Here is a 55,955-nt window from a genome sequence, read left to right on the forward strand (position 1 = left end):
GGCTCCAATATCAGATGGACCTGGTCGACCGGCTCCGGGAGAAGGATATCCTGATCGAGGCGGGCGATGCGCGTCTGGTGGTCGATCCGAAGAGTGCTCTCTTTCTCGCCGGCTCGATCCTGGATTATTCGGAAGATCTGCAGAACCGGGGCTTTGTCGTGAGAAATCCGAACGCATCGTCCCACTGCTCTTGCGGGAAGAGCTTTGCGATCTAGCCGGCCGACTCCATGAGCGCAGGCGCCCGGAGCCAGCCCCGGTCCGAAGGTGCGGTTCTGCGCGTCATCCTGCTCTTCGGAGCGGTCAGCCTCTTTGCCGATATGACCTACGAAGGGGCGCGGTCGATCCTCGGCCCCTTTCTGGGCAGCTTGGGCGCAACCGGAGCCACCGTGGGCCTGGTTGCTGGCATGGGGGAGCTGGCAGGCTATGGGCTCCGGCTTTTTTCGGGGGTGCTGGCGGATCGAACGCGCTCCTTCTGGCGGCTGACCTTTTTTGGATATGGGGTCAACCTCCTGGCCGTACCCCTTCTGGGCCTGGCATCCGCCTGGCCCGCGGCGGCCATGCTGGTGGTCGCCGAGCGGTTGGGCAAGGCGATCCGAACGCCCGCTCGGGATGTCCTGCTCGCGATCGCGACGCAAGACTTCGGGCGGGGACGGGGCTTCGGAATCCATGAGGCGATGGACCAGATTGGTGCCGTTCTCGGTCCCCTGATGGTCGCGCTGGCCTTGGCCTGCCACGTGGGCTACGGGAAGAGCTTCCTCTTGCTCGTCCTGCCCGCGCTCTTTTCCTTTGTGGCGCTCGTCCTGGCTCGGGGCTCCTACCGGCGGTGGGAGAGCGCGCAAGTGGACCCCCAGGGCGCGCAAGACGAGGCCGAGAAGGGCTCGCGGCGCTTGCCCCCCGCTTTCTGGAGCTATCTTGCGGCGGTCGGCTGCGTCGCGGCGGGCTATGCTGACTTCGCCCTGGTCGCCTTCCATGCGGCGAAGACGGGTGTGGTCGCCCCACAGGGTGTTCCCTTGCTCTACGCCCTGGCGATGGGGGTCGATGCGGGTGCGGCATTTTTGGCTGGAAGGCTTTTCGATCGGAAAGGATTCGAAGCGCTCCGATGGCTGGTGGTTCTTGGGGCTCTGGCGGCGCCATTCCTTTTCCTGGGGCGCGGGATGGAATTCTTCCTGGCCGGAGTCCTTTTTTGGGGAATCGGGATGGGTGTCCAGGAGTCGGTGATTCGGGCGGCCGTAGCGGAGCTCGTCCCGCAGGGGAGAGCGGGAACCGGATACGGGCTGTTCAACATGGTGTACGGCGTTGCTTGGTTCGGGGGGAGTTCCCTGATGGGCCTCCTCTACGACCACTCGCCGAGGTTGCTGGTTGCCTTCTCCTGCGGGGCGCAGCTGCTTTCCCTGCCGCTGCTGGTGCGAACCCAGAGGTGGTTCGCCGCGAGCCGGGCCTCCTGAGCCGGCGAGGGAGAAGATCAGGAAACCGCGGGAAGGATTCCTTGACCCTTTGCGGCGAGTGGCTTTGAATACTGGGGTCACGTGCGGATCATGGGGATCGATCCTTCCCTGCGGCGAACGGGCTACGGCGTCCTCGAGCTGCTTCCCGGAAGTGAACGCCTGCTCGATTTCGGAGTCGTCATCGTTGCTCCCAAGAAGTCTGAGCTCGACTGCCTTCGGGAGATCTATCGGGTCATCAGCCGGGTCCTGGCGGAGCAGAAGGCGGAGGAGGTCGCGATCGAGACGGTGATCTACGTGCAGAACCATCGAACCGCGATCCAGCTGGGAGCCGCCCGAGGGGTGGCTCTTCTTGCTGCGGGGAATGCCGAAGTGCCTGTTTTCGAATATCCCCCCCGCCGGGCGAAGACGGCGGCGACCGGCTACGGAGGGAGCCGTAAGACTCAGGTGGCTTTCATGATTCGCAGCCTCCTCGGGCTGCGGGAAAACCTTCCGTCCGACGCCGCCGACGCGGTCGCCGTGGCCCTGGCGCATGCGGCCGCGCGGAGACATTTCGCTCTCACGCGGAGACCCCTGTGATCGGATACTTGCGAGGCCGGCTCATTCACGCGTCTCCCGCCAAGGTTTGTCTCGAGGTTCAGGGAGTGGGCTTCGATCTCTTCATCTCCCTGATCTCCTATCAAAAGCTTCCCGTCCCTCCAGCCGAGGTGCAGCTTTTGACTCGTCTTCAGGTGCAGGAGAAGGGCATCGAGCTCTACGGCTTTGCCGGGGAAGAGGAGCGGGCGCTTTTTGGCCTGCTCGTCGATCACGTCCCCGGCATCGGGCCGAGAACGGCTCTTTCCGTTCTCAGCGCGGCCGCTCCGGAGGAGCTGCGCGGCGCGGTCGTACGGGGGGATCAAGCCTGGCTTTCCCGGATCAAAGGAGTGGGGAAGAAGACGGCGGAGCGGTTGATCGTGGAGTTGCGCGATCGGTTTCCGAGAGTCGATGCGGAGCTTGGCTCAACCGGAAGGCTGGCGGGCGAGGATTCGATCGGCAGAGATGCTCGCTTGGCCCTCCTCGCCTTGGGCTACCGGGAGGTGGAGGCGGACAAAGCGGTGCATCTGGCTCGGGAGAGGCTGCCGGAGGCAAGCGTCGAGGAGCTCATTCGTGAGGCGCTGCGCGGAGCGGGGGGAAAGGCGGTCCGGTGAAAGAGCTTCAAGACGCACAGGTTCGCGGCCGTCCGGACGAGCGCTTGGAAGAGGTCTTGCGCCCTTCGTCGCTCGACGCCTTCGTCGGTCAACCGCGCATCAAGGAGCGGCTGGCGGTCCTGGTGGAAGCGGCCAGGCGGAGGCAGGAGCCGCTGCCCCATCTTCTCTTCAGCGGCCCCCCGGGGTTGGGGAAGACGACGCTCGCCCATATCCTGGCCAAGGAGATGGGAGCCAATCTACGCTTGACGTCGGGCCCCACTCTCGAGAAGGCGGCCGATCTCGCCGGGCTGCTGAGCGGCCTCGAGCCGGGAGACATCCTCTTCGTGGACGAGATTCACCGCCTGAGTCGAGCGGTGGAAGAATATCTCTATCCAGCGATGGAGGATTTTCGGATCGATATCGTCATCGACCAAGGGCCGGCCGCGCGCAGCGTCTGCCTGAACCTGCCCCATTTCAGCCTCTTCGGGGCGACGACCCGGGCGGGCATGTTGACGGCGCCGCTGCGTAGCCGGTTCGGGCTCATCAATCGTGTCGAGTATTACGCGGCGGAGGACCTCGTCCGGGTGGTTCGGCGCTCCGCGCGGATCTTGGGGGTGGAGACGGCGGAGTCGGGGGCCTGGGAAATCGCGCGGCGCTCCCGCGGCACTCCTCGCCTGGCCAACAACTTGATTCGCTGGGTCCGGGACTATGCCGCGGTGCGCGCAGAGGGAGAGGAGATCTCGGAGGCGGTGGTGCATCATGCCTTGGAGATGCTCGACATCGACGCGGACGGGTTGGACGAGATGGACAAGAAGCTCCTGCAGGCCATCGTCTACAAGTTCGAAGGGGGGCCCGTGGGATTGAGCAGCCTGGCGGTAGCCGTAGGGGAAGACGCCGGGACGATCGAGGAGGTGCACGAGCCCTACTTGATTCTCGAAGGTTTTCTCCAGCGCACTCCGCAAGGGCGGGTGGCGACCGGGAGGGCCTATCGGAAGCTCGGCCTGTCGGGAGGGGAGGAGAAAGGGGAGCAATCGGAGCTCTTTTGAACGCTCGCCGCGCACAAACGGGCGCATGCCCTTCTCTGCATCTGCTGGCCGCGCTCGCCATCTTCGGAGCGGGGCTGGTTTCCCCGGCTGCCCAGGGTCGGCCCGACCGGGAAGGGCTGGGCTTCGCGGGGGCGTCGGCCTATTCCGCTCGGCATGGCGGATCGGCCCTGCTCGTGCTTGAAGGAGGCAAGGTCCGCTGGGAAGAAGACGGGGGAGGGCCGCCTTGGGACGGCAGACGGAGAATCTTCAGCGGCACCAAGGGGTTCTGGATCCTCGCGGCGTTGCGCGCGGTCCAGGATGGGCTCTTCTCGCTGGATACCCCCGTTTCGGAAACCTTGGTGGAGTGGCGGAACGATCCCGCCAAGAGGCGGATCCGCGTCCGGGAGCTCTTGAACTTCACCAGCGGCCTTGAGCCCGCCTTCTTCCTCCATGCCGACGGCCTGGAGAATCGAAACGCCCGTGCCCTCTTTCTCCCGCTTCTGGCCCGTCCGGGGCAGGCCTTCCTCTACGGCCCAGCCTCGCTCCAGGTGTTTCACGAGTTCTTTCGAAGGCGCCTCTCGCCGCGCCGGGAGACACCGACCCATTTCCTGGAAAGCCGTGTGCTTTCTCCGATGGGGCTTGGGCGACAGCGCTATCTGGAAGATGGTTCCGGAAACCCTCTCCTGGCGACCGGTTTTCTCCTGCGCGCGCGGCAGTGGGCCGCGATTGGCGAGGTCCTCCTCCATCATGGGATGCCCCTCGTCGAGCCCGCGGTCCTGGAGGAAGCGCTGCGGGGCTCCGCCGTCAACCCGGCCTTTGGCATGGGGTTTTGGAATAATCGCGCCGCCTCCTTGCCCGGAGCCCGAGAGGTCGATGTGGAGGCGATGCTCTCCCGGCCCTGGCGAAGCCAGGACTGGCGGAACGCCTGCCTTTGGCGCGAGGGGCCAACCGATCTGGTGGCAGCGATCGGCTCGCACGGTCAGCGGCTCTACGTCATCCCGTCCCGCGGGCTCATCGTCGTGCGCCAAGGGTTCAGCGATGCCTTTTCCGACGGGGCTTTCTTGCGCCTCCTCTTCCGCGGGGCTTACGACGCCTATCCGGTCACTGCGGCCGGTTCGGATTCGCCTGATCCCTCGGCAAGGTAAGCGAAGGATGCGGGGTCCGGGTCGCCACGATCAGGGAAGCTTCCTCCCGTTTCCACCGGTACCCAAAGCTGAAGGGAAGGGGCGCGGGGTGGGCGTTGGCGGTCAGGGCCGACAGATCGGGCTGGTAAAACTCTCGGAAGATCTGGATCGGGCCCTGGTAGAGGCCAAAAAAGCGGAGATTCCATCCGCTGGAGAAGAAGCGGACGGGGATCCCCGAGTCGTCCTGGAGAACCAGCGTGCTCCGGGTGAGGATGAGTCGGCGCAGCTCCGAGAAGCCGCTGCCATGCAGCAGATAGGAAGCGGCTTTGATCAAGGTCGGGCCGCTGGGAAGGCTTCTCAGGTACGAGGGCAGGCCGGATGCGGAGATCGCCCCATCCTCCAGGTCGACCGAAAAGTAGCAGAGTCGCTGCTCTCTCCCTTCGGGTCCCCGGAACAGAAGGCGGGTTCCTCGATCGGAGGGGGCGCGCTCGATCGAGAGCAGGTGGCAGCCGTCCCGGACGAGGAGCAGCGAATAGAGGGGGAGCATGCCGCCTAGCACGGACGAGGCTGTCAGGCGGCGCGTCTCTTTCGTCACGGAAAAGCTCCATTGGAGAAGCCATTGGAGGGACTGACGCATCCGAGGGAGCTCCCAGTCGAGGTTGGCCGAGAGCAAGCTGGCGAACGAAGGAGGCAGGCCCGCTTCCTCCCGGGAGGCGAGTACATAGATCGACGCGTAAGGGAAGAAGCAGCGTGGGTAGATGACATCGGGTCCGCTGAAGGGATAAAAGACCGGATGGGTCGACGAGGAGGGAGCTTCGAGGAACTCGGTTGACCACTGGCGGATCGGGTCGAGCTGGAAGTGACGGAAATATTCCCAGAGCTTCTCCATCTCCTTGGCGTGCTCTTGCCAGGCGGGACGTGCGGCGAGGCTCTCCAGAGGCGAGCCGGGAAGAGGGGGCAGGCCGGCCAGGAAGCGGGCGGCCTCGTCGAGCTCGGTCAGCGGCTCCTGGGGTTGTGCAAGAGACCCGGCCACCGCAATCCAGCTCAGGGTGATGACGAGAGAAACCAGGAGGAAGTGGGATTTCATGATGGGGTCGAGGAGCCGTTCGGCGGGATGCTCGACCGCCGGACCAGCGCGTAAATCGGCAGGCCGAGAAGCAGAGTGCCTAGCCCGGCCAGGGATTCTCGGGGCATGACCCGGAAAAGATCCCAGAGCATCCAGAGGCAGACGGCGAGAAAGAGGAGGGGCGTCCACGGATAGCCCCAGGTGCGGTAGGGGCGGAGCAAGGAGGGCTCCCTCCATCGGAGAACAAAGACGCCGAGGACGGTGGCGAACCAGGAGAGGGTGACGGTGAACTGGATGTAGGTCAGAATTTGGGCGAAGGTCCCCGTTGCCAGGAGGAGCACGGCCACCCCGTACTGAAAGAGGAGGGCACGCGAAGGAACGCCCTGCCGGTTGCATCGGGCAAGCCAGCGCAGCGCGGGATAGTCCTCTCCCACCGCCATCGCGACGCGCGGCCCCATCCAGGTCATCGCCGCGATCGAGGAGAGGAGGCCGAGGGCAATGGCCCCGGCGACGATCCGTCCCCCGGCCTCGCCGAAGATGTGGCGCCCGGCGATCATTCCCACTTCAAGCGTCCCGCGCATCTGAGCCATCGGAGCCGCATGGAGGAAGGAGACATTGAGGGCGATATAGAGGCCCGTTACGATCGCCGACCCGATCGCCAGCGAAAGAGGCACGGTTCGCTGCGGGTTGCGGATCTCCTCGGCGATGTAGACCGAGGCGTTCCATCCCGAATAGGAGTACATGACGTAGACCAGGCTCGCGGCAAAGGAGGCTTTCGCCAATTCGTGGAGTGCAGAGGGGGTGGGTGCAAAAGAGATCGCCTGGCCGCGCGCGAGCAGGAAGCCCGAGGCAGAGAGAAGCACGATCAAGAGCACCTTGAGGCCGGTCGCTGCTTCCTGAAACCGGGCACGAACCTCCAGACGGCCAAGTTGCAACAGGCTCAGCAAGGTGGCCACCGTCCAGGCGAGCCAGCTAGGGGAGAGGCCGGGGAAGATGGCGGAGGCGTAGGTGCCAAAAGCCATCGAGGCGAGGGCGATCGGAGCGCCGAAGCCCACCGTCGACGAGAGGAAGGCGGCGAGGAAGCCGACAACGGGATGGTAGATCCGGCGCAGCAGGCTATATTCCCCTCCGCTCCGGGGAATGGCGGCGGAGAGTTCTCCGTAGGCGAGCGCTCCGCAGAGGGTGGCCACACCGCCGAGTAACCAAAGCAGAATGATCGAGAAGGCGGTGGAGAGATGCTCGAGCTGGAATCCGAGGCTCGTGAAGACCCCGGTCCCGACCATGTCGCCGATCACCAGAAAGATGGCGGTGCGGAGAGGGATGCGGCCCATGGCGGATAATCTCCAATGGCGCTCCCAGGAAAGAAGCACAAGCGGCTGATCGTCAATCCAAAGCCGGTGAGAAAGCGTTCCCGAGGCTTGCAATGGCGCGAAACGCTGGTAAAAGGGGTTCTCCTATTGGGACCGCTCGCCCGCCGTCAGAGGCAGACGGGGAGCGGCCGATTCCGGAGGGATGAAGAGCTTTCGCGAGGAACTGTGGTTCGAGCTTCCGGCTCGGCGAGCCTTCGTGAACATCACGGGCCAGCTCGAGGGGTGCCTCCAGAAGAGCGGCATCCAGGAGGGGTTTCTTCTCTGTAATGCGATGCACATCACTTCCAGCGTCTTCATCAATGATGACGAGCATGGGCTGCACGAGGATCTGGAGCGTTGGCTGGAGAAGCTGGCACCGGAGAACCCTCACTCCCAATATCGGCACAATGTGGGCGAGGACAATGCGGATGCTCATCTGAAGAGGACGATCATGGGGCGGGAGGTAGTCGTCGCCGTCACGAGGGGGGGGCTCGACCTGGGACCGTGGGAACAGATCTTCTATGGCGAGTTCGATGGGGAGCGGCGCAAGCGCGTCCTCGTAAAGATCGTGGGGGAGTGAGCGCGAAACCTGCGGCTCAAGCGGCTCGCTTCCGCTCGGTCTGGCTTGCTCTCGGCATGCTCTTGTGCGGGTGCAGCCTGGTTGGTCCCCCTCCGGAACTTTCTTGGGAGCGGGTATTGCCGGCGATCCATGACCGGTTCCCCGACGTTCCGACGATTTCGACTGAAGAGCTGGCCCAGGAAATGGAAAGGCCTCGTCAGGAACGTCCCCTATTGCTGGATGTGCGGACCGTCGACGAATATGACGTCAGCCACCTCAAGGGAGCGATTCGCGTCTCGCCCAACGAGCGGATCGGAACCGTCGTGCACGGCCTTGGGAAAGACCAGCCGATCGTGGCATATGACTCCGTCGGCTTTCGAGCGGCCTCGTTCGCACGTCGGCTCCAGCAGGCCGGGTACGCGGATGCCAAGTATCTGGACGGCGGTGTGTTCAAGTGGGCCAACGAAGGGCGATCTCTCTACCGCGGGGAAAAGCCGGTTACGGTCGTCCATCCCTCGGACTCCTATTGGGGCCAGCTTCTCAAGAAGGAACACCGATCCGTCTCCCTCTTCGATTTGAGCGGTCCCGTCTTTTGAGGATGGCCGCCGCGCGAAAAGAGAGTTGTTTTTCTTCTCCTTCTCGTCTACGTCTATCGAACACAAGCTTTCCGCCCGATCCTGCCTCGGTAGCTCAGTTGGTAGAGCAGGTGACTCTTAATCACTTGGTCGTAGGTTCGAGTCCTACCCGGGGCACGTAGGAACGGTAGGGCGACGGAAAGCTCGGGGTGGCTGAGCGGCCATGTCTTGCTGAGGACTCTCATCGGGCGAATGCCCTCCGATGCCGCTTCCGCTTGCTTCTTCGTTCCCGAACCGGGTTGCGATGCGGCACCAGACGTCAGTCTCGGTGCCATGCGCGAAAGCCTGGACGATCAAGGGCTCCTGCAAACGGGGCCGCCAGCCTCGTTGCGGAGGAGGAGCAGTTTTGCGAAGCCCCAATGGGTGGACTCTTAGCGCTAACGAGCGCGCGGTTAGTAAGAAGGGCGCTTTTGCAAAGCGCTTTTCTATTGCGCTTTGCTTTCATAAGTGCGACTCTGCGAGCGTTGGGGGGAGTGGGGGCCCGTTAGGCTCCTCCCTGCCTGACGGAGAAGCTGTAACGCATGAGAGAATGATGTGCATCTGATCATGAAGGACGTGTCCCAACTCAACGGCAGCCCGACTCGCGATGAGGCTTCCCCCGCTCTCGGGCTTGTTCCCGGAATGCCGCCCACCGAAAGCGCCTCCCCTGCGGTGCGGGAGCCCGGCTCCTTGTCGGACAGCTTCGCTCAAGCCAGGAAGTGGTCTTCTTCCTTCTGGGAAGGGGTCGGCATCGCGCTCGCCAACGATCTCGGCATCGATCTGGGAACGGCAAATACCTTGGTCTATGTGCGCGGCAGAGGCATCGTGCTGCGGGAGCCGACGGTTGTCGCCGTAAATCAGTTGACCAAGCGGCTCGTGGCGATCGGCATGGAAGCGAAGTTGATGCTGGGTCGAACTCCGATCAATATTCAGGCGGTGCGTCCGTTGAAGGATGGGGTCATTTCGGACTTTCAACTTACGGAAAGACTGCTCAACGTTTTCATCCGCAAGACAAAGGCGAGGGTCTCCCTCCGGGGGCCGCGAGTCGTCGTTGCGGTCCCGAGCGGAATTTCGGAGAACGAGCGGCGGACCGTCCGGCAAGCCGCGCGAAATGCCGGAGCGCGGGAAGTCTTCCTGATCGAAGAGCCCATGGCGGCTGCAATCGGGGTGGGGCTCCCGATTTCCGAGCCTGCCGGCAACATGATCATGGATATTGGAGGCGGAACGACCGAGATGGCCATCGTTGCCCTATCCGACATGGTCTACTGCCGGAGCCTCCGGGTGGGAGGGGACAAGTTCAACGAGAGCATCATGAACTATCTTCGCCGGGTGCACAACATGATGATCGGCGAGGCTACCGCAGAAGAGATCAAGATCCAGATCGGCTCCGCCTTCCCGATGGATCCGGAGATCGTGATGGAAGTGCGCGGTCAAGATTTGGTCGCGGGCCGACCCATGACGCTGGCCCTTTCCTCGGCGGAAGTGCGGGAAGGCTTGAGCCAATACCTGGCCGCGATCGTCGAGGCGGTCCATATTACCGTGGAGCATTGTCCTCCCGAGCTCTGCTCGGATCTTCTCTCTCGAGGCATTGTCGTTGCGGGCGGAGGCGCCCTTCTGCGTGGGATCGACCGCTATATTTCCCAGGAGACCTCACTGCCGGTCCACATTGCTGACGACCCGCTCAATGCGGTCGTCATGGGAACGGGAAGGGTGCTCGAAGACGAAGCCATGCTTCAGACGGTTGCCCGGGCCGACGGCCGCGGTTAGGTTCGGTCCCGCCCCACCGGGCAGGTGGGGCGCAAGCGTGGACGATAGAGCGGTCTTCCTGCACGGGGGACTCGTCCCTCGATGCGCCGGCAACTGCTTCTGGCCAAGCCAACCCATGCTGGCGCTTCTCAAGGCGCCGTAGGCGCAGGCTTGACATTATGGATCGGGGAAGCCGGCGGCTTTACGATTCCACGCAGGAGCTCGTTTTCCAGCTCTCGAGCGAGGGAGACCAGAGGAATCGAGTCCAGGCTATGGTCGAAGGGGTTTTCCAGATTGCGACCGATCTGATTCAGCATGAGCAGGACCAGGCCGACCAAGGGTGCGGCGATCATGGAGAGCGGTCCGGTTTCGTCTGCAATGGCGATCGGAAGAAGCAGGCAGTAGGCGTAGGTGAGGATGTGCAGGTAGCCATCGTATTCCCAAGGGAAGGGAGTGTTCCGAATCCGTTCGCAGCCCCCCTTCGCGTCGGTCATGGCGGTCAGGGTGAGATCGAGTGCGCGCATCTGCTGCTCCGAGATCATCTGCCGCCGATGGAGAGCCGCTACACCCCGGCCTAGAAGGAGCAGGAGCCGGTTGCTCATCTGCTTCACCTGCTTCTCTTCCCCGGCCATTTCGATGATTTCGGTCGGGAGAAAGAAGCGAAGAGCTTCTGGCAGGGCCTCCTTCCCGCGGAGCTCCGCACTCACCGCATGAACAAATGCGACTTGGTGATGAATGAGCCTTCCTTGTATGTGCTGCGCTTCCGGGGAAGAGGAAGGGTCCACGAAGCTCTCGATCTGACGGAGCCAGGTCCGGGAGGCGTTGGCCAGATTTCCCCAGAGAGTGCGCGCTTCCCACCACCGGGCGTAGGCGAGATTGGTGCGGAAGGCCAAGACGACGCCGATCAAGGCGCCCATCAAAGCCAGGGGCTGATCTGGGATGGAAATCGCCCGCAACAGGTGAGTGGGCAGGTCGGCAAGGGTGGCGAGAAGGGAGACCAAGAGGATCAGCAAGACCGGTCGGACGATCGGCGAAAAAGCTCGCCAGAAAGTTGGGATGAGGCCGCGCGCGTGGGAAGAGCTCATCATTGCAGAACGATCCATCCGCACCTTGGGCGAAGAAGCGGGGGGATGCGGTGGAGCATGAGGCATTATCCTACTGCGGGGGCGAATCGAGGGAACCTTTTTCAGCAGTCCCGAGCTTGCCGAGCGTTCCGGGCTTGCTTCACAAAATCTTTGACAGCGACCGGGGGGGTGTTGAACGCTACCGAATCGTAGGGCTCCGAGGCCGGGACGCAGCAGCGGCCTCTCCCTATTGGTAATTGGTACGGCGTTGCCACGCGTTCGCATGAAGTTGCCCTCATTCCCGTCCTGGCAGGCGCGATCCCTCGAAGAGGGGGTGATTGCGATTGGAATTCTCGCGTTGGCGGGGCTGATCGCCGCCCTGCTGAAGCGCTGGCATCCGCATCCGATCCCCTGGCGCGTTCCGGGCGAGGCGGAAGGGTGGAAGGATGCGATCCTCTGCGCGGCCTATCCTCCGCTTGAAGCGGGCCTCCTTGAAACAGCGATACTGCTGGCCGTCCTGGCTCTTTCCGATTACCTGCGTCGGGAGACCGGCTACGGTCTCCCGCGGCTCTCGATCGCGGTGGGACTGGAAATCGTCTGGTCCCTGGCATCCTGGTGGTTTCTCGCCCGCTTTGCGGCGATCTGTCTTGGCTGGGTTCATCGGCGAACGAGCCTCGGTCGGGGGGATCTGGCCTCTATCCTCTTCCCCAGGCTGGTCCGTTTTGTTTATCTCCTGGTTCCTGCGATTGGCCTGCTCGCCGTGGAGAGCTTTCCGCTTCCTCATCTGTATCGCCTGACCCTTCACAAGGTGCTGGCGATCTATGCGATCGGCTTGGTCGGCCTTGCCGCCGGGCAGAGCGTCGCGGCGGGTGCGGACTGGATCTTGCGTCGTTGCCCACTGACCCAGTCGGATCCGGCGGCCGGCCTGCGATCGCGCAAGCTCCATACACAGGTGCGTGTGGCGAGCCGCGTGCTCTTCTTTGTCATCGGGCTGCTGACCTTTGCGGCGGTCCTGATGCTCTTTTCCGAGGTGCGGCACCTGGGAGCAAGCCTTCTCGCCTCCGCCGGCATCGTCGGAGTGATCGGTGGCCTTGCCGCGCAGCGGACAATCGGCAACATCTTCGCCGGGCTGCAGATTGCCTGGACGCAGCCCGTCCGTCTGGGAGACATCGTCGTGGTGGAGGGGCAGTGGGGAACGATCGAGGAGATTACCCTCACCTACGTCGTGGTTGCGATCTGGGATCAGATCCGGCTCGTCCTTCCCATTTCCTACCTGATCGAGCATCCCTTCCAGAATTGGACGCGAAACTCAAGCGAGCTTCTCGGCACCGCCCACGTCTTCGTCGACTACACCATGCCGGTCGAGGAGATGCGGAACCATCTGCGGGAAATCTGCCGAAACAATCCTCTCTGGGACGGGAGGGTCGCGGTAACCCAGGTGACTCACGCCACCGAGCGAACCATGAACGTTCGTCTGTTGGTGAGCGCCCAGGATTCCTCGAAGCTCTGGGATCTGCGGTGTGCGGTACGGGAGCAGATGATCGCCTTCGTGCGAGATCGATTTCCGGAATGTCTTCCCAAGATCCGGGCGGAATGGGATGCTCTCCCCGATCAGGCCAGGAGCGAGCTTCTCGATGGATAAGTCAGGGGACCAGCGTCAGGGACGGACGCTAGCGCCTCGGGCACGACCGGAAATCCACCAGAAGGTGGGCAAGCTGCTGCGCCGATTGAGCCTGCCGAGTGGCGCTCGGGCGCTCGACGTTCCTCTGGGGCCCGGAGCAATGGCGGAGCAGCTGCGCCAGGGAGGGCTTGCCGTCTGGGGCGCCGATCTCGACTTGGCACAATCGGAGGGAATCGATCCGGCGATTGGGCGCGAGCATGCCGACCTCAACGGGGTCTTGCCCTTTCCCGACCAGTTCTTCGACCTGGTGCTTTCCCTCGAAGGGATCGAGCATCTCGAAAATCCCTTTCATTTTCTCCGGGAGCTGGGCCGCGTCTGCCGTCCGGGGGGCTACCTTCTCTTGTCCACCCCCAACATCTGCAACCTCGAGGAACGGTTGAACTTCCTGGCTCGAGGGGCCTTTTATCGGTATATCCCGGCGGCGGAGCATGCGAGGCATGGCAGCGGGTTTGACCATCAGAACCTCATGACCTGGGTAGAGATCCGCCAGCTGCTCGATTGGAACGGCTTTTCCCCCGTCGGCCTCTTCCGCGATAAGATCAAGTGGAGGCAGCTGGCTTTCCTATGGCCCCTGGGCCTGCTCCTGTGGGCTTTCGGCAAGCTCCAAAGCCGGGCGAGGCGAGAGAAATATCGTTGGGAGGAAACGGAGTCGGGCCCGGTGCTCTTCGGGGGGAGCACGCTCATCGTGCTGGCAAGAAAGGAGGCGAAGCGGGTAGGGTGAGCACCGAGGCGATCTACCGGGCGGTGATCCCGCTGCTCCGAGCCCATCTCCCTCCAGAAGGGCGTCATCTGGATGTGGGGAGCGGCTCGGGCGAGCTCATTCGGCGGCTGCACGCCGGTTGGAGCGGGGAGAGCTTCGGGTGCGACTACACCTCCGAATGGATGCGGCTTCCGGGGCAAAAGGTCGACGTGGTCGATCTCGACAAGGAGCCGCTCCCCTACCCGGGCGCCTTCTTTGATGCGGTGAGCTGCACGGAGGTCGTCGAGCATCTCGACGATTATCGTCGGCTGCTCCGGGAAATCTTCCGGGTGCTCCGGCCGGGAGGGGTGCTCGTCCTTTCGACCCCGAACATTCTCAACCTCAAATCGCGCCTGCGCTTCCTCTGGTTCGGCTTCTGGAACCTTTTCGGACCGCTGCCCTTCTCTCACAAGGTTCGCGTCGACACCGACGGGCACATCACGCCGGTCCACTACTTTTATCTCGCCCATGCGCTGCACGAGGCGGGGTTCACCGAGATCGCGGTCTCCGTCGACCGCTGGCAGCGCTCCTCCCTTCTCTCCCTGGCTCTCCTCTCCCTCCCCGTGCGGCTCCTGGGGGGTCTCGCCTATCGGCGCGAGGCGGATCGCTACCAGACCGTCTCCCCGGAGAACGAGCCGCATCTGAAGGCGGTCAACTCAAGGGCGCTGCTTTTGGGCCGAACGTGCATCGTCCTGGCGAAGAAGCCCTCCTGAGGGGGTTGGATCGAGTCTGAGGCTCGCCACGAGAATGAAATGCCCTCGAATCGCCGTCGTCAGCCTCTTTTATGGAGAATCTGGGGGTGCCGAGCTCCTCGCCAGCGAGGTGTCTGACCGGTTGGCGGAATCGGGGGAGTTCGAGATTCATGTCCTGGCTCATCGCTGGAAAGAGAGGACGAGGAAGATCGTTTACCACCCCGTCGATTTCCGAAGATGGCCCAGGGTGACGCAAAAGCGGTCGCTCTGCCTTGCGGTCCGGAAGGCTGTGGCGGAGGAGCGGTTCGATTTGATTCACAGCCACGAGCTGATCGATCTCGCCGACGTCGTCACCTTTGGCGCCCCGGTCGGCCTCTGGCCGAGAATGCAGGGGAAGGGCGGGGTGGGGCTTCGAATGATGGTCAATCGAGGGATTGAAAGGCGCTTGCTCTCTTCCCGTCGGCTCCGGTGGATCCTGGCGAACTCGAATCAATCTGCCCAATGGTTGGCGGAGGAATATCCTGAGCTGATCGGTCCGCCGGTCGAGGTGAAAACGCTCTATCCCGGAGTCGATGGCGGCCGGTTTGCTCCTCCCTGCCCGGTGGCACGGGAGGCGGCACGCGCGGAGCTTGCGGCGCGCTTCGGCTGGGAGCCCTCCGATCCGGTCGGGCTTTTCGTGGGGAACAACTGGGAGCATAAGGGTCTTGGCAGCACGCTGGAAGCCCTGCGGATCCTGCGACAAAAAGCCTACCCGGCGCGGCTCCTGGTGATCGGAAGCGACCGGAAAAAAGAGAGGTGGCTTGCGCGGATTCGCAGCTTGGGCTTGCCTGCGGGAGATGTTGCCTTCCTTGGGGAGGTCGGCGAGGGGAGGGAGGATTACTTCCGGGCCGCGGATTTTCTGATCCTTCTTTCCCGCTTTGAAAGTTTCGGCACCGTCGTCCTCGAAGCCGTAGCCTCGGGCCTGCCGGTCATCCTGAGCAACCGGGTTCCCGCCAAGGAGATTCTTCCCGAGGACGCAGGAAGCGTGATCGAGGATCCAATGGATGCGCTCGGGGCGAGCCGGGCTATCGAGGAGTGGATTCGGAAGCCCAAGGCGAGGGAGGGGCTTGTCGCCGGAGCCCTTCAAGCCGCCCGGACCCACTCGTGGGACGCGGTTGCCGCTGCGACGGCGGCGGTGTATCGCGATTGCCTGGCCCGGAAGGTGGGATAAGAGAGGAGGCTTTTCAAGCTCCGCCCGCTGCAAATCGGGAGAGCGCTTCCGCAATTCCCGCGGAGGCGGCTCGGCTCGCAAGAAACCCGCCTTGGCTGCGGACGCGATCCTTGACCTCGGGGATGGCATTGACCGGACAGGCCAAGAACGCCGCATAGCGGCGATCGAGCATCGGAAGGTCGTTGTGGTGGTCTCCGGCAGCGAGCGTGGCGGAGGCATCCAAGCCAATCTCCTCCTGCACCGCTTGGAGCGCGCTGCCCTTGTGAATTGCCCGATGAGAAAAGCGAAAGCCCTCGAAGTTGCGCTGGACGGAGAGTTCCGGGAAGGGTGCGATCCAATCGAGGATCTTCTCGTGAATCCGGTCGGCTTCCCCAGCGTCCGCGGCCAAGATCTCCAGGGGGGACCATTCCGCATGGCCATAGACAGCCCGCGTCTCGTGCCGGAGAAAGCGGCGCATCCGCTCCCAGAAAGAAGTCGTGGCCGCGAAGAGTTCCCGGTGGAGCTCGGAGCACCGCTCGTTCCAGGCCCGATGGGGCACGGGAAGCCGGTGATCGATCCGGTAGACCTCCCGTTCTCCGAGCACGACCCAGTCCGGCCAATAGGGAAAGCGCTCCTGCTCGAGCTCCCGACGGAGGCTCTCCCAGGGCCGTCCGGTATTGATGATCCAGATGGCTCCTCTCTGCTCTTTGAGCCGTTGGAGCCGGCAGAAAAACTCGGCGCAGATGGCGCGGTCCTTTTCCTCGCCGGCGGGAAGGAGCGTTCCGTCGAAATCGGTGCAGACGAGTCGTGGGTTCATGCGAGCCCCGGGCCGAAAATTCCGCGGGGCATCCGTTTCTAGCATGAATCGGGAACAATGCAAAACGCCTGCGGAGGACGAGCCATCGAGGGAAAGGCACGAACCGGTACCCGAGCGTAGCCGGCATGCGGCGATCAACTCGCAGATCGGGAATGGCTTGCGGCAGGGAAAGAATGTCACGAAATTGTAACATAGGTTCTCCGCTCCTGTGGGGTAGACTCTCTCCAAGCAACATTTCTTTCGCAAGATGATCCTCATCGGAAATCAGTTCGCCGGTGCTGAGGGCAGCAATCCATAAGAGCCGGCGCCGGTCAGAAGCTTAGCCAAGAAGGAGAGAACCATGATGATGGAGTTGTTTTTTAAGGGCGGGCCGATCATGTGGCCGATTGCGGTCCTGGCCGTAGTCACGGCCGCCGTTCTGGTGGAGAGAGCCGTGTTTATTCTTCAGACGAACCTGCAGAGGGACCCGAAGTCGGTACGGACGGTATTCGACCTGGTGGGACGCGGGGCCATCGAGGAAGCCACGTCGTCGGCAAGCCGCTCGAAGGATGTGGTCGCCCAGGTCTTGGGGGAGGGGCTCCGCCACCGCGGCAGCTCGCTCACCGAGGCTTTGGCCGAAGGAGCCAGTGCTGCGCTCCATCGCTTTCACCGGGGGCTTGTGGTACTCGACACGGCTGTCACTCTTGGGCCGCTTCTCGGCCTTCTGGGCACGGTCACCGGAATGATGCGTGCGTTTAGCCTTGTCGGCGGAGGGGAGCTGGCTGGAAAGCAGGCGGCGATTACCGGCGGGGTGGCGGAATCGCTATTGGCGGTCTGCTTTGGCCTGGGAGTCGCGATCGTCGCGATCGTTCCACTCAACTTTCTCAATGCGCGGGCCGAGCGGGTGCGCCGGGAGATCGAAGCCTCTGCGACCCGTCTTGAGATGATGCTCGCCCAGAACCGGAAGGGCTCCGACTCGCTCGTGCTCGATCGGGCGGCTTAAGCGTAGCGATTCCAGAGGGGAAGATCGTTTCATGCGTGTTGTCCTGCAGGATCGCCATCGGCCCAGGCTCGAGATTATCCCGTTCATCGACGTGATGTTCTTCTTGCTAGCCACGTTCATGATCGTCTCTCTCTCGATGACGAGAAACGAAGCCATCTCGATTCGTCTGCCGCAGGGAACGACCGCTGTGGTCCAGAACCCCAACGATCAGATGGTCGTGACCGTGCGGGCCGATGGGGATTACACCCTGGGAAAGGACAAGGTGCTCGCCGCCGACATGCCGAAGAGGCTTGCCGCCCTGAAGGCGACCAACCCCGATCCGAAAGTCTTCGTGACCGGGGAGCCCGATGCTCCCTTTGAGCGGGTCATCCAGGTAATCGATGAAGGGCGGAAGCTCGGGATCGGTCGCATTGCCATCCAGACAACCAAGCCGAAGCCGGCGGCTCCTGCCGGATCCGGCGCACCAGCAAATTCGACTGCGCAGGCTCCGGGGGCGGCCGCTCCGGCGCATGCCGCGCCCGCCGCTCCACCCGGGTTGGCACCACCATCCCAGCCTCCTCCGCACAACACGGCAAACTAGGGAATTAACGTTCGGAGACCGATGGAACGAAACGACTATCTCGGATACCTCTTTTCCGTCCTTATCCACGCAACGATCCTCTTCGCTGCTGGTTTCTTCTTTATCCAGACAATGGAGTATGGCATGCAGGCGGGCTCTCCCGCGACAACCGAGGTCGATCTTGCCGAGCCGCCGGCTCCCGAGCCCGTTCCTGAGGAGCCGACACCTCCTCCTCCGCCTCAGCCGGAGGAGATGGCGCTTCCGACTCCGGAGGCCAAGCCCACCCCTCCTCCGCCCGTCATCAAGCCTCGACCGGCGCCCAAGAAGGCGTCCGCTCAACCCGGGACCCAGGGGCCGCCCTCTGCGGGTAAGCCCACCCAGATGGCGGTGCCCGATTACTTGAGCAATCCAAAGCCCAATTATCCGGCAGCCGACCGAGCGGCGGGACACCAGGGCCGGGTGATCTTGCGGGTGCATGTTTCCGCGGAGGGAAGGCCCGAGTCGGTCAATCTGCTGCAAAGCTCCGGATACAGCGGGCTCGACCAGTCCGCGCTCGAAGCGGTGCGTCACTGGAAGTTCCGACCGGCCCGGATTGGGCCGATTGCGATCCCGATCAATGCGGACGTGCCGGTGAACTTCGTTTTGAAAAAATAGGCTGGCCTCCCGCTCCCGAGCCTTGTGCTCCTGGCGCTCTGCCGCTAGCGTGGATCCGTGGCAACCCCGGAGCGGAAGGCTTTCCTGGAGCTCACCAAGAGGGGCAACCTCATCCCCGTCTACCGCGAGATCGTTGCCGACCTCGACACTCCCGTTTCGGCCTTCGCCAAGGTGGGTGTAGATCGACCGTTCGGCTTCCTCCTGGAGTCGGCGGAAGGAGGGCGCTTTGGCCGCTACTCCTTTCTTGGGGTCGACCCGCTCCTCGTGGTGACGGTTCGGGCAGGCCGGATGCGGATCGACCATCGGGATGGACGGAGAGAAGAGCTAGGGTGCGGGGAAGATCCGCTCCAGGAGCTGCAGCGGCTGATGAGCCGCTTTGTGCCGGTCTCTCTGGAAGAACTCCCCCTGTTCAGCGGAGGGGCGGTCGGATTCCTCGGGTACGAGGGGGCCACCTATTTCGAGCCGACGATTCCTCGCGCCCGCCTTGCAGACCTGGGCACGCCCGACCTGCTCTTTCTCCTGGCAGACACTGTGATGGTCTTCGATCATCACGAGCGCCGGATCAAGCTCATCGCCTATGCCTGGGTCGAGGAAGATCCCGACGCGGCGTATGCCGAAGCGGTGGAGCGAATCGACCGGATGCAGGAGGCGCTCAGCCGCGGGATTGAGCGGCCTTCGCTCCTGCGGCCGGAGCCGGCGGTGGACCTGCCCTACAGCGCCAACATGGAGCCGGAGGAGTATATCCGGATGACCGAGAAGATGGCTGACTATATCCGTGCCGGGGACATCTTCCAGGTCGTTCCTTCCCAGAGGCTCGAGGTGAAGTTCGCTGGCGATGCGTTGGATCTCTATCGTGCGCTGCGCCTGGTCAATCCCTCGCCCTACATGTTTTGCCTGCGCCTCGGGGAGTTCTCTCTCGTCGGCTCTTCCCCGGAGATCCACGTTCGCTGCCAGGAAGGGAAGGCTCTCATGCGTCCGATTGCGGGAACCCGGCCTCGACCCGAGGATCCCCGGGAGGAAGAGGCTGTCATTGAGGATCTCCTGTCCGATCCGAAGGAGCGGGCGGAGCATATCATGCTCTTGGACTTGGCGCGCAATGACCTGGGGCGAGTCTGCTCCTACGATTCGGTGCGAGTCGCGGATTTTTTCTCCGTGGAGAAGTACAGCCATGTCCTTCATATCGTCTCGAGCGTGGAAGGGAGGCTCCAGCCGGGCAAGGATTCCTTCGACGTGCTTCGCGCGACCTTCCCGGCGGGCACGGTCACGGGCGCTCCGAAGGTTCGGGCGATGCAGATCATCGCGGAGCTCGAGCCGACCGAGCGGGGGCCGTATGCGGGCGTCGTCGGCTACTTCGGCTTTTCGGGAGCGCTCGATTCCTGCATCGCGATCCGGACGGTCCTTCTCCAAGATGGGAAGGCCTTTCTTCAGGCCGGGGGAGGCCTTGTGGCCGACTCGACCCCATGGGGAGAATATCGGGAGTCGCTCAACAAGGCAAAGGCGGGCCTAAAGGCCCTTGCCCTGGCAAGCTCCCTCCGTTAGCCTGGACTTCTCGCGCACATGCTGCTGGTGATCGATAACTACGATTCCTTTACCTACAACCTCGTCCAGTACTTCGGCGAGCTCGGGGAGGACCCCGTCGTGATCCGTCACGACGCGATCGATATTCCGGGCGTGGCCCGCTTGGCCCCGGATTGGATCGTCCTTTCGCCGGGGCCGAAGACACCGAGAGAGGCAGGCATCTGTTGCGAGGTGATTCGTTCCTTGGGGTCGAGCGTGCCGATCCTTGGGGTATGCCTCGGGCACCAGTGCATCGGTGAAGTCTTCGGGGGACGTGTCATCCGTGCCGAGCGCTTGATGCACGGCAAAACTTCTCCCATCCACCACCAGGGCCAAGGAATCTTTTCCGGAATTCCCTCTCCCTTCGAGGCGACCCGGTATCATTCGCTTTTGGTCGAGCGCGAGAGCCTTCCCGGCTGCCTGACGATCACGGCAGAGAGCGAGCGGGGGGAGATCATGGGCTTGCAGCATCGGAGCCTGCCGATCTATGGCGTGCAGTTTCATCCCGAATCGATTCTCACCCGGGAAGGAAAGCGGATTCTGGAGAATTTTCTCTGCCTGCACCCTGCCGCCCGCCGCAGGCCGGATGCAAGGGGTGGCAGCGAGTCCTCCAAGCCCAGACGTTCCGAGTAAGGGAGGGGGAACTCGCGATGCGCTTTCTTCTGGACAATCCCACTTTTGCCATGGCCTGCCGGCAGTTCGATCAGGCCGCGGATCTCCTCGAACTTCCGCGAGCCCTGCGGGAGCGGACGAAGTGGCCGAAGCGGATGGTAGCCGTTGCGGTTCCGGTGCGCATGGATTCGGGGGAGGTGAGCGTCTTCAACGGATACCGCGTGCAGCATCATCTTTCCTTGGGACCGACCAAGGGAGGGATCCGGTATGCTCCGGGCGTCGACCTAGGCGAGGTTTCCGCCCTCGCCATGTGGATGAGCTGGAAGTGCGCCTTGATGGGGCTCCCCTTCGGCGGAGCCAAAGGGGGGGTCGCTTGCGACCCGCAGATGCTCAGCCGAAGGGAATGCGAGGCGTTGACTCGGCGGTACACCCAGGAGCTCATCTCCTTCATCGGCTCCCGGTCGGATATCCCCGCCCCGGACTTGGGCACGGACGAGCAGATCATGGCCTGGATGATGGACACCTATTCCAATCACGCCGGCTATGCCGTCCCGGAGATCGTCACCGGGAAGCCGGTTTCGATCGGCGGGTCCCTGGGGCGACGGGAGGCAACGGGAAGAGGGGTCGCCTTCCTCGTCAATCGGGCGGTCGAGATGGGCAAGCTTGCCTCACCCGTGCGGGTGATCGTGCAAGGGTTCGGCAATGTGGGCTCCCATGCCGCGCTCGAGCTGGCTCGTACTGGGGCGAGCATCGTGGGGGTCTCCGATCGGACCGGAGCCGTCTATCGCTCCGGAGGGATCGATCTCGCGGGCCTGCAGCAGCACGTGGCGCGGCAGGGCGGAGTTCGAGGATTTCCGGAAGCCGAGCCGATCGACGATCGGGAGATCCTGCTTCAGCCGTGCGATGTCCTGATCCCGGCCGCCGTGGAACGGGTGATCACCGAGGATATCGCAAGGAAGGTCCAATGCCGCATCCTGGCGGAAGGAGCCAACGGCCCGACGACGCCGGAAGCGGACGAGGTGTTGGCAGAGCGTCCCGAGATCTTCGTCCTGCCAGACATCCTTTGCAACGCGGGGGGGGTGGTGGTGAGCTACTTCGAGTGGGTGCAGGATCTGCAGAGCTTTTTCTGGTCGGAGCGGGAGGTGTATGACGCGCTCAACCGCATGCTGACGGACGCCCTCGCAAAGATTCTCAAGCGGGCGGAGAGGGAGAAGGTCTCCACGCGAATGGCCGCCTTGATGATCGGGATCGAGCGGGTTGCAGCGGCCAAGAAGCTTCGAGGCCTTTTCCCCTGAGTCGTCTTTTTGCTTGCTCCGGAGTGACGTCGTGGGATGCTTGCATAAGCACTCCAACGTGCATGATTGCCTCGGCCGTGCGTGGTCTACCCCTTCTGATTTCAGTTGGTTCTCTCTTCGCCATAGCCGCTTTCGGTCAGGAGAAAGCAGGAAAGCCCGGAACGACCCCGACCGCCGACGCGCTCGAGCCTTCTGCTTCCCCTGACTCGCCTCCCCCTCCGCCAGCGACTCCCGCTCCGGTCGTCGAGACCGCAAAGCCCGCGCTCCGAGGGGCGATGGTGCGATTGAGCGATTTCGGAACCGATGATGTGGCCTATCTCTCGATTCCCGACAGCCCTCCGGTGGCCGCGGTCGTCTTGGTCCCCGGCATGTGGGGGCTCGATGACTGGATCAAGCTCAGTGCCGACCGGTTGGCCCGCCAGGGTTTCGTCGCGCTCGCGGTGGATCTCTTCAACGGTCAGGTTCCCACCGATGCGCGGATCGCCTCGGACTTGGAACGAGGCCTTCGCGGAGAGTCGACTTTCCGCGTCATCCGAGCGGGCATCCGGTTCGTGCGCGAGAGTCCGCGATTCCGAACGGATCGGGTGGCGCTCATGGGCTGGGAGATCGGTGCGGGCTTTGTGCTCGAAATGCTTTTGACCGAAAAGGGGATCGACGCCGGAGTCTTGTTTTACGGCCCCCTCGAGCTTGATCGGGGAAAGCTGGCCAAGCTCAAGGTGCCGGTCTGCGGGATTTACGGGGACCGCGACCCTTCGATTCCCAGGGAGGAACTGCTTCGGTTCACCAAGATCGTGGAGGAAGAGCACAAACCCTTCGACTTGCACGTCTTCCCTGCGGGAACCAGCTTTGCCGATCCGCGGAGTGCCGGCTTCGATCCGGTCAGTGCGGAGGCAGCGTGGAACATGGCCGCACACTTTCTCGATCACCATCTTGCGGAAAGCGTGAGCAGCAAGAAGGATGGGGGGTGGCGCGATCTCTTTCGCATGAGCGAAAAGAAATGACGCTTCCGCACGCTTCCCAGGAGGACGACGGGGCCGTGCGTTGGCGGCTCCTCCGGCATGGTCCCGGGAGAGGCGCCTGGAACATGGCCGTTGACGAGGCCCTCCTCCGCTCCTCTCCCCATCCCCTCCTCCGAATCTACGAATGGGAGGAGGATGCCGTCAGCATCGGCTACTTTCAGCCATGGGAGGAGGCTCCCGCGGGCAGGCCCTTCGTTCGTCGCTGGACCGGAGGGGGGCTCGTCGATCATGCGGCGGACCTGACCTACACCGTGATCGTCCCGCGCTCTCACCCTGTAGCCCATCTCTCGACCTTGGACGCGTACCGGCTCTTCCACGCGGCCGTTTGTCAGGCGCTGCTCTCGCTTGGATGTTCCGCCGAATTGGCCACGGAGAGCGACGGTGGTCCTTCGACCCGCTGCTTCGCCCGCCCGGTCCGTTTCGACGTGATGAGGGAGGGAAAGAAGGTTGCCGGAGGTGCCCAGAGGCGGACCCGCGAAGGGCTCCTTCATCAAGGCAGCATCCTTTGGCCCGAGGAGGCGGAACGCTCTCGAATCGCTGCTGCTCTCCCTTGGGGCCTCGCTTGCTCGATCGGGGCGCATCTTCTCTCGGACGAGCTTACCCCCGAGGAACTGCGGCTGGCCGCGCGGCTCGAGCGCGAGCGATACGCCACCGACTCGTGGAATCGGCAGTGGTAAAGGTGGTGAGGAACCAGTAGGCCGGGGTTAGCGAAGGATCCTCTTGGGATCGATCGCCTTCCATCCGAAGGCCTCGGCGACGCCCGGGCAGGTCACCTCCCCGCCGATCGTGTTGATCGAGGAACGGAGCTCCGCATGCGTTTTCGCGGCGGCGATTCCTGCCGAAGCGAGGATCAGGATCCAGGGAAGGGTCGCGTTGGTGAGCGCAAAGGTCGAGGTCCGAGGGACGGCGGAGGGTATGTTGGCGACCGCATAGTGGAGGATGCCCTCCACGGAGAAGACCGGATCGTCGTGCGTAGTGGGATGCGTGACGGTTTCGATGCAACCGCCTTGATCGATCGAGATGTCCATGACCACCGATCCCCGCCTCATCTGTTGCACCATCTGGCGGGACACGACCTTTGGCGCCCGAGAGCCGGGTACGAGGACCGCTCCGATTGCCAGGTCCGCCCGCTCGAGCTCCTCTGCCAAATAGTACGGGGTGACCACGGCGGTGCGGATCCGGCCTCCGAAGAGATCGTCGAGAAAGCGCAAGCGGATGGGGCTCTGATCGAAGAGCAGGACCTCGGCTCCCATGCCCGCGGCGATGCGAGCTGCCTGCGTACCGACCGTTCCTCCTCCAAGGACGACCACCCGTCCGGGAGGAACGCCGGGTACTCCGCCGAGAAGAATTCCGGATCCTCCCTGCGCGCTTTCGAGAAAATGCGCTCCCGCTTGCACGGCTACCCTTCCGGCCACCTCGCTCATCGGGATGAGCAGAGGCAAGCTCCCATCGGGGAGCTGCAGCGTCTCGTACGCCAAAGCCGTCACGCCGCGGGAAGCCATCGCTTCCGTCAGGGAACGGCTCGCGGCCAGATGCAGATAGGAAAACAGGAGCAGTCCCTTGCGGAGGAACGCGAGCTCCGACTCGGCCGGCTCTTTGACCTTTACGACGAGATCGGATTGCCAACATCCTTCCCAATCGCCGATTTGCGCTCCCGCACGGGAGTATTCCGCATCGGAGAAGCCGCTCAGGAGGCCGGCTTCGGTTTCGACCGTGACGGTGTGGCCGGCTTGTATTAGCGCGTGGGCACCGGCAGGGGTGAGCGCGACCCGATTTTCTCCTTCTTTTCGCTCCTTGGGGACACCGATGCGCATGGTCATGGTCCTTTTGAGGTTGCGGGCAACAAAGCAGGCCACGAGGAGATCGACAAGCCTTTTTGCGATTCCCTGGAGAGCGATTTCGCTCCCTCTTGGGAGCGTCGGCTTGCCTTTGGTCGGGAAAACCCCTCACCATGAAGCGTCGTGATAGCGATCGTGATCGGAACGAACCGATTGGGAAGCCGGACGCGGCTCGTCGGCGCCCAACTGGTCCGTCTCTACACGGCGCTGGGAGAGCCAGCGCATCCGATTGATCTGGGGCTCCTGCCGGTCGAGGTGGGGGGCTCTCGCGCATACGCGGAGAAGCCGGAGGAAGTCAGCCGGTTCGCTTCCATCCTGGGCGCGGCGCGGGGCCTGGTCGTCGCTCTGCCGGAATATAACGGGAGCTTCCCCGGCATCCTGAAGCTCTTCCTCGATCTTCTGCCGCATCCCAGCCCCCTGGAAGGCAAGCCGATCTGCGTGGTCGGCATAGCGCGCGGCCGGTTTGGCGGCTTGCGCGCGGTCGAGGATCTGCAGAGGCATCTCCTCTACCGGAGAGCCTATCTCTATCCCCAATCGGTTCTTCTCTCGGATATCGACCAGCTTCTCGGGACAGGGGCGAGGCTCGAGGATCCGGCCGCTCTCAAACGCCTGCAGGAGCAGGCGGAAGGGTTTGTCCGCTTTGTGGACAGGCTTGTCCCTCCTGCGGAGAGCCGGGACAAGACGCGCCTGGATTCGCCCTGATCGCTCACTCGACCAGCTGACGATAGAGCTTTTCGTAGGACTCCGCACTCTGCTCCCAGGAGAATTCCCGCCGCATCGCCTCCTGGCGCATCGCCTGGAGAGCGGCGGGGTTCTGGTAAACGGCTTTTGCCTTTCGCACGGCTTCGGAAAAGGCACCAGCGGTCGGGGCCTGAAAGAGAAAGCCCGTACCCCGCGCCTCCGCCGGATCCCAAGGGACGATGGTATCGGCTAAACCCCCTGTTTCGTGCGCGATCGGGAGCGTGCCGTAACGAAGAGCATAGAGCTGGGTGAGCCCACACGGCTCGAAAAGAGAGGGCATGAGCAGGAAGTCGGAGCCGGCCAGGAGGAGGTGAGCAAAGGCCTCGTCGAACCCGATCTGCACCGCAACGCTTTTGGGGAATAGGCGGGTCAGGTCTCGCAGCCTCTCCTCCAAGCCGGGATCACCCTCTCCCAGCACGACGAGGCGTCCGCCTTCCTTTCGGAGCTCGTCGGCGACCTCGAGCACCAGCGGGATCCCTTTCTGCTCGGTGAGCCGGGAGATCAGGCAAAAGAGCGGAGCCCGGAAGGGCTCCCATCCCACCTGCTTCGCAAGGCGGTCCTTCGAGAGCTGCTTGGCGCCGGGGCTGCTCGCCGAGTAAGGCGCAGGCAGCAGCGGATCCCGTGCGGGGTCCCAACGGCTGTAGTCGGCGCCATTGAGGATTCCAGAGAGCTTGTATCTCCTTTCCCGGAGGACCTCGGCTAGCCCGCAGCCGAATTCCGGCGTCTGAATTTCCTCGGCATAACGTGGGCTCACCGTGGTGAGACGGTCGGCAAAGACAATGGCCGCCTTCAAGCAGTTGATGTGCTGGTGGAACTCGATTCCGGCGGGAGAGAAGTAGTCGGTGGGGAGGTTGGTCAACGGGAAGTCCAATCCCCAAAAGTTGCCCTGGTAGGCGAGGTTGTGAATCGTGAACACCGTTCGGAAGGGGAGACGTTCCGAGCGCACGAAGGCCGGAACGAGGCCGGTGTGCCAATCGTGGAGATGGAGGATTTCCGGTTTCGGACGAACATGGCGGGCGAGCCGGGGAACGATCTTGGAAAAGAAAAAGAAGCGGCTCGCGTTGTCGGTGTAATCTCCCCCGGGGGGGCCGTAGAGGTAGGTCCGATCGAAAAACTCCTCCTTCTCGACCAGGAAGAGGCGGATCTCCCGATCGGTGCGACCTTCCCAGATCCGGGCGCTCTGCAGGCTGGTACCCAGGGGCACGCTCAAGGTCAGATCGGTGGGACGCAGCTCCGGGAGCGTTTCCCGGATCGACCGGAAGAGCGGGAGCACGCAGGCGACGGAATGGCCCCGCTGGCGCAACGCTGCCGGAAGCGCGGCCAGCACATCGGCTAGTCCGCCCGTCTTCGCATAGGGAGAAAGCTCCGTGGCGGCAAAGAGGAGGTTCATGTTCGTTGCGGGTCCAGATGGAGTGGGCGTAGGGGCCGGATTTCGATTTGCACGAGTGAGGGCTTGAAGATAGTTTATTTCCGGATAAAAAGATTGAATCGAAATGTCAAAGGCTTGCGCCTTGGCTCGGCAGTTCCGTGATCGTTGCTTCCTCGTCTCGCATCCGTCCGCGAGACCGCTCGAGCCGGTGGCTCCTGTCCTGCGGAGGGTCTTGACGCAAGGGCGATGACACGGGAGACCCTTGCGTTCGACGGGCCGAGGGATGTAGCGGCAATCCTCGGAAATGAATCGAAGAATATTCGCATTCTCGAAGAGGCGTTCTCGGTAAAAGTGACCACGCGAGAAGGATGGGTCCGCATCGAGGGGGAAGCCGACGGAGTCGCGAAGGCGACGCAAGCCTTCCGCCAGCTCGAAGATGCTCGCCATCATGGCGTGAACATCGGAAAAGAGGAGTTGCGATACACCGTGGATGCCGTAGGACGAGGGGACGGGATCGATCTGGCCACCTTGTACAAGCAGGGCTTACGCCCCTCCAGGAGCGGTGTGTCGATCGTAGCACGGACCCCTGGTCAGCGGACCTATTTGGAGGCATTGCGCACTCATGAGCTCGTCTTTGGCGTAGGGCCGGCGGGGACGGGAAAGACCTATTTGGCGGTTGCTGCGGCCGTGGCGGCGCATCGGGCGCAAGAGGTGCAGCGGATTGTCTTGACGCGGCCTGCCGTGGAAGCGGGAGAGGCCTTGGGTTTTCTCCCGGGGCAGGTGGAGGAAAAGGTCTTCCCCTATCTTCGTCCGCTGTACGATGCGCTCGAGGATATGCTTCCTCCGGAGGAGTTGCAGCGTTATCTGAGCCGAGGTTGGATCGAGATTGCCCCGCTCGCGTTCATGCGAGGGCGGACCCTGGCTCACTGCTTCGTGATCCTGGACGAGGCCCAAAACACGACGCCGGAGCAGATGTTCATGCTCCTGACACGCATGGGTCCGGACTCCCGCTGTGCGGTCACGGGCGATCCCACGCAGATCGACCTTCCCCGGGGCCGACGATCCGGTCTGCTGGAAGCGATCGCCGCCCTCCGCGGACAGAGCGGCATCTCGATTTGTGAACTCTCGGAAGGGGACGTGCTCCGTCACGATCTGGTGCGGCGAATCCTGGAGGCTTACCGAGCGCATCGGGAGCGAGCGGGGCTACGGGCGGACGGCGTATGAGCGTTTTCGAACGGTGGCGATTGATACGCAAGGGGCTCTCCTGTGGACGGTCTCGGCGTGCATCGAGCTCGCCCAAATGGCGGGAGAGGCTGGAGAAGGACCGGCGCGTTCGAGGATTCATCTTCGTCCTCTTTACCGCTCTTTGCGTTGTCTGCGGCAGTTGGCCTCACGCCCATCCGACCTATGCGGTGGCGCTGTTGACGACCGTCCTGGCGGCGGGGATCTTCATCCCGATGCGGATCGGGCTTCCCGACCTGTTCGGGAGCAATTCCCGCCTGGCGCTGGTGTTGACGGCCGTCCTCATCAACCTTTACGTCGGCAAAGCCGTTTACCTCTGGTCGATGCGCCAGCCGGGGGCAGAGTTCCATGCTCTCTACTTCTACGTCCCGACCGCCTTCGCTCCGCTGCTGACGACCTCGCTCCTCGGGGCTTTCCCTGGCCTCTTTACGGTGTTTGCTTCCTCCCTCTTCAGCGCGGTCTTGATCAATCAGAGCATTCCGCTGCTGGTGAACAACCTCGTGTCCGGATTTGTCGGCGTCTACATGACCCAGCGGGTTCATCGCCGCCGGGACATCATTCAAGCGGGCATGGCGGTGGGCTTGGTGAGCCTCGTCTGCGCCATGGCCTTTGGCTATGTGGGCGAGACGGAAAGCGACGTGCTGATCGAGCAGGGTGCCTGGAGCGTGGTCCTCGGTTTCCTGACCGGGGTTTTCGTCAATGCGATCTTGCCGTTCATGGAAGAGCTCTTTTGCGTGAATACCGATTTCACGTGGCTCGAGCTCTCCGATTTGAACCATCCTTTGCTGAGGCGACTCGCAACCGAGGCGCCCGGAACCTACCACCACAGCCTCATGGTGGCGAATCTGGCGGAAGCGGCGGCGCAGAAGGTCGGGGCCAACCCGGCTCTCTGTCGCGTAATGGCCTACTTTCACGACATCGGAAAGCTCGTGAACCCTCAATATTTCGTGGAAAACATCGATGGGGGTGAAAACCCCCACGACCGGCTCTCGCCCTCCTTGAGCGCGCTCGTCATCCTCTCCCATGTCAAGGACGGGGCAGAGCTGGCCCAGCGTTACCACTTGAAGCGGCCCATCGTGGATGGCATCGAGCAGCATCATGGCGACTCCCTCGTCTACTATTTCTATCAGCGGGCGCTGCGGACCATCGAGGACTGCAAGGCCGGGGTCCGAATCCTGGGGGCATCAGAAAAGGCGGTGCCGGGATTCGATGAGAGCCAGTTTCGTTATCCCGGACCCAAGCCGCAGAGCCGGGAAGCCGGGATCCTCATGCTCTCTGACGTAGTGGAAAGTGCGTCGCGCTGCTTGGAAAGACCGACGGCGCAGCGGATCGAGCAGATGGTGCGCGAGCTCGTCGAGAAAAAGCTTGCCGGCCATCAGCTCGACGAATGCGATCTCACGCTTAAGGAGTTGCATTCGATCGAGGAAAGCCTGAGCTTTACGTTGAAGACGATGTTGCACAGTCGCCTCCGCTATCCGCAGAAGGAACGAGATGGGATCGAAGCTCTCCGTCTACAATCGGCAGCGCCAAGTGCGCCTGTCTTGTCGGATCTTGCTACGGCAGTGGCAGATGGCGGTCCGACGGATCAGGACGCGAGGGAAGCCGTTGCCTCCGACCATTGAGCTTTCCCTGGTCTCCTCGCGAGCCATGGCGACTCTTCATGCCGAATGGCTTCAGGTGCCCGGGCCGACCGATGTCCTCTCTTTCGATTATGGAGAGGTGGTCGTCTGTCCTTGGGTCGCCAATAAGGAGGCACCTCGGCACCATCTGACGACCGAGGAGGAGGTGCTGCTCTATGGGATTCATGGTCTTCTCCACCTGGGAGGATGGGATGACCGATCTCCGGAGGATCGTCGGGCGATGGAGGCGGAGCAGCAGCGTCTTTTTGCCTTGGCGCGGGGAGCGGCCGCTCGCGCGGACTCTCGAAACTCCCCAGGGGAGCACTGAAGGATGGAGCGGGAGCGGCAGACGGAAGGCATCCTCCTGCGTCGGCATTCGTATTCCGAGAGCAGTTGGATCCTTGGCTGGCTGACCGCCGATCTGGGCTGGATTCATACTCTGGCCAAGGGGGCAAAAAAAGGGTCGGGTGGGCTTCGGGGGCCGCTCGATCTCTTTTATCTCTGCGAGATCGCAGTCCTCGCCCCTCGGACCGGAGATCTCTATCTCTTCCGGGAGGCGCGCGTCAGGAATCCCCTTTTAGCCCTCCGGAAAAGCTGGGCCACCTTCTCCTGCGCGCAATATTTCGGGGAGCTGGTTGGAGGCACCGTGGAGCGGGGCACGCCCTTGCCCGAGCTCTACGACTTGCTGCGCAAGGCGCTCACCTATCTGGAAGCGCATCCGCCCTCCCTGCTTCTGATCGAGCGCTTTGAGCGCCGGCTTCTCGAAGCCAGTGGCATGAGGGGAGCCGGGCTTCGCGCGCTCGGCGAGCTGTTGGGGGGCAGCGCTTCCCGGATTTTCGCCGCCAGGAAGAGGCTGCAAGAAGCTCTCGTGCCGGGGGGATAGCCGCCATGCTCCGAGGACGATCACTCCCCTTCGGAGAGCGCGATCTCCCGGATTTTTCGAAAATCGACCTTCCCGAGGGGAGTCTTTGGGATCTCCGGCCGGACGATCACCTTGCGAGGGCTCCAGAGCGCAGAGAGGCCTTGCGCGGTCAGCTTGCGCCGGATGGTCGACGCAACCAGGGGCCGAGTGGACAAAAGAACGAGCTCTTCCCCTCGCTTCCCATGCGGGATCCCGACGACTGCGACTTCCAGTCCTTCGCCAAGCTCGGGGCCGAAGGCGCGAAGAATCTCCTCTTCCACGGTTCCGTGAGGCACCATCTCTCCGGCGAGCTTGGAAAAGCGGCTGATCCGTCCTTCGATCTGAAGAAAGCCCGTTTCGTCCAAGCGTCCCACATCTCCGCTCACGAGCCAGCCCTCCGAGAGCGCACTTGCGGTGCGGACCGGGTCATCGAGATAGCCTGCGAAGATATTCGCCCCTCGAAAACAGAGGATCCCCCGTTCGACAAGCGGAAGATCGGCCCCGGTGTCGGGATGCCGGATCCGCAAGCTGATGCCGGGAGCCATTCGGCCGACCGTTCCCGGCCGGTTCCGCCCGCTATAGGCGGCGGTACCTGTTGGGTAACGAAGATCCATGAGGTTCGTCGAAATCACCGGAGAGGCTTCGGTCAGGCCATAGCCCTCGCAGACCGGGGTGCCAAACTTCGCTTGGAAGTCCGCCGCCAACGCTTGCGGAAGCTTTTCGGAGCCGACGATGACCAGGCGCAGGCTGCGCAGCTGATCGGGTGCCGCCTTTCGCAAGAGCGTTCGCAAGAAGGTGGGGGCCGTAATGAGAAGGTCGACCTGGTGAGCGTCGATCAACTGGGCGAGCTTGTCCGCCTCCGTCGGAGTTACGTAGGTGACCGCGTGCGGGCCGCCCATGAGTGGCCACCAGAGCGTGGCGGTGGCTCCGAAGCTATGAAAGACCGGTAGGCAGGCCAACAATCGCTCGATCCGGATCTGACCCAGGATCGCTTCGATCTGGCTCACGTTGGCCAAGAGATTTCGGTGCGAAAGGGCAACCCCCTTGGGATCGCCGGCCGTGCCGCTCGTAAAGAGAAGGGTGGCCTCCCGGTCCCCTCCGCGCGTGGGAATGTCTGCCATGCGAATGGCCAGCCTGGCCGGAGCATAAGCCGAGACCAGGAGGTCGCGGAGGAAGGAGAGGCGGGAAAAGCCGCTCAGAAGGCTTCGCAGGTCGACCGTCCGATCGGTCCAGGGAAAATCGGCCAGCTTTGCGCGGATGGCCTCCGCTGTGAGGATCGTCCGGAGGCCGGAATTGCGGATGGCCACGGCGTTCATCGTTCGTCCGGCCGTGAAGTTGAGGTTGACCGGGGTCTTCCCCGCCAGGAGGCAGGCAAGATTGGCGACCGCAGCGCCGATTCCATGAGGGAGAACAAGCCCGACGCGCGGCTCGGGCACAGCGCGGCGCAGCCACCGGGCGAGCCGGACACTGGCGCCGAGCAGCTTCCCTCCGGTCAGAGTTCGTCCTTCTTGGAAACCATCCGTGAGGATGACCTTGGATCGTGCTTGGCGCAGAGCCAGGAAACAGGCCAATCCGAGGCTTTCCTCGATTTCTGGCCTTGCGGAAAGCGCCCGCTCGCCCAAATCGAACCAGCTCTTGAGAAGCCAATCGAGAGAAGGGGTCGGGGAGGGACAGGGGGGACCGAGATAGACAAGGAAAGACTCCTTCCCTTTCCCCCCGCCGAGAGACCAGCGGCGCAGGAGGCGAACCCAGAGGAGGTCGACCCATGCGGGGCAGACCGGCCCTTGGTAGTCCTCGAATACCTTCTGGAAGATCGGGCTTGGGGGTTGGACCGTCTGGTCAGAGTCCGACCGGATGCCCTCCGCGAGGGCAACCGCGTCACCGGATCGGGTTCGCTCGCGGATCATCCGCGCGATCGCGGGAGCTTCCTCCTCCGTAAACACGCTCGCCCCGCTCCGCCGCAGGCTCCTGACCTCCTCCGCCGAAAGCCCAACCGCCGGTACAGCCAGGAGGAGAGGCCGGGGAAAGTCAACGGCCAAAGAGAGAAGAGACTCGAGCGAGGTGCCGGCGACGGCCAAGAGACAGCCGGTCGAAGGGAGCCATTCTTTTCCGAGCCAGCGGGAAGTCGACATCCGAAAGGAAAGAAACTGCGCTAGAACGCGGCTAATGGCAACTGCTTTGCAGGGGCGTTCCCAGAGAAGAGGGACCGATCCTTTCCCTCAGAAGGTTTCAACCGGGGAGCGTTTGGCGTCATTGAGCGTGGGAAGGCTTGCCCTTTCGGGCGAAAGGGCATCCGCCCGTAGCCGTCCCACCTGGATGTCGACGTGGACGAACTGTTCGAACGAAAAGGGGAGGGGATCGGCGAGCCGTTCGCGCAGGGCCTCAATCCGTCCTTCGGCCGGGGCTCGGATGGAGTCGGGCAATCGACTCAAGCGTTCGGCGACTTCCCATCCGAGTTGTGGTCGATGGCAGACGAGCAAGAGATCGTTGCCGGCACGAAGCGCGAGCTCGGCGGCATCCGGAAGAGCATGCTGATTGGCGATGGCTCCCATATCGAGGTCGTCGGTGACGATCAGGCCCGAATAGCGCCACCGCTGCCGAAGAACGCCGTCGACGACCGCCGGGGAGAGAGAGCTGGGCGCTCCGGAAGGATCCAGAGACGGACAGCGGACATGTCCGACCATGAGGGAGTCGCAAGCGGGAAGCAGCTCGCGAAACGGCTTCCACTCTTCCGACTCGAGTTGAAGCAGCGTCCGATCGAGGATGGGGAGGGTTTCGTGAGGATCGACCTGCACGAAGGTGTACCCGGGGAAGTGCTTGCCGCAGGAGAGAACCCCTTCGGCGTGCATGCCCTCTACAAAGGCGGCAGCGAATCGAGCGACTTCGTCCGGAGTCCGGCCATAGCACCGGTTCCGGAGGGAGTTGTCGGCCTCGTCGTCGATGCCGAGATCCAGCACGGGAGCGAGATTCCAGTTGAGGCCGAAGAGCCGAAGGAGCTGGCCGGTGAGCGTTCCATGGCGTTGGATGAGGGAGAGATCCCCGCGCTCACGCAGGTCGCGGGCGCTCGGCGGCTCGATTCCAATCTGCCGGAGGCGGGAGACGCGGCCGCCTTCCTGGTCCATGGCGAGGAAGGGGCGGAAGGGCAGAAGCCCGCGCAGCTCGTCGACGAGGGCACGGAACTGCTCCGGCGAGCGGATGTTCCGGCTAAAAAAAATAAATCCCGATGGGTGAATGGCCTGCACGAGCTCCCGCGTGGCCGAGTCGACTTCTGTCCCGGGAATCCCCAGGATCAGAAACCTCCCGCCGTCGATGAACGAATCAGACATGGGCTTCTTACCTCCGTTGGGAAACATTGTCCTTCGGCATCGGGAGCGATAGGTTGACGGGTGCGCCGCGCGTTCGAGAACGCGATCGGCGGGGTCCGGCGTTTCCCGCATGAAGAAACGGTTGCGCGCCATCTACTCGGGTAGGGTCCAAGGGGTCGGTTTCCGCGCGACGGTGGCTCGCATCGCGCGAACCCTGCCTTTAGAAGGGTGGGTCTGGAATCGGCGGGACGGCTGTGTCGAGCTGCTCGTCGAAGGAGAGGAAAGCGCCATAGCTCAGTTGTTGCAGGGCGTCGCGATGACCCCCCCCTTGGCCTCGGGGATCGAATCCGTCGAGGCCGTCTGGGAAGAGCCCGCAGGAGACCTTCGCGGGTTCGTCATCGCTTGGGAAGAGGGCCCCCTTTCAGGACGTTGATCCCCCCTTTTCCGCCAGCTCCTTCCGGAGAAGCTTGGCTGCTTCCACCATGTGACGCAGGGAGGGGACGACTTCCGCCGCACTCCGTGTCTTGAGTCCGCAGTCCGGATTGACCCAGAGGGCCGCCGCAGGAAGGACTGCCAAGGCGCGCCGCATCGCTGCGACCATCTCCTCCACCGAGGGGATCCGAGGCGAATGAATATCCCACACGCCGGGGCCGATCTCGTTGGGATACCGGAAGTGGACGAAGGCATGAAGCAGCTCCAGGCTGGAGCGGCTGGCTTCGATGGAAATGACATCGGCATCCAGGGCGGCGATCGCGTCAATGATGTCGTTGAACTCCGAATAGCACATGTGTGTGTGGATCGCCGTCGCATCCGCAACGACGCTGGCACTCAGGCGGAAGGCTTCGACCGCCCAGGTGAGATAATCGGGCCAATCAGCCCGGCGGAGCGGAAGTCCCTCTCGCAGGGCAGGTTCGTCGATTTGAATGACCGAGATCCCGGCCCGTTCCAAATCGGCGACCTCATCCCGGATGGCCAAGGCGATCTGACGGGCCGTAGAGGACCGGGGCTGGTCGTCACGAACGAAGCTCCATTGGAGGATGGTGATCGGGCCGGTCAGCATTCCCTTCATCGGCCGTTGCGTGAGCGATTGAGCGAACTGCGACCAGCGCACCGTCATCGGCTTCGGCCGCGACACATCGCCGAAGATGATCGGAGGCTTGGTGCAGCGGGAGCCGTAGCTCTGCACCCATCCGTTTTCGGTGAAGGCAAAGCCGCCGAGCTGCTCTCCGAAGTACTCGACCATGTCATTGCGCTCGAATTCGCCATGCACAAGAACGTCGAGGCCGATCTCTTCCTGCAGCGCGACGACCCGTCGGATTTCTCCTTCCAGGAACGATTCGTATTCGGCGGTCGTCAGCCCTCCGGCACGCCACCGCGCTCGAGCTTTCCGCACCTCGGATGTCTGAGGGAAGGAGCCGATCGTGGTGGTGGGGAGCAGCGGCAGGGGATGGAGGCTCCGCTGCGCCTTCCTCCGCGTAGGGTAGCGGCTCTTCCGCTGGAGGTCGAGGGGTCCGATCGCGGCCACGCGCTGCGCGACTGCGGGATCGTGCACCCGACGGCTCGCTCGACGAGACTCCTGGATCCGCCGATTCTCCTCGAGGGCGGGCAGGGAAGCGGGATCGTGGACGGCGAGGCGGGCCAGGAGGTGTACTTCGCGGAGCTTTTCGTCGGCGAAGGCGAGCCAGCTGCGCAATTCCGGATCGAGGCGCTTTTCCGCTTCCAGGCTCACCGGGACGTGAAGCAGGGAGCAAGAGGGCGCGAGCCAAAGGCGATCGTGTCCCAGCACGGCGAGGGCGCGCTCGATGGAGCGGAGCGATGCGGAGAGCGCGTTGCGCCAGACATTCCGTCCGTCGACAATCCCGAGCGAAAGGATCATGCCTGGCGGAATCCTGCTCAGGACGCTTTCCAGCTCCGAGCCCCCCCGCGTGGCGTCCCAGTGCACGGCGTCGACCGGCAGGGAGAAGACCGCCTCGAGGTTGTCCCGCAACGGACCGAAGTAGGTGGCCAGGAGCATCCGGAGATTGGGGGCTGCCGCCCGGAGTCCGCGATAGGCGATGCCGACCGCATCCTGAAAGGCGGGCGAGAGATCGAGCACCAGTGCGGGCTCGTCGATCTGAATCCATTCGCATCCCAGCTCGCCGAACTGCCGCAGGATCTCCTGATAGACGGGCAGAAGGGCGGGAAGAAGCAAGGCCGCGTCCCCGTTTCCCTCCACCTTGGAAAGGCGGAGAAAGCTGATCGGGCCGAGAAGCACCGGCTTCGCGGGAAAGCCCGCTTGGCGCGCCTCGAGAAAGTCGATGAAAGGCTTGCGGGAGGAGAGACGAAAGGCTTGATCCGGTGTAAGCTCGGGAACGATATAGTGGTAGTTGGTGTCAAACCACTTCGTCATCTCCATCGGAGCAATGCCTTGGGAGCCATGCCCATGCTCGCGCTCGAGCAGGCCGCGAGCCATCGCGAAGAGCTGATCGACGGAGACCTCCTCTCCGAACGAGCCGAATCGGCGAGGGACCGCACCCACGAGGGCAGCCGTGTCCAGGACGTGGTCGTAAAGGCTGAAGTCCCCGGTCGGGATCCAACGCATTCCGGCCGCTTTCTGACGGGTCCAAGCCTGGTGGCGAAGGTCGGAAGTCGTTTGCAAGAGCGAATCGAGCGGCGAATCTCCCCTCCAGTAGGATTCGACCGCTCGCTTAAGCTCGCGGTGGGGGCCGATCCTGGGATAGCCTAGATTGTGGGCAGTGAGCTCCATGGGGAGCCCATAACAGAGTGCACCGGGAATCGCAAGGAAGGTTTTTGCGGCCTCCGGGCCCTTTCCGTCCGTGAGCAGCCGGGCGTCGAGGGGAAGAGGGGGAGTCGCAAGGAAGGATGAGCATACGAGAGATCCGGGAACAGCTCGCCTCGTCTGCGCTGCGCCCGCAGCGCCGATTCGGCCAAAACTTCCTCCACGACCGGAACATGGCCTGTTGGATCGTCGACTCCGCGCTTCAAAACCTTTCCCTGCCGTGGCGGGTTTGGGAGGTCGGACCTGGCCTGGGGGTCCTGACGGCACTTCTGTTGGAGAGAGGGGCCGGGGTTCGCGCGGTCGAGATCGACCGTGGGCTTGCGGGGATCTTGCGCGATCGCTTTCGGGGCGAGGCGCGCTTTCAACTCTGCGAAGGGGATGTGTTGCGAGAGGAATGGCCCGATCCCGTGGCCGACTGGATCCTGATCGGTAACCTGCCCTATTCGATTTCCGGGCCATTTCTCGCTTCCCTCTTCCGGCAAAGGGCTTCCTTCCGCCGCGTCGTCGTGACCCTCCAGCGCGAGGTGGCCGAGCGGCTCGTGGCCAAGCCGAGGCAGGATGCCTACGGAAGCCTTTCGGTCATGGGTCAATCCACCTATCGGGTGGACATCCGAAAGCGGCTGCCCCCGTCGGTCTTCTATCCGGCTCCGAAAGTGGAGTCGGCGCTGATCTGCCTCGAGCCCTTGGGGGAGGTGCGGATTCCTCCAGAGGACCGGGAAGACTTTTGCTCCTTCGTGCGCGAGAGCTTCCAGCAGCGGCGGAAGAGCTTGGGAAGACGGTGGAGTCGTGGGGAGCGGCGGCGTCCGGAGGAGTTGAGCGTCGCCGAGTGGGTGTCGGCCTACCGGGAATTGCGGAAGGCGGCTCCGGCGGAAACGGGAGGATCTTTTGGTTTGACCTGACCAGGAAGCGAATATAAAAAGGAGAGGAAATGAGGCCGCACAGGCGATCGGACACGCGATTGGTTTTGTTCGGGAGACTAGCGGTCTCCTGAAAAGGGCGTGGATCCCGCACCAACGGCAGAGCAGGAAGCATCCCGCCTTTCCAAAGAAAGGGCGGGTTTTTTGTTTATGGATCAGGGGAACCTTCCCGGAAAGGAACCGGAAGCGCGAATGCGGCACACCATTTCGGTGCTGGTAGCGAACCGATTTGGGGTGCTCACCCGAATCGCGGGCCTGTTTAGTGGGCGTGGATACAATATCGACACCTTGAACGTCGGTCCGACGCATGACGAAAAGGTCTCCCGGATGACGATCGTCGTCAAAGGGGATGACAAGGTGCTCGATCAGGTAACGCGGCAGCTCAATAAGCTGGTGGATGTCATCGCCGTTCAGGATTTTCGCGAGGGGGAATCCATCGATCGCCAGCTGATCCTGGTGAAGGTCAAGAGCACGGAGCGTTCCAGGGCAGAGCTCATGCAGATCTGCGACATCTTCCGCGCGAAGATCGTGAACGTGGAGCCGGAGGATCTGACGATCGAGATCACGGGTGACGAGAGCAAGGTGGAGAAGTTCCTCTACTTGATGAGCAGCTTTGGAATTCTCGATATTTCCCGGACCGGGAAGATTGCCTTACCGAGGCAAGGAAAATAGCAAGGAGGAAACGGAGGCTATGGCGGCGAAGATCTATACGGAGCAGGAGACGAGCCTGGCTCCGCTGCAGAATCGGGTGTTCGGCGTGATCGGGTTTGGGTCGCAAGGGCATGCCCATGCGCTCAACTTGCGGGACAGCGGGATCGAGGTGATCGTGGGTCTTCCGGAGAAGAGTCGTTCGGTGGGCGTCGCGCGCGATCTCGGTTTCCCGGTTCAGCGGAATGGCGAGGTGGCGGCCAAGGCCGACGTGCTTTTCTTTGCCGCGCCCGATCTGGCGATTGCCGACATCTATTCGGCCGACGTCGTCCCGCATCTCCGGCCCGGGCAGACCCTGGGCTTCGCTCATGGGTTTGCCGTCCATTACCGGACGATCGCTCCCCCGGAAGAGGTCGACGTCGTCCTGGTGGCTCCCAAAGGCCCGGGCCACCTGGTGCGCCGGGAGTTCACCCAAGGGAAGGGGGTGCCCGCCCTCGTTGCCGTGGGACAGAACCCGTCCGGAAGAGCGCTCGAAACGGCTCTCGCCTGGGCCGCTGGCATCGGATCGGCTCGCGCCGGAGTGATCGAGACCAGCTTCCGGGAGGAGACGGAGACCGACCTCTTCGGAGAGCAGGCGGTGCTCTGCGGCGGAATGACGGCGCTGGTGCAAGCGGGGTTCGAAACCCTGGTCGAGGCCGGCTACCAGCCCGAGATGGCCTATTTCGAATGTCTCCACGAGATGAAGCTGATCGTAGATTTGATGTACGAAGCAGGAATCTCCGGCATGCGCTTTTCGATCTCGGAAACCGCCAAATGGGGGGATCTGACCGTCGGTCCGCAAATCATCGATGAGCACGTGCGCGAAACCATGCGGAAGGTCCTGGGCCGCATCCGGGATGGGAGCTTCGCGCGCGAATGGATCGCCGAGGCTCACGGAGGGAAGAAGCACTATCAGGAGCTTTTGCAACAAGGAGCGGGTCACCCGATCGAGCAGGTGGGCGAGCGGATGCGCTCTCTGATGCCCTGGTTGAAAAAACGGGACATGTCGGGGGCGCAGGCGGCCTACGAGAAGGGCTTGGGGAAAGGGGAAGCCACATGAAAGAGGCCAATCGAGTCACGATTTTCGATACCACGTTGCGCGATGGAGAGCAGTGCCCCGGGGCGAGCATGACGCCTCGGCAAAAGCTCGAGGTAGCGCGCCAGCTGGCGCGCCTCGGCGTTGACGTGATCGAGGCGGGCTTTCCAGTGATCAGCCAGGGAGATTTCGCCTCGGTCCGGGACATCGCCGAGCAGATCGAAGGTCCCAAGATCTGCGGGCTGGCGCGTTGCCTTGCCGCCGATATCGACGCTGCGGGAGAGGCGTTGCGGCCCGCGGGAAAGCGTGGACGGATTCACGTTTTTCTGGCGACCTCGTCGATCCATCGCGTGCACAAGCTGGCGAAGAGCCGGGAGGAGGTGATTCGCATCGCTGCCGAGGCGATCCGCCGAGCACGCGGCTTCGTCGAGGACGTGGAATTCTCTCCGGAGGATGCGACCCGGACCGAGCCCGACTTTCTCTTGCGTATCGTGACGGAGGCGATCGCCGCGGGAGCGAGCACGATCAACATCCCGGACACCGTGGGATACACCACGCCCGAAGAGTTTGCGGAGCGGATCCGCATGCTCCGGGAGGGAGTCCCCAACATCGGGATGGCCGTATTGAGCGTTCATTGCCACAACGACCTCGGCTTGGCGGTGGCCAACTCGCTGGCGGCGCTCCAGGCAGGGGCGAGGCAGGTCGAAGGGACGATCAACGGGATTGGCGAGCGGGCCGGGAATGCCGCGCTCGAGGAGATCGTAATGGCGCTCAACACGCGCCGCGATCTTTTCGGCGGGCTCGAAACGGGCGTCCATGCCAAGGAGATCGTTCGGACCAGCCGCCTGGTGGCCCGGATGTCCGGACTCCACGTCCAGCGCAACAAGGCGGTGGTTGGAGAAAATGCATTTGCCCATAGCGCTGGCATCCACCAGGACGGAGTCCTCAAGAAGCGAGAGACCTACGAGATCATGGACCCCACCGCGATTGGTTGGGGAGAGACCGAGCTTCCCTTGACGAAGCACAGCGGCAGGGCCGCCCTGGAAAAGAGGCTCGTGACCCTCGGGTTCGGGTTGAGCCGGGAGGAGATCGACGCCGTTTTCGGCAAGTTCAAGGAGATTGGAGACAAAAAGAAGTTTGTCTACGACGACGATCTGGTCGCTCTCGCCGAAGGGCAGATCACCAGGATCCAGGAAACCTTCGAGCTGGTCTACTGGAGCGTGTCGACGGCATTCCAGGGAGTGCCCACCGCCACGGTCCGCCTGCGCAAGGGAGCCGAAGTCTCGACCGATGCCGGAGTCGGGGGTGGATCAGTCGATGCGGCGATGAAAGCGATCGATCGGATCAGCGGACAGCATGGGCACTTGGTCGAGTACCGTGTGGAGGCTGTCACCGAAGGCAAGGACGCGATCGGCGAGGTTACGGTCCGGGTCGATTTCGGCGAAGGCAGGCTCATCACCGGAAAAGCGGCCTCCACCGATGTGGTCGAGGCGAGCGTCCGAGCCTATCTCAACGCGGTCAACCGTTCCTTCCTCTCCCGAACGGAGCTTCCGGGGAAAGAGGAAACCGCTCCGTCCCGAGAAGACAAGGTTGCTTAAGAGAGGAGGGCGCCGCCCGGGGGGCGCGTGCGGAAGCGCACTCTCTTGAGTCGACGGTGGGATCCCCTCTCTCGGTACGAAAGGAGCGGTGCCTCCGAGCTCTCGAAGCCAAGCTCCGTATGGACCAGGCCTCTGAGGCGGGGCGACGGTCAGGGGAGCGGGAGAGGCGGGGCGATCGGTGAGGGGGGTGGCTGATTTTCCGGGAGAAAGAGGGTGATCAGGCGGTGGAAGGTCACGAAGACCATGAGAAAGAAATAGCCGATCACAATGATCAGGATCAGTCCCGCCGTCATATCCCGACGCCGATGTGCGTGAACCGCATCGTGGTGTTCGTCGGCTCTCGCCACCCGGACCCCGTCATGATTGGTGTGCACAATGCAATTAAGACCCGTTTGGCTTCAGAACGCAAATCCATTTATCGGTGCTCAGGCGAACCATTTTTGAGGAATACGGAAAGAGCTCATCCCGTATTGCGCAACCCGGCGCTGATCCCGTTCACGGTGAGCGCGATGACTCGTCGCAGCGCGCGCTCCTCTTCCTCCTGCCCCGCACCGAGCGAGCGGAGGCGGCGGATCATCTCGACCTGGATGTAATTGAGGGGATCCACGTAGGGATTCCGGAGCCGGATCGAACGTTGGAGGACCGGTTCCCGGTCGAGCAGAGCGCCAATTCGGCAGATGGCCAGTACCGAAGTGACCGAGCGGTCATATTCGCTCCGAATCTTCGAGAAGATCCGCTCTCGGATCTCCCCATCGCCTACGAGCGAGGCGTAACGCTCTGCGATGCTCATGTCGGTCTTGGCAAGGGATTGTTGCGCATTGTCCAGGGTGGTGCGAAAGAACGGCCATTCCTCGTACATCTCCTGAAGCAGCCCGAGCGCTCCCGGGGATTCCTCGCAAAAGGAGGCCAAGGCGCCCAGGCCATACCAAGCGGGTAGGACAAAGCGGCTCTGGATCCAGGAAAAAACCCAGGGGATCGCTCGCAGCTCCTCCAGGGTGTCGACCCGGGAGCGGACGGCTGGTCGGCTGCCCAGGTTGAGCTGCCGCAGCTCGTCGATCGGGGTCGCTTCCTGCCAGAACTGAAGAAAGGCGGGATCCTGACGCACAAGATCGTGATAGAGAAGAACGCTTTGAGCTGCGATCTCGTCCATGGCGTCGGTCCAGCGGGCCGGCAGATGGGATGGCGATCGGGAGGCATGGATTCCCGTGAGGGCTCCGTAGGTGATCTGCTGCAGGATGCGAAAGGCCAGGTCGGGGTCGTGGTAGCGGGTGGAGAGCACCTCTCCTTGCTCGGTAATCCGGATCTTGCCTTCGACTAGCCCGCACGGCTGGGCGAGAATGGCCTGCGCCGCGGGACCTCCCCCTCGGGCGATCGTTCCGCCGCGACCGTGAAAGAGGATGGGAGTCACCCCGTTCCGGCGGCAAATCTCGACAATGGCCTCTTGCGCCTTGTAGAGCGCCCAGCTCGCTGCGAGATAGCCGCAGTCTTTGTTGCTGTCGGAATAACCGAGCATCACGATCTGCTCGTTCCCTCGCCGCTCCACCTGCTTCCGATAAGACGGGTGGGTGAGAAGGCTTCGGAGGATCGCCGGAGCCGCCGCGAGATCATCCAACGTTTCCACCAGCGGTGCGATGGCGAGGTCGACCTGAGCGAGATGGCAGAGAAAAAGCACCTCCAGAACATCGGAGGGCTCCCGGGTCATGCTGATCACGTAGGCTCCCGCGCACTCCCTCCCATAGAGCGCCTGTGCTCGCGAGACGGTCAAAAGTGAGCCCAGGGCATCACGGCCCGCCGGGCCGCAGCGCTCCCACAGCCGGCGTAGGTCGCTTGGCGGCGGCTCCCGGAGAAGGGAGGAGAGGACCGTTTCCTTTTGGTCCTCGTCCAGCCGCGAGTAGTTCTCTACCCCGCCGCAGGAGGGCAGGATCTCGTCGAGCGCCTCTTGGTGCACGCGCGAGTGTTGGCGGATGTCGAGGGCGGCCGTGTGGAGGCCGAAGACTTGTACCTGTCGCTGGAGCCGGAGCAGGTCTCCATCCGCGAGAACGGGAGCGCGGCCGCGTTTGAGTGTCGCGGCGACGGCGTCGATCTCCCGGGAGAGATTGCCGAGCGTGAGCTGAGGCTCGGGATGGGGTCCGAACAGGTCGAGCAGGTCGGAGGCCCGGGCGTTCTCCCGCTCCTCCAGAACTTCCTCGTGCAGTGCGGCCAGCAGCAGGCGATACGGCTCGTTCGGATAGAGGAGAGCGAGACGGTTGCGCTGAAGGATGCGGCGCTCGCGTTGCGAGAAGAGATCGAGCAGCGTTGCTGCGGAGGGGTCCCGGCGGAGGGAAATGGTCAGGAGGCGAGAAAGCCGGTCGAGGCCCGCGGCGATCTTGGAAAGAGCAAGGCGGCGATGGAGAACCAGGCTTTCCGCGGTGATCTCGAAGGTCACCGACGGATGCCCGTCACGATCTCCCCCGATCCAGGAGCCGAACGAGATCCAGCCCTGCGGCGGGCGCACCGTGGGATAGTGGCGCTCGAGCGCTCTTTCCATCTCGGCCTGCAGGTCGGGGAGGACCTCCCAGAGCGTCGAATCGAAAAACCAGAGACCGGTCCGAACCTCGTCGAGAACCTGGGGCCGTTCCGTGCGGTTGCGATCCGTCAGCCATAGGGAAGCGATCTCGCTTTCCAGAGAGGAAGACCAGTCGGCCGACGGATCGAGGAAGCTTTTCTCCTTGTCGCGCAGCAGGTTCGCCAACCGCTGCAGCTTGACGAGGATCGTGCGCCGCTTGGCTTCCGTCGGGTGCGCTGTCACGACGAGAGTGATGTGGAGCTTGTCGAGGATCCGTTGCATCTCTTCCTGCTCGACCCCCTTGGCCTTGAGCTCCGCCAGCGCTGCCTCGATCGAGGCGCGCGGAAAGGGCCCGGATTCCAGTTGCTGCTGCCGGCGCCGACGTAGCAGATCGATCCGGTAGTCCTCCTCGGCCAGGTTCACCAGCTCGAAATAACTGGTGAACGCCATGGCGATTTCGTAAGCGAGGGGTGCCGATAGCCGCCTGACCGCGCCGGCAAGGGAGTCGGAGGCGGCGGCTTCCCCGGCCCGACTGGCTTTCGCGAGCGATCGGATCTCCTCTTCGACGGAAAGCACTTCCTCTCCCTCGATCCTGGCGATCACACGGCCCAGAGCGTCTCCGAGCAGATGAATGGTCCGGGAGAGGCGGTCGAAATCGTGATCCGGCGGCAGCGGTCTGGAGCTCATCAGTGGTGAGAATCGAAGGATAGTACACCGCTTTCCTCCCCCTGCCAAAGGAGAGCGGCACTGCGTCCGACCGATCCAGAGAAAACCTGCGGTTTTCTTGTGGCCGGAAGCTCGCTCTGCAGGGTACTCTCATTTCTGGGTTCTAGGGAGGTGAGCACGCGTCGTCAGTCGTCCCCGGAGGGAGGGAAAGAAAAGAGCAAGGACGGGGAGGAGGCGGGGCGAGCCGGATCCGGGCTTCCGGAAAGCCAAGAGCAGGAAATCGTGAGCTTCCTGGCCTTTCTGCGAGACCAGAAGGGCTATTCCCCCTTTACGGTTCGGAATTACGAGCACGCCTTGCGGGAGTTCGCCCGTTCTCGGCAGGGACAATCCTGGTGGTCGGTCGGACCGGAGGATCTGCGCAGCTATCTTTACGAGCTTTGCCGCCGGCCGGAATTGGGAGCGGCTTCCCTCCGTGTCCGGTTTGCCGCGCTTCGCTCATTCTTCGCCCGGGCCGTGCGAGGGAAGCAGATGGCGGACAATCCCGCTCGCTCCCTGAGCCTCCCGCGACTGGCCCGTCGCCTGCCGATCTTCTTGACGCAAGAGCAGATCTTTCGGCTTCTGGATGCCCCTCGGAGAAAGTGGATCGATCGGCAGAAGAAAAGATCCGTTCGCGGCCCGGCGTGGAAGGAATGGCAGATGTGGAGGGATCAGGCATGGCTCGAGGTGCTCTATGGCGCGGGCTTGCGCTTGCGGGAATTGACCGGCCTGCGGCGGGGTGACTTCGATCCCGAGCAGGAGCTCGTCCGGGTGCGGGGGAAAGGGGGAAAGGAGCGGATCTGTCCGGTCGGCCCCTCCGCTACCGAGGCGATCCTTCGCTATCGGGAGCTCTGCCCCCACCAGGCCGATGCGCTCTTTGTCTCCGGTCGAGGGAAGCCGCTCTCTCCCCGCTTTGTCGAATCGGCGCTCCGGCTCTATCTGACGGAGTCGGGCCTGGAAGGGGCGTACAGTCCGCACAAGCTGCGGCACAGCTTCGCGACGCACCTGCTCAACAATGGAGCCGATCTGCGGAGCGTGCAGGAGTTGCTCGGTCACGCTCGCCTTTCGACCACCCAGATTTACACCGGGGTATCGACCCAGCGGCTGCGAGAGGTCTACCAAGCGGCCCACCCCCGCGCATCGGCGTGAGCTCTCTTGTGAAGGTTCCTCTTCTGCGCTGGGGTTACCGGCTCCTGTTCCCGGTCGTTGCCGGCCTGGCCAGCCCGTACTATCTCCTTCGACTCTCCAAGCGGGGCAACCCTCGAGAGGGGTGGACCGAGAGGATGGCCTTCTATCCTCCCTCGATCCGCGATCGGGCGGGGAGGGGAGTAGACCTCTGGATCCACGCCGTAAGCGTGGGAGAGGTACTGGTGGCACTCGCCCTGCTACGGGAGCTCAGGCGCAAGGCGCCGCGCCTTCGGGTCGCCTTGAGCGTCACGACGATCACCGGCCGGAGGGTAGCCTTGGGCGCTGCGGATGCGCACACGGTCGTTCTCTGGAGCCCCATCGATTTTCCGGGGGTGGTCAAGCGGGCCTTCGACCTGTTACGGCCGCGCGCCTTGATCCTTGTGGAGACGGAGGTCTGGCCGAATTATCTTTGGGAGGCCAAGAGACGACGAGTTCCGGTTCTCTTGCTCAACGCACGCCTCTCTCCCCGGACCGAACGTTGGTACCGTCGCTTTCCCGAGGTGTTTCGGCCTCTTTTGCAAGGGCTTTCGCTCGTGCTGGCGCAGGCGCCGGAGGACGTCGACCGCCTGGCTGGAGCCGGCTTTCCGCCGGAGCGCATCTTCGTGACGGGAAATCTCAAGTATGACGTCGCCAACGTGGGCAGCGGGCGGGCGGAGTCGCGCTGCCCTTGGTGGGGGGCATGCGGATGGCCCCCGGACGCCCTCGTTCTGTTGGCGGGCAGCACCCATCCCGGAGAAGAGGAGGTCATGCTCGACCTCTACCAGAGCTCGAGAGCTCGCCATCCCAATCTGCGCCTGGTCCTCGCGCCAAGGCATGTCGAGCGGAGCCCAGAGATTCATGCGATCTGTCGGAAAGCCGGGCTTTCCGTTGCCTTGCGCAGCGACCTTGGGACAATGGGTTCGCCCGGTTCTCCCCCGGATGTCCTGCTTCTGAACACGACGGGGGAGCTCCGCTTCCTCTACGAGAAGGCAACGGTCGTCTTCATCGGAAAGAGCCTTTGCGCCCATGGCGGCCAGAACTTTTTGGAGGCCGCTTGCGCGGGAAAACCGATTCTCGTCGGTCCCCACATGGAAAACTTCGCCATGCTCGTTCGGGAATTTCGGAAGGAGCGAGCCCTGCTCCAGGCGGCCGACCGGTCGGAGCTCGCCTCTTTCCTCGAGGAGCTGCTTGCCTCTGAGGAGATGCGCTTGGAATTCGGAAAGAGAGCGCACGGGGTCTTCGGCAAGAATGTGGGAGCGGCCGCGCGCGCGGCGGATGTCGTGGTGGGACTGCTTCGGACGCAACCGGAAGTCCGGGCGGGATCATGAGCCGTCGCGTCTGGACGTTTGACAGGACGGCAGATTCTCTTTCAAGATGAAAGGGAATGACCGAGTCTGCTCCGCGGGCCATCGCCAGGGAGATTGCGCTCTCCGTCGAAGCGCTTTCCTACGCCTACGGAAACCGGAAGGTGCTCGACCTCGTCTCCTTCCAGGTGGAAAAGGGAGAGCTCATCGGAATCCTGGGGCCGAACGGGAGCGGGAAGACAACCCTCTTCCGCCTGCTCTCCACACTTTACGTGGCGCCCCCGGGGATGATTACCCTGGCCGACTGCTTCTATCCGATGCAGGCTGCTGCGGCGCGGCGTCGGATGGGCGTCGTCTTCCAGTCCCCCAGCCTCGACAAGAAGCTCACGGTCGCCGAGAACCTCGTGCACCAGGGTCATCTCTACGGATTGCGCGGGAGCGCATTGCGAGGGAGAGTGGGGGAGCTCCTCCGCCTTTTCGGCCTGGAAGAACGGTCAGGGGATCTGGTGGAGACCCTTTCGGGAGGACAGCAGCGGCGGGTCGAGGTCGCCAAGGCCCTTCTTCACGAGCCCGAGTTGCTGCTCCTGGATGAGCCGAGCACGGGAATCGACCCGGCGGCGCGCCGGGATTTCTGGCGACACCTCTTTGCGCTCAAGGAGCAGAAAGGGTTGACCATTCTCGTGACGACCCACCTGCTCGACGAGGCCGAGCGATGTGACCGGCTTTTGATCTTGGATCAGGGAAAACGGGTGGCCTGGGACACTCCGGGACGGTTGCGTGCGCTCATCCCGGGGTCGGTGCTCACTATTCGGTCACCGAAGCTTGCGGAGATCGAGGAGGAGCTGAGACGCCTCTGGCCGGGTTGTATCGTTCGCCGCGCCGATGGGGCCTTGCGAATCGAGCCCCGCGCCGAGGAGTCGACCGGAGAGGCGATGCGGGATGCGGCGGATCTTCTGCAGCGGTTTGGGGGAGATGTGACCGCGCTGACGGTCTCTCAGCCGTCCCTGGAGGATGTCTTTCTGCACTTGACCGGGCATCAGTTCGACGGCCAAAAGGAGGGATCGAATGGAGCCGCGGAAGACTAGCGTCGCTTCCGGGAACTTCGGGCTGGGCGTCTACACGCTCTGGAGCCGCGAGGTCGTCCGGTTTCTTCGGCAGAAGAACCGGGTCGTGGGCGCTCTGGGTACTCCATTGGTCTTCTGGTTCCTGATCGGCTCTGGGGTTGGGAGCTCCTTTCGCACGGGGGGAACCGGTTCCAGCGACTACTTTGCCTATTTCTTTCCCGGGATGCTGCTTCTGGTCGTCCTCTTCACCGCCATCTTTTCGACCATCTCCTTGATTGAAGATCGTCGGGAAGGCTTCTTGCAGGCGGTGCTCGTGGCTCCCGTCCCTCGGTCGGCCGTTGTCGCCGCAAAGCTTCTGGGGGGAATGACGCTGAGCGTCCTCCAGTGCGTGTTGATCTGCGTTTTGGCGCTCCCCTTGGGTCTCCGCTTTTCTCCGGGGTCCTTTGTCCTCGTGGTCGCGACCCTCTGTCTGTTGGGGCTTGCGCTCACCGGCCTCGGGTATCTTCTCGCCTGGCCCCTCGATTCGGTTCAGGGTTATCACGCCCTCATGAACCTGTTGCTGATGCCTCTGTGGCTTCTCTCCGGGGCTCTCTTCCCGCCGGAAGGCTCGGTCGGCTGGATGCGGCTGATCATCCATGCCAATCCCCTCTACTACGGGTTAGAGCTCTTGCGGGCGGCGCTCCGGCCGGATCGGCCGGGGGCGCCCCTTTGGCTCTTCGGAGCGATCACCCTCCTCTTTACCGTTGCGGTGGGCTTGGCGGCGGTCGTGATCACCGATCGGGTCCGGGTGAAGCATCCATGAGCGAAAAGGTGAAGCGGCGGTTCGGGGTCGGGCTGATCCCCTTCGGGCTGGCGGCGGCCGTGCTCCTCTCCCTCTTCCTGAGCCTGGGCTATCATGCACTCCTTCATCGGAAGCCGGGGGGCATGGCGCTACCCGTCCTGCGGCGGGTCGAGTCGTTTTCGTTGACCGACTCATCGGGAAAGACGGTGACTCGGGAAGACTTGCAGGGGAAAGTCTGGGTGGCGGATTTCATCTACACCTCGTGTCCCGGGCCCTGTCCGGCGGAGACGGTCCGGATGAAGGAGATTCAAGATCTCGTGGCGGGCCTGCCGGATGTCCGGCTGGTTTCATTTTCCGTCGATCCGGGGATAGACACGCCCGAGGTGCTTGCGCGCTATGCGCAAGCCCACGGAGCCGACCCAGCCAGATGGTTCTTCTTGACAGGTACGGTCAAGGAGATCTGGCGACTGGCCTCAGAGAGCTTCGCCTTTGCCGTAGGAGATAACCCTCCTAACCGTCCGGCCGAGGAAGGCCCGGTTTTTCATTCGACCCAATTTGCGCTGGTCGACCAGGCTGGACGGATCCGGGCCTATTATGACGGATTGCTCTCGGCTACGCCGGCACGGGTGGCTCAGGACATGCGGGCGCTTCTCGAAGAAGAGCCCGGGAACCTACCGGAGAGGGGTCCGTCCGTCCCGATCGGGGGAGGAGGCAGGTAGCCATGGTTTCGCATCTCCCCGCGGTCAACGCCAGTCTCAATGCCCTCACCGCATGTTTTCTTCTCGCTGGGTTTGTGGCGATCAAGCGCGGGCAGATCCCCATGCATCGCAACTGCATGATCGCGGCCTTTGCCACCTCCATGGTGTTCTTGGCCTGCTACCTGGTGTACCATGCCATACACGGGGCGACCGCATTCCCCCGGCATGACTGGTCGCGGCCCCTCTACTTTACGATTCTGATCTCGCACACCTTCCTTGCGGTCGTGAACCTCCCCGCCATTTTCGCGGCGCTCTACCTCGCCTCCAAGGGACGTTTTGCCGCGCACGCCCGGGTCACCCGTCTGCTTTGGCCTTCCTGGATCTACGTCTCGGTGACCGGGGTGCTGGTCTATTTCATGCTTTACCACTGGTTCCGCGCCTCCGCGTCCTAGCTCGCTTCGTTGGCGGGCACAGGCGGGAGGATCTGGAGCCCGCGGGTCGGTGCCAGCGGTTGCTCGACAGAAGCGAGAGAGACGCGGTATCGTCGCGACGAGGAGTTGCTTGGGGATTACGGAGATGACGGCTCGCCAGCAAGCATGGCTCGGACAGACGATCGGAGGCAAGGCATTGCCGACCGCAGTCGTCATTTTCGGGGCTTCTGGAGATCTGACCCACCGGAAGATCCTGCCGGCTCTCTACCACCTCCAGAAGAATGGTCATCTCCCAGAAGGGATGGCGATCGTGGGGTTCGCGCGGCGCGAGCAATCGGAAGAACAGTTTCGAGAGGGGTTGCGCCAATCGCTGGAAGACTACTCCCATACCCAACCGATCGATAACGCCGTCTGGTCGGCCTTGGAGCCGCACATCTACTATCAGAAGGGGGATATGTCGAACCCCGAGGATTACAGCCAGTTGGCGGAACGGCTTCGGACTCTGCCCGAGGCGAGCGCCTTCGGGCAAAATCATCTCTTCTATCTGGCGACCGCTCCCAATTTCTTCCCGGTGGTCGCGGAAAACCTCGGCAAGGCCGGACTTCATGCGCGGGAGGGAGTCGACCGGTACCGGCGATTGATCGTGGAGAAGCCCTTCGGAACTGATCTTCCCTCCGCCCGGGCGCTCAATGAGACGTTGCACAAGGTCTTTCCCGAGCACTGCATCTTCCGCATCGACCATTACCTCGGAAAAGAGAACGTGCAAAATCTCCTCTATTTCCGTTTCGGCAACTCGATCTTCGAGCCTCTTTGGGACCGGCGATACATCGATCATGTGCAGATCACCGTGTCGGAAACGCAGACCATTGGTACCCGGGGAGGCTATTACGACATGGCCGGTGCGTCCCGGGACATGCTGCAGAATCACTTGATGCAGCTCTTCACCCTGATCGCCATGGAGCCGCCCGCCTCCTTGGAGGCGGAATCGATCCGCGACGAAAAGGTCAAGGTGCTCCGCTCGGTTCCGACTCCGAGCTCGGAGGAGGTCCTGAGAAACAGCGTCCGCGCCCAATATGGTCCCGGCATCCTGGGCGGAAAGACGGTCCGCCCCTACCGGGAGGAGGATCGGGTCTCCCGTCGCTCCCTGACGGAGACCTACGTCTGCTTGCGGCTTGAGATCGACAACTGGCGCTGGTCCGGGGTCCCCTTCTATCTCCGCACCGGGAAGGCGCTCAGCCACCAGTACACCGAGATCTGCATCGTCTTCCACCGGCCTCCGTGCGTGCTCTTCGCGCACAGCCTCAAGCATATCGCGCGCAATTGGCTGAAGATCCGGATCCAGCCGAGCGAGGGGATCCACATGCTCTTCAACACCAAGGTGCCGGCGCAGCCGATGATCGAAGAAGCACGGATGGACTTCTACTACCGCCGTCAGGATCACTACTTTCCGGAAGCCTACGAGCGCCTGCTCCTGGATGCTCTCATTGGGGAATCGACTCTTTTTACGCGGTCCGACGAGGTCGAGCAGGCATGGCGCATCGTCGATGCGGTGGAGGAGGCCTGGCAACAGGAGGAGCTCGACCGGCTGCCTCTCTACGCTCCCGGCTCCATGGGGCCAGTGGAAGCGGAGGAGCTCTTGCGTCGAGAGGGACGGCGATGGGGCGACCCTCCCTGCGAGGAGGAAGAAGTGGTTCGGGAGTAGGGATGGCGTCGGTTGCCGTTTTTTCGTTTCCCGATCCCGATGCTTGGCTCGATCGCCTTACCGCTGACCTTTGGACCAGGCTCGACGAAAATCGGAAAGCCCGACGACCCTTTCATGTCGCGCTCTCCGGCGGAACCACTCCGATCCCCCTCTACCGGTACTGGGCCAAGCTCGATCTTCCTTGGGAGACGATCGACTGGTGGATTGGTGATGAGCGCTGGGTTCCCGTCACCGATCCGAGGAGCAACGAAGGAATGATTCGGGGAAGCCTGGGTGTCGGCCCGGGGGATCGCTTCCGGTTGCGGAGTTGGCACGGCTCGGAGGATCCGTCGGAGGCGGCAAGACTTTACGACCGAGCCTTGCGGGAGGCGCTGGGTGATCCTCCCGTCTTCGATCTGGTCCTTCTGGGGGTCGGTGAGGATGGGCATACGGCGTCACTCTTTCCCGGGAGCCCGGCATTAGAGGAACGTGAGGCTTATGCGGTTGCGAATCCCGCTCCCGGAGGAAGTCCTCTTCGGCTGACCCTGACCTATCCCTGCCTCGATACAGCTCGCTCCGTCTGGTTCCTTGTTGCCGGCCGATCCAAGGAGAAGATCGTCGAGCGTCTGGTTGCCTCCGATGCCAGGCTTCCCGCAGCCCGCATCCAGGCTGGCGATCAACGGCTCTATTGGAGTCAGAACGGATGAGAGGTCCTTCTCTCCCTTCCGGTCGTTCGGTCGCGCTGATCCTCGCCGCCGCCTGGGTTTTCCTTGGGAGCTTTTCGGGTCGCGCCGCATCGAGTGAGAAGAAGGCGCTCTTCGCGCAGGCATACCAGGATGCGCTCGTCGCCTTTCATCGAAAGGATTGGCGGGCGGCGGAGGCGGCGGTGGACCGGGCGCGCCAGATCGATCCTGACGACCCGCAAGGGTGGGTGCTTACCGCCCGGATCCTGCTCAGGAAGAAGGAGTACGAAGGAGCTCGGACAAATCTTCAGGAGGCGCTTCGCCGTAAGCCCCAGTTCGCACCCGCGCTGCGCGTTTCCGGGGATCTGGCTTTCGACCAGCGGCGATTTGCGGAGGCTTTCCGTCTGTACAACGAGGCTCTTTTGCGGGAGCCCGGTGACAAGAACCTCATTCTCAAGATGCTCTATTGCCAGGTGATGCTGGGCAATCGGGGTGCCGCGGAGCGTCTGCTTGCGCAGTTGAGTCCCTTCGACGAATCCAATCCGGCCTACTACTTCGGGGAGGCTGCCATTTTCCACGCCCGCGATCGAGAGCCGAGGGATCAGAAGGATCTGTTGCAGACGGCGCGGGTGATGTATGGCAACGACGTCTTTGCCGAGTATCTGAGTGACTATGAATTCCTGTTTGCCGATCCTCGATAGAGCTCGTAAGCTGTTCTCTTCCTTTGCCAGAGCCGGCTGAGGCTCTCCGGCGGGGTAGCCAAGTGGTAAGGCCGGGCTCTGCAAAAGCCCTATGCGTGGGTTCAATTCCCACCCCCGCCTCTCTTCCATTCCCGCTTTTTCATCGAGACTTGACTCGGCTCGCTCGCTTTGCGAAAGGTGAAGCGGCCCTCCTATGTCCCTCTACCCAGGCGGTAAGACCACCCCGCTTCTCCGGCGGGAACGCCTCGTCGCGGCTGCTCTGCTTCTCATTCCGGGGTGTTTGCTGGTCCTGCTGGGATGTGCGAGTGGGGGCAGATCGACCATGGGAGGAGGGAGTGGACGCACCGCTTGGGGAAGCGTTCCCCCCGGGCCAGTTCCAGCGAGTCGGGTCGTGAAGGTGTCGCTGCAGAGCCAGGCGGTCTATGTTCTCGATGGGGATCGGATAATCTGGGCCGCGGCCACCAACGTGGGGAAGCCCGGTCATCCGACGCCGACCGGGACGTATCGGGTGAGCCAGAAGCTCGAGCGCAAACGGTCGGGCTCCTACGGCTTCTGGGTGAACGGGAGCCGCGTCATCCCCACCGAAGGCGGAGGGAGTCCCGGGTCCGGCTGGCGCTACGTGGGCTATCCGATGCCCTACTGGGTCGAGTTCCTGCCGGGATATGGGTTTCATGAGGGCTATGTCTGGGCCCAACCCCATACGCACGGCTGCTTGCGATTGCATGGCTCCACTGCTGGGGAGTTCTATCGCCTGGTCGAGGTGGGAACCCCCGTGCAGATCCGCGCAAGTCAGCCGGAAGACCAGACGATCGGCCCGCAGATCCCTCGGTTCGACGACTCCCGCGCGCCGGATCCCCCAAACGCCTTCCTGATTTCGGACGCCGTCTTTTCCCGACCTTGGAATTAGGTCCGGGCTACGCGGTGTCCCCCCTCGCCTGGACAACCGCAGTGCAGCGGGGGCAGAGCTCCGGATGAGACGGGTCGGTCTTTCCGACCTCCTCAGAATATTTCCAGCATCGGGCACACTGCCTTCCTGAGGCGCGTCGCGTCTGGATCGTCACCGGTTCGGACGGAAAGAGGCGCACCCGGGAGACGAGAAGGACTTCGGCGAGAAGCCCCTCGTCCGCCGGGAGGAAATGGGGGGAGTAGATGTCCACCTCCGCCTCCAGGGATTTCCCGATCTCCTTGGCCTGACGGCTGATTTCCAACGCTTCGTTCACCCGGTTTCGGAGATCGAGAATCCGCTCCCATCGGTCGGAGAAGGCAACGTCGTTCTGGGGAGCTTCCTCCTCCGGGAAGAGCTCCAAGTGAACCGAGCGACTCTTTCCCAGAGACTGCCAGGCTTCCTCGGCGGTAAACGGGATGAGAGGTGCGGCGAGCCGGAAGAGGCTTTCCGCGATTCGGTGGAGGAGCGTTTGGGAGGCACGGCGGGCGGCGCTCTCGGTGGCGTCGCAGTAGAGCCGGTCCTTGAGCACGTCGATGTAAAAGGCGGAAAGCTCGGTCGAGCAGAAGCGGCTGAGCGCGTGATAGACGGCCGGAAACTCGTAGCGCCGGTAGCCGTCAACCGCTGTCCGGACAAGGCTGCGCAGCCGGTCCGCCATGTATCGGTCGAGCTCCGGAAATTCCTCTTCGTCCACCCGGTTTCGGGCAGCGTCGAAGTCGTGGAGGTTGGCCAGGAGGATCCGAAACGCGTTCCGCAAGAGCCGGTAGGTATCGGAGATCCGCGCGAGGATCTCTTGGGAAAAGGGGACATCGTCTCGATAGTCCTCGCTCGCTACCCAGAGCCGCAGGGTGTCCGCGCCGTATTGCGCGACGAAGTCGGAGAGGCCTCGGGCACCCGCCATCTTCGAGAGCTTGCGTCCGTCGAGATCCAGGACGAAGCCATTGGTCAGGACGGTCCGATAGGGAGCGTTTCCGCTTCGAGCGACCGAAAGCAGGAGAGACGACTGAAACCAGCCGCGATGCTGGTCGCTTCCCTCCAAGTAAAGATCGGCCGGGAACTCTCCACGTGGGGCGAGGACCGCCGCATGGCTGCAGCCGGAGTCGATCCAGACGTCGAGCGTGTCGGTTCCTTTCCGAAGGCCCCCGGGCAGGCCGAGCTGTCGGGCCAGGGTCGCATCGTCGGTGGCGTACCAGAGGTCGGTGCCACTTCGGGCGACCGCCCGAGCGAGCTTGCGGATCGCTTCCGGATCGAGGAGCGAGCTCCCATCCTCCCGGTAAAACGCTGGCAAGGGGATGCCCCAGGTGCGCTGCCGGGAGATGCACCAGTCCCTGCGGCTTTCGACCGCGCCACGGATGCGATTGCGGGCGCGGGAAGGGATCCACTCGACTTCGTCGATCCGGCGCAGCGCCTCGGGCTGGAACGACTGGACCCGGATGAACCACTGTCGGACCGAGCGAAAGAGGATCGGGGTCTTCGAGCGCCAGCAGTGGGGGTAATCATGAAGGTGGGCCCGCTCCGACCAGAGCAATCCCGCCGCCTGGAGCAGAGCGATGATGCGGGCATTGCCCTCCCAGACCGTGAGGCCGACGAGCTCCGGAATCCCACACTCTTGGGTAAACCGCCCATCATCGTCGACCGGGGAAAGGGGGGGGAGGCCGTGCTCCTGGCCGAGCAGATAGTCCTCCATGCCATGCCCTGGCGCAACGTGGACGAAGCCGGTGCCGCTATCTCCCGTCACGAAATCGGCGGCATAGACCGATCCGGTGCGAGCCAGGAGCGGATGACGATAGCGGAGCCCGCAGAGCTCCTCGCCTCGGGGGAAACGGCGCACCCGGGCTGCCCCCTCCAGTCCCGGGAGAACCTCCGCTCGCGCTTCTGCTGCGAGGATGTGGTGGCCGCCGACGGCGTAGAGAGCGTACGGCAGGGAGGGATGGAGCGCCACGGCCAGATTGGCGGGGAGCGTCCAGGGCGTGGTTGTCCAGATCAAGAGCCTTGTGTCCTGGGGGAGACCGTGCTCCCGGCAACTTTCCGGGAGCAGAGGAAACTCGACATCGATCGCCGGGTCGGTGCGCGGCTGGTACTCCACTTCGGCTTCCGCAAGGGCGGTATGGCACCCAGTGCTCCAGAACACGGGACGAAGTCCTTCGAAGACCAATCCCTTCTCCGCCAGGTCGGCGAAGAGAAGCAGGACTTCCGCCTCGTAGGCGGGGTCCAGGGTGCGGTAGGGCCGCTGCCAGTCTCCGAAGATGCCAAGCCGTTCGAACTGCTCGCG

General features: G+C 63.3%; 53 protein-coding genes and 2 tRNA genes (2 of these 55 running past the window's edge). 43 read left to right on the forward strand and 12 right to left on the reverse strand.

The features are described 5' to 3' along the window. From MacB4_RS08275 to MacB4_RS08300, 6 genes are all read left to right on the forward strand, one after another. Positions 1–215, forward strand: the 3' portion of a protein-coding gene (locus tag MacB4_RS08275; protein ID WP_206863386.1) for an iron-sulfur cluster assembly accessory protein. 154 nt of this gene lie to the left of the window's left edge; the window shows 215 of its 369 coding nt (coding positions 155–369); its start codon lies beyond the left edge, outside the window; it ends in the stop codon at positions 213–215. Positions 216–227: 12 nt separating this feature from the next. Next, the gene (locus MacB4_RS08280; protein ID WP_206863387.1) at positions 228–1,445 is read left to right on the forward strand and encodes an MFS transporter; all 1,218 of its coding nucleotides are present in this window, start codon (positions 228–230) and stop codon (positions 1,443–1,445) included. 90 nt (positions 1,446–1,535) lie between these two features. Further along, positions 1,536–2,021 carry a crossover junction endodeoxyribonuclease RuvC gene (ruvC, locus tag MacB4_RS08285; RefSeq protein ID WP_206863388.1) on the forward strand — a complete coding sequence of 162 codons (486 nt, stop codon included), beginning with the start codon at positions 1,536–1,538 and terminating at the stop codon, positions 2,019–2,021. Beyond that, the gene (gene ruvA / locus MacB4_RS08290; protein ID WP_206863389.1) at positions 2,018–2,629 is read left to right on the forward strand and encodes a Holliday junction branch migration protein RuvA; all 612 of its coding nucleotides are present in this window, start codon (positions 2,018–2,020) and stop codon (positions 2,627–2,629) included. Before ruvC ends, ruvA begins: the two co-directional genes overlap by 4 nt. Beyond that, positions 2,626–3,654 (forward strand): Holliday junction branch migration DNA helicase RuvB, encoded by a 1,029-nt coding sequence (gene ruvB / locus MacB4_RS08295; RefSeq protein ID WP_206863390.1) that lies wholly within the window; start codon positions 2,626–2,628, stop codon positions 3,652–3,654. Before ruvA ends, ruvB begins: the two co-directional genes overlap by 4 nt. Beyond that, positions 3,651–4,778 (forward strand): serine hydrolase, encoded by a 1,128-nt coding sequence (locus MacB4_RS08300; protein ID WP_206863391.1) that lies wholly within the window; start codon positions 3,651–3,653, stop codon positions 4,776–4,778. The genes ruvB and MacB4_RS08300 overlap by 4 nt, the downstream gene beginning before the upstream one ends. Here MacB4_RS08300 and MacB4_RS08305 read toward each other — a convergent pair. Together MacB4_RS08305 and MacB4_RS08310 are read right to left on the reverse strand one after the other, a co-directional pair. Continuing rightward, on the reverse strand, positions 4,735–5,844 hold the full coding sequence (locus MacB4_RS08305; protein WP_206863392.1) for a hypothetical protein: 1,110 nt from the start codon (positions 5,842–5,844) through the stop codon (positions 4,735–4,737). The two genes, MacB4_RS08300 and MacB4_RS08305, sit on opposite strands and share 44 nt — an antisense overlap. After that, on the reverse strand, positions 5,841–7,154 hold the full coding sequence (locus tag MacB4_RS08310) for an APC family permease (RefSeq protein ID WP_206863393.1): 1,314 nt from the start codon (positions 7,152–7,154) through the stop codon (positions 5,841–5,843). The genes MacB4_RS08305 and MacB4_RS08310 overlap by 4 nt, the downstream gene beginning before the upstream one ends. A 181-nt stretch (positions 7,155–7,335) precedes the next feature. On the opposite strand from MacB4_RS08310, the gene MacB4_RS08315 reads away from it, so the two are divergent. From MacB4_RS08315 to MacB4_RS08330, 4 genes are all read left to right on the forward strand, one after another. Next, on the forward strand, positions 7,336–7,752 hold the full coding sequence (locus tag MacB4_RS08315) for a secondary thiamine-phosphate synthase enzyme YjbQ (protein ID WP_206863394.1): 417 nt from the start codon (positions 7,336–7,338) through the stop codon (positions 7,750–7,752). After that, complete coding sequence (locus tag MacB4_RS08320) at positions 7,749–8,327, forward strand: rhodanese-like domain-containing protein (protein WP_206863395.1); 579 nt, start codon at positions 7,749–7,751, stop codon at positions 8,325–8,327. The genes MacB4_RS08315 and MacB4_RS08320 overlap by 4 nt, the downstream gene beginning before the upstream one ends. Before the next feature lie 83 nt (positions 8,328–8,410). After that, positions 8,411–8,483, forward strand: a tRNA-Lys gene (locus MacB4_RS08325). A 429-nt stretch (positions 8,484–8,912) separates the two neighbouring features. Then, a complete protein-coding gene (locus MacB4_RS08330; RefSeq protein ID WP_242529199.1) occupies positions 8,913–10,112 on the forward strand; it encodes a rod shape-determining protein in 1,200 nt (399 codons plus the stop codon). Positions 10,113–10,240: 128 nt separating this feature from the next. On the opposite strand, the gene MacB4_RS08335 is transcribed toward MacB4_RS08330, so the two are convergent. Beyond that, the gene (locus MacB4_RS08335) at positions 10,241–11,179 is read right to left on the reverse strand and encodes a bestrophin family protein (protein ID WP_206863396.1); all 939 of its coding nucleotides are present in this window, start codon (positions 11,177–11,179) and stop codon (positions 10,241–10,243) included. Positions 11,180–11,438: 259 nt separating this feature from the next. Here MacB4_RS08335 and MacB4_RS08340 point away from each other — a divergent pair, with 259 nt between their 5' ends. The 4 genes from MacB4_RS08340 to MacB4_RS08355 are packed head-to-tail and all read left to right on the forward strand — an operon-like array spanning position 11,439 to position 15,477. After that, positions 11,439–12,797, forward strand: coding sequence for a mechanosensitive ion channel family protein (locus MacB4_RS08340; RefSeq protein ID WP_206863397.1), 1,359 nt, complete (start codon positions 11,439–11,441; stop codon positions 12,795–12,797). Then, on the forward strand, positions 12,790–13,557 hold the full coding sequence (locus MacB4_RS08345; protein WP_206863398.1) for a bifunctional 2-polyprenyl-6-hydroxyphenol methylase/3-demethylubiquinol 3-O-methyltransferase UbiG: 768 nt from the start codon (positions 12,790–12,792) through the stop codon (positions 13,555–13,557). Before MacB4_RS08340 ends, MacB4_RS08345 begins: the two co-directional genes overlap by 8 nt. After that, positions 13,554–14,288, forward strand: a complete 735-nt coding sequence (locus MacB4_RS08350; protein ID WP_206863399.1) for a bifunctional 2-polyprenyl-6-hydroxyphenol methylase/3-demethylubiquinol 3-O-methyltransferase UbiG — start codon at positions 13,554–13,556, stop codon at positions 14,286–14,288. Before MacB4_RS08345 ends, MacB4_RS08350 begins: the two co-directional genes overlap by 4 nt. Positions 14,289–14,322: 34 nt before the next feature. After that, entirely contained in the window at positions 14,323–15,477 is a 1,155-nt protein-coding gene (locus MacB4_RS08355; protein WP_206863400.1) for a glycosyltransferase family 4 protein, read from the forward strand. Positions 15,478–15,490: 13 nt separating this feature from the next. Here the strand turns inward: MacB4_RS08355 and MacB4_RS08360 are convergent, their stop codons facing one another. Beyond that, positions 15,491–16,273: an HAD family hydrolase gene (locus MacB4_RS08360; protein WP_206863401.1), complete on the reverse strand. Its 783-nt coding sequence runs from the start codon at positions 16,271–16,273 to the stop codon at positions 15,491–15,493. A gap of 340 nt (positions 16,274–16,613) precedes the next feature. Here MacB4_RS08360 and MacB4_RS08365 point away from each other — a divergent pair, with 340 nt between their 5' ends. From MacB4_RS08365 to MacB4_RS08400, 8 genes are all read left to right on the forward strand, one after another. Continuing rightward, complete coding sequence (locus tag MacB4_RS08365; RefSeq protein ID WP_206863402.1) at positions 16,614–17,255, forward strand: MotA/TolQ/ExbB proton channel family protein; 642 nt, start codon at positions 16,614–16,616, stop codon at positions 17,253–17,255. A 31-nt stretch (positions 17,256–17,286) separates the two neighbouring features. Continuing rightward, positions 17,287–17,835 (forward strand): biopolymer transporter ExbD, encoded by a 549-nt coding sequence (locus MacB4_RS08370; RefSeq protein WP_242529200.1) that lies wholly within the window; start codon positions 17,287–17,289, stop codon positions 17,833–17,835. A gap of 21 nt (positions 17,836–17,856) precedes the next feature. Then, positions 17,857–18,468: an energy transducer TonB gene (locus MacB4_RS08375; protein ID WP_206863403.1), complete on the forward strand. Its 612-nt coding sequence runs from the start codon at positions 17,857–17,859 to the stop codon at positions 18,466–18,468. Between the two features lie 57 nt (positions 18,469–18,525). Beyond that, on the forward strand, positions 18,526–20,007 hold the full coding sequence (gene trpE, locus MacB4_RS08380) for an anthranilate synthase component I (RefSeq protein WP_206863404.1): 1,482 nt from the start codon (positions 18,526–18,528) through the stop codon (positions 20,005–20,007). Positions 20,008–20,025: 18 nt separating this feature from the next. Further along, the gene (locus MacB4_RS08385; protein ID WP_206863405.1) at positions 20,026–20,658 is read left to right on the forward strand and encodes an aminodeoxychorismate/anthranilate synthase component II; all 633 of its coding nucleotides are present in this window, start codon (positions 20,026–20,028) and stop codon (positions 20,656–20,658) included. A 17-nt stretch (positions 20,659–20,675) separates the two neighbouring features. Then, positions 20,676–21,932, forward strand: a complete 1,257-nt coding sequence (locus tag MacB4_RS08390; protein WP_206863406.1) for a Glu/Leu/Phe/Val dehydrogenase — start codon at positions 20,676–20,678, stop codon at positions 21,930–21,932. Positions 21,933–22,009: 77 nt separating this feature from the next. After that, on the forward strand, positions 22,010–22,933 hold the full coding sequence (locus MacB4_RS08395) for a dienelactone hydrolase family protein (RefSeq protein ID WP_242529201.1): 924 nt from the start codon (positions 22,010–22,012) through the stop codon (positions 22,931–22,933). Further along, positions 22,930–23,628, forward strand: coding sequence for a biotin/lipoate A/B protein ligase family protein (locus MacB4_RS08400; RefSeq protein WP_206863408.1), 699 nt, complete (start codon positions 22,930–22,932; stop codon positions 23,626–23,628). Before MacB4_RS08395 ends, MacB4_RS08400 begins: the two co-directional genes overlap by 4 nt. 27 nt (positions 23,629–23,655) lie before the next feature. On the opposite strand, the gene ald is transcribed toward MacB4_RS08400, so the two are convergent. Further along, positions 23,656–24,765, reverse strand: coding sequence for an alanine dehydrogenase (gene ald, locus MacB4_RS08405; protein WP_206865005.1), 1,110 nt, complete (start codon positions 24,763–24,765; stop codon positions 23,656–23,658). Between the two features lie 147 nt (positions 24,766–24,912). Between ald and MacB4_RS08410 the strand changes: the two genes are divergently transcribed. Next, a complete protein-coding gene (locus MacB4_RS08410) occupies positions 24,913–25,491 on the forward strand; it encodes an NADPH-dependent FMN reductase (protein ID WP_206863409.1) in 579 nt (192 codons plus the stop codon). 4 nt (positions 25,492–25,495) lie between these two features. Here the strand turns inward: MacB4_RS08410 and glgA are convergent, their stop codons facing one another. Continuing rightward, on the reverse strand, positions 25,496–26,920 hold the full coding sequence (gene glgA, locus MacB4_RS08415; RefSeq protein ID WP_206863410.1) for a glycogen synthase GlgA: 1,425 nt from the start codon (positions 26,918–26,920) through the stop codon (positions 25,496–25,498). 225 nt (positions 26,921–27,145) lie between these two features. Between glgA and MacB4_RS08420 the strand changes: the two genes are divergently transcribed. From MacB4_RS08420 to MacB4_RS08435, 4 genes are read left to right on the forward strand one after another with little or no spacing between them, the layout of a single operon-like run. Beyond that, positions 27,146–28,123, forward strand: a complete 978-nt coding sequence (locus tag MacB4_RS08420) for a PhoH family protein (RefSeq protein WP_206863411.1) — start codon at positions 27,146–27,148, stop codon at positions 28,121–28,123. Beyond that, positions 28,120–29,763 carry an HD family phosphohydrolase gene (locus tag MacB4_RS08425; protein ID WP_206863412.1) on the forward strand — a complete coding sequence of 548 codons (1,644 nt, stop codon included), beginning with the start codon at positions 28,120–28,122 and terminating at the stop codon, positions 29,761–29,763. The genes MacB4_RS08420 and MacB4_RS08425 overlap by 4 nt, the downstream gene beginning before the upstream one ends. Continuing rightward, entirely contained in the window at positions 29,747–30,088 is a 342-nt protein-coding gene (gene ybeY / locus MacB4_RS08430; protein ID WP_242529202.1) for an rRNA maturation RNase YbeY, read from the forward strand. Before MacB4_RS08425 ends, ybeY begins: the two co-directional genes overlap by 17 nt. A gap of 3 nt (positions 30,089–30,091) precedes the next feature. Further along, a complete protein-coding gene (locus tag MacB4_RS08435) occupies positions 30,092–30,643 on the forward strand; it encodes a DNA repair protein RecO (protein ID WP_206863414.1) in 552 nt (183 codons plus the stop codon). Between the two features lie 20 nt (positions 30,644–30,663). On the opposite strand, the gene MacB4_RS08440 is transcribed toward MacB4_RS08435, so the two are convergent. Together MacB4_RS08440 and MacB4_RS08445 are read right to left on the reverse strand one after the other, a co-directional pair. After that, the gene (locus MacB4_RS08440; RefSeq protein WP_206863415.1) at positions 30,664–32,793 is read right to left on the reverse strand and encodes an AMP-binding protein; all 2,130 of its coding nucleotides are present in this window, start codon (positions 32,791–32,793) and stop codon (positions 30,664–30,666) included. 87 nt (positions 32,794–32,880) lie between these two features. Beyond that, a complete protein-coding gene (locus MacB4_RS08445; protein WP_206863416.1) occupies positions 32,881–33,987 on the reverse strand; it encodes a glycoside hydrolase family 3 protein in 1,107 nt (368 codons plus the stop codon). A 109-nt stretch (positions 33,988–34,096) separates the two neighbouring features. On the opposite strand from MacB4_RS08445, the gene MacB4_RS08450 reads away from it, so the two are divergent. Further along, positions 34,097–34,399 (forward strand): acylphosphatase, encoded by a 303-nt coding sequence (locus MacB4_RS08450; protein WP_206863417.1) that lies wholly within the window; start codon positions 34,097–34,099, stop codon positions 34,397–34,399. Here the strand turns inward: MacB4_RS08450 and metE are convergent. Next, positions 34,388–36,712, reverse strand: a complete 2,325-nt coding sequence (metE, locus tag MacB4_RS08455; RefSeq protein WP_206863418.1) for a 5-methyltetrahydropteroyltriglutamate--homocysteine S-methyltransferase — start codon at positions 36,710–36,712, stop codon at positions 34,388–34,390. The two genes, MacB4_RS08450 and metE, sit on opposite strands and share 12 nt — an antisense overlap. Positions 36,713–36,828: 116 nt before the next feature. On the opposite strand from metE, the gene rsmA reads away from it, so the two are divergent. From rsmA to MacB4_RS08475, 4 genes are all read left to right on the forward strand, one after another. Continuing rightward, complete coding sequence (gene rsmA / locus MacB4_RS08460; protein WP_206863419.1) at positions 36,829–37,644, forward strand: 16S rRNA (adenine(1518)-N(6)/adenine(1519)-N(6))-dimethyltransferase RsmA; 816 nt, start codon at positions 36,829–36,831, stop codon at positions 37,642–37,644. Between the two features lie 210 nt (positions 37,645–37,854). Further along, positions 37,855–38,334, forward strand: coding sequence for an acetolactate synthase small subunit (gene ilvN / locus MacB4_RS08465; protein WP_206863420.1), 480 nt, complete (start codon positions 37,855–37,857; stop codon positions 38,332–38,334). A 19-nt stretch (positions 38,335–38,353) separates the two neighbouring features. Then, a complete protein-coding gene (gene ilvC / locus MacB4_RS08470) occupies positions 38,354–39,409 on the forward strand; it encodes a ketol-acid reductoisomerase (protein ID WP_206863421.1) in 1,056 nt (351 codons plus the stop codon). Beyond that, positions 39,406–40,983 (forward strand): 2-isopropylmalate synthase, encoded by a 1,578-nt coding sequence (locus tag MacB4_RS08475; protein WP_206863422.1) that lies wholly within the window; start codon positions 39,406–39,408, stop codon positions 40,981–40,983. Before ilvC ends, MacB4_RS08475 begins: the two co-directional genes overlap by 4 nt. Positions 40,984–41,132: 149 nt before the next feature. Here MacB4_RS08475 and MacB4_RS08480 read toward each other — a convergent pair whose 3' ends face one another. After that, a complete protein-coding gene (locus MacB4_RS08480) occupies positions 41,133–41,357 on the reverse strand; it encodes a hypothetical protein (RefSeq protein ID WP_206863423.1) in 225 nt (74 codons plus the stop codon). A gap of 86 nt (positions 41,358–41,443) precedes the next feature. Then, positions 41,444–44,215 (reverse strand): phosphoenolpyruvate carboxylase, encoded by a 2,772-nt coding sequence (gene ppc / locus MacB4_RS08485; protein WP_206863424.1) that lies wholly within the window; start codon positions 44,213–44,215, stop codon positions 41,444–41,446. A 150-nt stretch (positions 44,216–44,365) separates the two neighbouring features. On the opposite strand from ppc, the gene MacB4_RS08490 reads away from it, so the two are divergent. The 11 genes from MacB4_RS08490 (at position 44,366) to MacB4_RS08540 (ending at position 53,647) form a co-directional block, all read left to right on the forward strand. After that, a complete protein-coding gene (locus MacB4_RS08490) occupies positions 44,366–45,379 on the forward strand; it encodes a tyrosine recombinase XerC (protein ID WP_305063684.1) in 1,014 nt (337 codons plus the stop codon). A gap of 8 nt (positions 45,380–45,387) precedes the next feature. Next, on the forward strand, positions 45,388–46,725 hold the full coding sequence (locus MacB4_RS08495) for a 3-deoxy-D-manno-octulosonic acid transferase (RefSeq protein WP_206863425.1): 1,338 nt from the start codon (positions 45,388–45,390) through the stop codon (positions 46,723–46,725). A gap of 56 nt (positions 46,726–46,781) precedes the next feature. After that, positions 46,782–47,786: an ABC transporter ATP-binding protein gene (locus MacB4_RS08500; RefSeq protein WP_206863426.1), complete on the forward strand. Its 1,005-nt coding sequence runs from the start codon at positions 46,782–46,784 to the stop codon at positions 47,784–47,786. Next, positions 47,767–48,567, forward strand: coding sequence for an ABC transporter permease (locus MacB4_RS08505; protein WP_206863427.1), 801 nt, complete (start codon positions 47,767–47,769; stop codon positions 48,565–48,567). Before MacB4_RS08500 ends, MacB4_RS08505 begins: the two co-directional genes overlap by 20 nt. Further along, the gene (locus MacB4_RS08510) at positions 48,564–49,265 is read left to right on the forward strand and encodes an SCO family protein (RefSeq protein WP_206863428.1); all 702 of its coding nucleotides are present in this window, start codon (positions 48,564–48,566) and stop codon (positions 49,263–49,265) included. Before MacB4_RS08505 ends, MacB4_RS08510 begins: the two co-directional genes overlap by 4 nt. A gap of 2 nt (positions 49,266–49,267) precedes the next feature. After that, on the forward strand, positions 49,268–49,696 hold the full coding sequence (locus tag MacB4_RS08515; RefSeq protein ID WP_206863429.1) for a DUF420 domain-containing protein: 429 nt from the start codon (positions 49,268–49,270) through the stop codon (positions 49,694–49,696). Between the two features lie 124 nt (positions 49,697–49,820). Then, the gene (gene zwf, locus MacB4_RS08520) at positions 49,821–51,377 is read left to right on the forward strand and encodes a glucose-6-phosphate dehydrogenase (RefSeq protein WP_206863430.1); all 1,557 of its coding nucleotides are present in this window, start codon (positions 49,821–49,823) and stop codon (positions 51,375–51,377) included. Positions 51,378–51,379: 2 nt separating this feature from the next. Continuing rightward, the gene (gene pgl, locus MacB4_RS08525) at positions 51,380–52,063 is read left to right on the forward strand and encodes a 6-phosphogluconolactonase (protein WP_206863431.1); all 684 of its coding nucleotides are present in this window, start codon (positions 51,380–51,382) and stop codon (positions 52,061–52,063) included. Further along, positions 52,060–52,740 (forward strand): tetratricopeptide repeat protein, encoded by a 681-nt coding sequence (locus MacB4_RS08530; protein ID WP_206863432.1) that lies wholly within the window; start codon positions 52,060–52,062, stop codon positions 52,738–52,740. Before pgl ends, MacB4_RS08530 begins: the two co-directional genes overlap by 4 nt. 48 nt (positions 52,741–52,788) lie before the next feature. Then, a tRNA-Cys gene (locus tag MacB4_RS08535) sits at positions 52,789–52,860 on the forward strand. A 271-nt stretch (positions 52,861–53,131) separates the two neighbouring features. Then, complete coding sequence (locus MacB4_RS08540) at positions 53,132–53,647, forward strand: L,D-transpeptidase (protein WP_242529203.1); 516 nt, start codon at positions 53,132–53,134, stop codon at positions 53,645–53,647. A gap of 7 nt (positions 53,648–53,654) precedes the next feature. Here the strand turns inward: MacB4_RS08540 and ileS are convergent, their stop codons facing one another. Next, positions 53,655–55,955 carry the 3' portion of an isoleucine--tRNA ligase gene (gene ileS / locus MacB4_RS08545; RefSeq protein ID WP_206863434.1) on the reverse strand. Its footprint extends 402 nt past the window's final position, so 2,301 of the gene's 2,703 nt are visible here — the last part of the coding sequence; the start codon falls outside the window, past its right edge; the stop codon is at positions 53,655–53,657.

Origin of the sequence: Methylacidimicrobium sp. B4, from assembly GCF_017310545.1 — a bacterium.
Taxonomy (GTDB): domain Bacteria; phylum Verrucomicrobiota; class Verrucomicrobiia; order Methylacidiphilales; family Methylacidiphilaceae; genus Methylacidimicrobium.

Bases quoted from the DNA above. Each gene is read 5' to 3' on its own strand.
- MacB4_RS08280 (WP_206863387.1), top strand. From the start codon at position 228: ATGAGCGCAGGCGCCCGGAGCCAGCCCCGGTCCGAAGGTGCGGTTCTG.
- ruvC (WP_206863388.1), top strand. From the start codon at position 1,536: ATGGGGATCGATCCTTCCCTGCGGCGAACGGGCTACGGCGTCCTCGAG.
- MacB4_RS08305 (WP_206863392.1), bottom strand. From the start codon at position 5,844: ATGAAATCCCACTTCCTCCTGGTTTCTCTCGTCATCACCCTGAGCTGG.
- MacB4_RS08310 (WP_206863393.1), bottom strand. From the start codon at position 7,154: ATGGGCCGCATCCCTCTCCGCACCGCCATCTTTCTGGTGATCGGCGAC.
- MacB4_RS08315 (WP_206863394.1), top strand. From the start codon at position 7,336: ATGAAGAGCTTTCGCGAGGAACTGTGGTTCGAGCTTCCGGCTCGGCGA.
- MacB4_RS08330 (WP_242529199.1), top strand. From the start codon at position 8,913: ATGAAGGACGTGTCCCAACTCAACGGCAGCCCGACTCGCGATGAGGCT.
- MacB4_RS08335 (WP_206863396.1), bottom strand. From the start codon at position 11,179: ATGATGAGCTCTTCCCACGCGCGCGGCCTCATCCCAACTTTCTGGCGA.
- MacB4_RS08340 (WP_206863397.1), top strand. From the start codon at position 11,439: ATGAAGTTGCCCTCATTCCCGTCCTGGCAGGCGCGATCCCTCGAAGAG.
- MacB4_RS08345 (WP_206863398.1), top strand. From the start codon at position 12,790: ATGGATAAGTCAGGGGACCAGCGTCAGGGACGGACGCTAGCGCCTCGG.
- MacB4_RS08355 (WP_206863400.1), top strand. From the start codon at position 14,323: ATGAAATGCCCTCGAATCGCCGTCGTCAGCCTCTTTTATGGAGAATCT.
- MacB4_RS08360 (WP_206863401.1), bottom strand. From the start codon at position 16,273: ATGAACCCACGACTCGTCTGCACCGATTTCGACGGAACGCTCCTTCCC.
- MacB4_RS08365 (WP_206863402.1), top strand. From the start codon at position 16,614: ATGATGATGGAGTTGTTTTTTAAGGGCGGGCCGATCATGTGGCCGATT.
- MacB4_RS08370 (WP_242529200.1), top strand. From the start codon at position 17,287: ATGCGTGTTGTCCTGCAGGATCGCCATCGGCCCAGGCTCGAGATTATC.
- MacB4_RS08375 (WP_206863403.1), top strand. From the start codon at position 17,857: ATGGAACGAAACGACTATCTCGGATACCTCTTTTCCGTCCTTATCCAC.
- MacB4_RS08385 (WP_206863405.1), top strand. From the start codon at position 20,026: ATGCTGCTGGTGATCGATAACTACGATTCCTTTACCTACAACCTCGTC.
- MacB4_RS08390 (WP_206863406.1), top strand. From the start codon at position 20,676: ATGCGCTTTCTTCTGGACAATCCCACTTTTGCCATGGCCTGCCGGCAG.
- MacB4_RS08400 (WP_206863408.1), top strand. From the start codon at position 22,930: ATGACGCTTCCGCACGCTTCCCAGGAGGACGACGGGGCCGTGCGTTGG.
- ald (WP_206865005.1), bottom strand. From the start codon at position 24,765: ATGCGCATCGGTGTCCCCAAGGAGCGAAAAGAAGGAGAAAATCGGGTC.
- glgA (WP_206863410.1), bottom strand. From the start codon at position 26,920: ATGAACCTCCTCTTTGCCGCCACGGAGCTTTCTCCCTATGCGAAGACG.
- MacB4_RS08420 (WP_206863411.1), top strand. From the start codon at position 27,146: ATGACACGGGAGACCCTTGCGTTCGACGGGCCGAGGGATGTAGCGGCA.
- MacB4_RS08425 (WP_206863412.1), top strand. From the start codon at position 28,120: ATGAGCGTTTTCGAACGGTGGCGATTGATACGCAAGGGGCTCTCCTGT.
- MacB4_RS08435 (WP_206863414.1), top strand. From the start codon at position 30,092: ATGGAGCGGGAGCGGCAGACGGAAGGCATCCTCCTGCGTCGGCATTCG.
- MacB4_RS08440 (WP_206863415.1), bottom strand. From the start codon at position 32,793: ATGTCGACTTCCCGCTGGCTCGGAAAAGAATGGCTCCCTTCGACCGGC.
- MacB4_RS08445 (WP_206863416.1), bottom strand. From the start codon at position 33,987: ATGTCTGATTCGTTCATCGACGGCGGGAGGTTTCTGATCCTGGGGATT.
- MacB4_RS08450 (WP_206863417.1), top strand. From the start codon at position 34,097: ATGAAGAAACGGTTGCGCGCCATCTACTCGGGTAGGGTCCAAGGGGTC.
- metE (WP_206863418.1), bottom strand. From the start codon at position 36,712: ATGGAGCTCACTGCCCACAATCTAGGCTATCCCAGGATCGGCCCCCAC.
- rsmA (WP_206863419.1), top strand. From the start codon at position 36,829: ATGAGCATACGAGAGATCCGGGAACAGCTCGCCTCGTCTGCGCTGCGC.
- ilvN (WP_206863420.1), top strand. From the start codon at position 37,855: ATGCGGCACACCATTTCGGTGCTGGTAGCGAACCGATTTGGGGTGCTC.
- ilvC (WP_206863421.1), top strand. From the start codon at position 38,354: ATGGCGGCGAAGATCTATACGGAGCAGGAGACGAGCCTGGCTCCGCTG.
- MacB4_RS08475 (WP_206863422.1), top strand. From the start codon at position 39,406: ATGAAAGAGGCCAATCGAGTCACGATTTTCGATACCACGTTGCGCGAT.
- ppc (WP_206863424.1), bottom strand. From the start codon at position 44,215: ATGAGCTCCAGACCGCTGCCGCCGGATCACGATTTCGACCGCCTCTCC.
- MacB4_RS08500 (WP_206863426.1), top strand. From the start codon at position 46,782: ATGACCGAGTCTGCTCCGCGGGCCATCGCCAGGGAGATTGCGCTCTCC.
- MacB4_RS08505 (WP_206863427.1), top strand. From the start codon at position 47,767: ATGGAGCCGCGGAAGACTAGCGTCGCTTCCGGGAACTTCGGGCTGGGC.
- MacB4_RS08510 (WP_206863428.1), top strand. From the start codon at position 48,564: ATGAGCGAAAAGGTGAAGCGGCGGTTCGGGGTCGGGCTGATCCCCTTC.
- MacB4_RS08515 (WP_206863429.1), top strand. From the start codon at position 49,268: ATGGTTTCGCATCTCCCCGCGGTCAACGCCAGTCTCAATGCCCTCACC.
- zwf (WP_206863430.1), top strand. From the start codon at position 49,821: ATGACGGCTCGCCAGCAAGCATGGCTCGGACAGACGATCGGAGGCAAG.
- pgl (WP_206863431.1), top strand. From the start codon at position 51,380: ATGGCGTCGGTTGCCGTTTTTTCGTTTCCCGATCCCGATGCTTGGCTC.
- MacB4_RS08530 (WP_206863432.1), top strand. From the start codon at position 52,060: ATGAGAGGTCCTTCTCTCCCTTCCGGTCGTTCGGTCGCGCTGATCCTC.